Annotated in this window: 53 protein-coding genes and 2 pseudogenes; 25 read left to right on the top strand and 30 right to left on the bottom strand. The window is 69.0% G+C overall.

Features of this window, described 5'->3' with window-relative positions:
* Positions 1-171: 171 nt before the first annotated feature.
* Positions 172-1,086: a ParA family protein gene (locus MXD58_RS01005; RefSeq protein ID WP_248838613.1), complete on the bottom strand. Its 915-nt coding sequence runs from the start codon at positions 1,084-1,086 to the stop codon at positions 172-174.
* Between the two features lie 470 nt (positions 1,087-1,556).
* On the opposite strand from MXD58_RS01005, the gene MXD58_RS01000 reads away from it, so the two are divergent.
* Entirely contained in the window at positions 1,557-2,006 is a 450-nt protein-coding gene (locus MXD58_RS01000; protein WP_248838612.1) for a peroxiredoxin, read from the top strand.
* 185 nt (positions 2,007-2,191) lie between these two features.
* Here the strand turns inward: MXD58_RS01000 and MXD58_RS00995 are convergent, their stop codons facing one another.
* Entirely contained in the window at positions 2,192-3,187 is a 996-nt protein-coding gene (locus MXD58_RS00995; RefSeq protein WP_248838611.1) for an aldo/keto reductase, read from the bottom strand.
* 187 nt (positions 3,188-3,374) lie between these two features.
* The gene (locus MXD58_RS00990; RefSeq protein ID WP_248838610.1) at positions 3,375-3,716 is read right to left on the bottom strand and encodes a rhodanese-like domain-containing protein; all 342 of its coding nucleotides are present in this window, start codon (positions 3,714-3,716) and stop codon (positions 3,375-3,377) included.
* Positions 3,717-3,750: 34 nt separating this feature from the next.
* Between MXD58_RS00990 and MXD58_RS00985 the strand changes: the two genes are divergently transcribed.
* From MXD58_RS00985 to MXD58_RS00975, 3 genes are all read left to right on the top strand, one after another.
* Positions 3,751-4,380, top strand: coding sequence for a TetR/AcrR family transcriptional regulator (locus MXD58_RS00985; RefSeq protein WP_248838609.1), 630 nt, complete (start codon positions 3,751-3,753; stop codon positions 4,378-4,380).
* Positions 4,381-4,580: 200 nt separating this feature from the next.
* Positions 4,581-4,961 (top strand): hypothetical protein, encoded by a 381-nt coding sequence (locus MXD58_RS00980; RefSeq protein ID WP_248838608.1) that lies wholly within the window; start codon positions 4,581-4,583, stop codon positions 4,959-4,961.
* Positions 4,962-5,165: 204 nt separating this feature from the next.
* The gene (locus MXD58_RS00975; protein ID WP_248838607.1) at positions 5,166-6,497 is read left to right on the top strand and encodes an APC family permease; all 1,332 of its coding nucleotides are present in this window, start codon (positions 5,166-5,168) and stop codon (positions 6,495-6,497) included.
* Positions 6,498-6,688: 191 nt separating this feature from the next.
* On the opposite strand, the gene MXD58_RS00970 is transcribed toward MXD58_RS00975, so the two are convergent.
* Positions 6,689-7,405 (bottom strand): TetR/AcrR family transcriptional regulator, encoded by a 717-nt coding sequence (locus MXD58_RS00970; protein ID WP_248838653.1) that lies wholly within the window; start codon positions 7,403-7,405, stop codon positions 6,689-6,691.
* Between the two features lie 146 nt (positions 7,406-7,551).
* On the opposite strand from MXD58_RS00970, the gene MXD58_RS00965 reads away from it, so the two are divergent.
* Together MXD58_RS00965 and MXD58_RS00960 are read left to right on the top strand one after the other, a co-directional pair.
* A complete protein-coding gene (locus MXD58_RS00965) occupies positions 7,552-8,328 on the top strand; it encodes an alpha/beta fold hydrolase (protein ID WP_248838606.1) in 777 nt (258 codons plus the stop codon).
* A 96-nt stretch (positions 8,329-8,424) separates the two neighbouring features.
* Positions 8,425-8,970: a CchlQ gene (locus MXD58_RS00960; RefSeq protein ID WP_248838605.1), complete on the top strand. Its 546-nt coding sequence runs from the start codon at positions 8,425-8,427 to the stop codon at positions 8,968-8,970.
* A 74-nt stretch (positions 8,971-9,044) separates the two neighbouring features.
* Here MXD58_RS00960 and MXD58_RS00955 read toward each other — a convergent pair whose 3' ends face one another.
* Positions 9,045-9,752, bottom strand: coding sequence for a metal-dependent hydrolase (locus MXD58_RS00955; protein WP_248838652.1), 708 nt, complete (start codon positions 9,750-9,752; stop codon positions 9,045-9,047).
* A gap of 39 nt (positions 9,753-9,791) precedes the next feature.
* Complete coding sequence (locus MXD58_RS00950) at positions 9,792-10,493, bottom strand: formylglycine-generating enzyme family protein (RefSeq protein WP_248838604.1); 702 nt, start codon at positions 10,491-10,493, stop codon at positions 9,792-9,794.
* A gap of 18 nt (positions 10,494-10,511) precedes the next feature.
* On the opposite strand from MXD58_RS00950, the gene MXD58_RS00945 reads away from it, so the two are divergent.
* Positions 10,512-10,676, top strand: a complete 165-nt coding sequence (locus MXD58_RS00945) for a hypothetical protein (RefSeq protein WP_248838603.1) — start codon at positions 10,512-10,514, stop codon at positions 10,674-10,676.
* An 873-nt stretch (positions 10,677-11,549) separates the two neighbouring features.
* On the opposite strand, the gene MXD58_RS00940 is transcribed toward MXD58_RS00945, so the two are convergent.
* The 3 genes from MXD58_RS00940 to MXD58_RS00930 all read right to left on the bottom strand — a co-directional run bounded on the left by MXD58_RS00940 (position 11,550) and on the right by MXD58_RS00930 (position 14,099).
* Complete coding sequence (locus MXD58_RS00940; RefSeq protein WP_518476907.1) at positions 11,550-11,714, bottom strand: immunity protein CdiI family protein; 165 nt, start codon at positions 11,712-11,714, stop codon at positions 11,550-11,552.
* Positions 11,715-12,304: 590 nt separating this feature from the next.
* On the bottom strand, positions 12,305-13,378 hold the full coding sequence (locus MXD58_RS00935; protein ID WP_248838600.1) for a hypothetical protein: 1,074 nt from the start codon (positions 13,376-13,378) through the stop codon (positions 12,305-12,307).
* A gap of 175 nt (positions 13,379-13,553) precedes the next feature.
* The gene (locus MXD58_RS00930; protein ID WP_248838599.1) at positions 13,554-14,099 is read right to left on the bottom strand and encodes a COG4315 family predicted lipoprotein; all 546 of its coding nucleotides are present in this window, start codon (positions 14,097-14,099) and stop codon (positions 13,554-13,556) included.
* Positions 14,100-14,413: 314 nt separating this feature from the next.
* Here MXD58_RS00930 and MXD58_RS00925 point away from each other — a divergent pair, with 314 nt between their 5' ends.
* Both MXD58_RS00925 and MXD58_RS00920 read left to right on the top strand, forming a co-directional pair.
* Complete coding sequence (locus MXD58_RS00925; RefSeq protein WP_250608977.1) at positions 14,414-14,899, top strand: sigma-70 family RNA polymerase sigma factor; 486 nt, start codon at positions 14,414-14,416, stop codon at positions 14,897-14,899.
* A complete protein-coding gene (locus MXD58_RS00920; RefSeq protein WP_248838597.1) occupies positions 14,896-15,546 on the top strand; it encodes an anti-sigma factor family protein in 651 nt (216 codons plus the stop codon). Before MXD58_RS00925 ends, MXD58_RS00920 begins: the two co-directional genes overlap by 4 nt.
* Here MXD58_RS00920 and MXD58_RS31550 read toward each other — a convergent pair.
* The 4 genes from MXD58_RS31550 to MXD58_RS31540 all read right to left on the bottom strand — a co-directional run bounded on the left by MXD58_RS31550 (position 15,525) and on the right by MXD58_RS31540 (position 16,915).
* Positions 15,525-15,779 carry a PIN domain-containing protein gene (locus MXD58_RS31550; protein WP_248838596.1) on the bottom strand — a complete coding sequence of 85 codons (255 nt, stop codon included), beginning with the start codon at positions 15,777-15,779 and terminating at the stop codon, positions 15,525-15,527. The genes MXD58_RS00920 and MXD58_RS31550 overlap by 22 nt on opposite strands.
* Before the next feature lie 74 nt (positions 15,780-15,853).
* A complete protein-coding gene (locus MXD58_RS00910; protein WP_518476900.1) occupies positions 15,854-16,162 on the bottom strand; it encodes a response regulator transcription factor in 309 nt (102 codons plus the stop codon).
* Positions 16,163-16,280: 118 nt separating this feature from the next.
* Entirely contained in the window at positions 16,281-16,421 is a 141-nt protein-coding gene (locus MXD58_RS31545) for a two-component system sensor kinase (RefSeq protein ID WP_248838595.1), read from the bottom strand.
* Positions 16,422-16,768: 347 nt separating this feature from the next.
* On the bottom strand, positions 16,769-16,915 hold the full coding sequence (locus MXD58_RS31540) for a histidine kinase (protein WP_248838594.1): 147 nt from the start codon (positions 16,913-16,915) through the stop codon (positions 16,769-16,771).
* Between the two features lie 203 nt (positions 16,916-17,118).
* On the opposite strand from MXD58_RS31540, the pseudogene MXD58_RS00895 reads away from it, so the two are divergent.
* From MXD58_RS00895 to MXD58_RS00870, 6 genes and pseudogenes are all read left to right on the top strand, one after another.
* Positions 17,119-17,364, top strand: a pseudogene (locus MXD58_RS00895) (ISAzo13 family transposase); the annotation flags it as partial.
* 636 nt (positions 17,365-18,000) lie between these two features.
* Positions 18,001-18,342: a cytochrome P450 gene (locus MXD58_RS00890; RefSeq protein ID WP_308301868.1), complete on the top strand. Its 342-nt coding sequence runs from the start codon at positions 18,001-18,003 to the stop codon at positions 18,340-18,342.
* Between the two features lie 568 nt (positions 18,343-18,910).
* Positions 18,911-19,504 carry a M57 family metalloprotease gene (locus MXD58_RS00885; RefSeq protein WP_248838593.1) on the top strand — a complete coding sequence of 198 codons (594 nt, stop codon included), beginning with the start codon at positions 18,911-18,913 and terminating at the stop codon, positions 19,502-19,504.
* 32 nt (positions 19,505-19,536) lie between these two features.
* The gene (locus tag MXD58_RS00880; protein WP_248838592.1) at positions 19,537-20,118 is read left to right on the top strand and encodes an SH2 domain-containing protein; all 582 of its coding nucleotides are present in this window, start codon (positions 19,537-19,539) and stop codon (positions 20,116-20,118) included.
* Positions 20,115-21,110 carry a GNAT family N-acetyltransferase gene (locus MXD58_RS00875; protein ID WP_248838591.1) on the top strand — a complete coding sequence of 332 codons (996 nt, stop codon included), beginning with the start codon at positions 20,115-20,117 and terminating at the stop codon, positions 21,108-21,110. Before MXD58_RS00880 ends, MXD58_RS00875 begins: the two co-directional genes overlap by 4 nt.
* Positions 21,088-21,903, top strand: a complete 816-nt coding sequence (locus MXD58_RS00870; RefSeq protein ID WP_248838590.1) for a class I SAM-dependent methyltransferase — start codon at positions 21,088-21,090, stop codon at positions 21,901-21,903. Before MXD58_RS00875 ends, MXD58_RS00870 begins: the two co-directional genes overlap by 23 nt.
* Positions 21,904-21,983: 80 nt before the next feature.
* Here the strand turns inward: MXD58_RS00870 and MXD58_RS00865 are convergent, their stop codons facing one another.
* The gene (locus MXD58_RS00865) at positions 21,984-23,156 is read right to left on the bottom strand and encodes an MFS transporter (RefSeq protein WP_248838589.1); all 1,173 of its coding nucleotides are present in this window, start codon (positions 23,154-23,156) and stop codon (positions 21,984-21,986) included.
* Positions 23,157-23,491: 335 nt separating this feature from the next.
* Positions 23,492-24,562 (bottom strand): zinc-binding dehydrogenase, encoded by a 1,071-nt coding sequence (locus MXD58_RS00860; RefSeq protein ID WP_248838588.1) that lies wholly within the window; start codon positions 24,560-24,562, stop codon positions 23,492-23,494.
* An 84-nt stretch (positions 24,563-24,646) separates the two neighbouring features.
* On the opposite strand from MXD58_RS00860, the gene MXD58_RS00855 reads away from it, so the two are divergent.
* The gene (locus MXD58_RS00855) at positions 24,647-25,072 is read left to right on the top strand and encodes a winged helix-turn-helix transcriptional regulator (RefSeq protein WP_250608976.1); all 426 of its coding nucleotides are present in this window, start codon (positions 24,647-24,649) and stop codon (positions 25,070-25,072) included.
* A gap of 138 nt (positions 25,073-25,210) precedes the next feature.
* Here MXD58_RS00855 and MXD58_RS00850 read toward each other — a convergent pair whose 3' ends face one another.
* The 3 genes from MXD58_RS00850 to MXD58_RS00835 all read right to left on the bottom strand — a co-directional run bounded on the left by MXD58_RS00850 (position 25,211) and on the right by MXD58_RS00835 (position 26,666).
* Complete coding sequence (locus tag MXD58_RS00850) at positions 25,211-25,546, bottom strand: immunity protein CdiI family protein (RefSeq protein ID WP_518476895.1); 336 nt, start codon at positions 25,544-25,546, stop codon at positions 25,211-25,213.
* A gap of 476 nt (positions 25,547-26,022) precedes the next feature.
* Positions 26,023-26,424: a type II toxin-antitoxin system VapC family toxin gene (locus tag MXD58_RS00840; protein ID WP_250608975.1), complete on the bottom strand. Its 402-nt coding sequence runs from the start codon at positions 26,422-26,424 to the stop codon at positions 26,023-26,025.
* The gene (locus tag MXD58_RS00835; protein ID WP_013874180.1) at positions 26,421-26,666 is read right to left on the bottom strand and encodes a hypothetical protein; all 246 of its coding nucleotides are present in this window, start codon (positions 26,664-26,666) and stop codon (positions 26,421-26,423) included. Before MXD58_RS00835 ends, MXD58_RS00840 begins: the two co-directional genes overlap by 4 nt.
* Here MXD58_RS00835 and MXD58_RS31535 point away from each other — a divergent pair.
* Positions 26,638-27,270, top strand: coding sequence for a transposase (locus MXD58_RS31535; RefSeq protein WP_518476892.1), 633 nt, complete (start codon positions 26,638-26,640; stop codon positions 27,268-27,270). The two genes, MXD58_RS00835 and MXD58_RS31535, sit on opposite strands and share 29 nt — an antisense overlap.
* Before the next feature lie 263 nt (positions 27,271-27,533).
* Here the strand turns inward: MXD58_RS31535 and MXD58_RS00830 are convergent, their stop codons facing one another.
* The 3 genes from MXD58_RS00830 to MXD58_RS00820 all read right to left on the bottom strand — a co-directional run bounded on the left by MXD58_RS00830 (position 27,534) and on the right by MXD58_RS00820 (position 30,786).
* Complete coding sequence (locus tag MXD58_RS00830) at positions 27,534-29,321, bottom strand: serine/threonine protein kinase (protein WP_248838585.1); 1,788 nt, start codon at positions 29,319-29,321, stop codon at positions 27,534-27,536.
* 349 nt (positions 29,322-29,670) lie between these two features.
* Entirely contained in the window at positions 29,671-29,811 is a 141-nt protein-coding gene (locus tag MXD58_RS00825; protein ID WP_250608974.1) for a hypothetical protein, read from the bottom strand.
* 399 nt (positions 29,812-30,210) lie between these two features.
* On the bottom strand, positions 30,211-30,786 hold the full coding sequence (locus MXD58_RS00820) for a TetR/AcrR family transcriptional regulator (RefSeq protein WP_248838584.1): 576 nt from the start codon (positions 30,784-30,786) through the stop codon (positions 30,211-30,213).
* 87 nt (positions 30,787-30,873) lie between these two features.
* Between MXD58_RS00820 and MXD58_RS00815 the strand changes: the two genes are divergently transcribed.
* From MXD58_RS00815 to MXD58_RS00805, 3 genes are all read left to right on the top strand, one after another.
* Positions 30,874-31,812 (top strand): alpha/beta hydrolase, encoded by a 939-nt coding sequence (locus tag MXD58_RS00815; protein WP_250608973.1) that lies wholly within the window; start codon positions 30,874-30,876, stop codon positions 31,810-31,812.
* A 139-nt stretch (positions 31,813-31,951) separates the two neighbouring features.
* A complete protein-coding gene (locus MXD58_RS00810; RefSeq protein ID WP_248838582.1) occupies positions 31,952-32,782 on the top strand; it encodes a class I SAM-dependent methyltransferase in 831 nt (276 codons plus the stop codon).
* A 379-nt stretch (positions 32,783-33,161) separates the two neighbouring features.
* The gene (locus MXD58_RS00805) at positions 33,162-33,623 is read left to right on the top strand and encodes a flavodoxin family protein (RefSeq protein ID WP_248838581.1); all 462 of its coding nucleotides are present in this window, start codon (positions 33,162-33,164) and stop codon (positions 33,621-33,623) included.
* Between the two features lie 30 nt (positions 33,624-33,653).
* Here MXD58_RS00805 and MXD58_RS00800 read toward each other — a convergent pair.
* From MXD58_RS00800 to MXD58_RS00790, 3 genes and pseudogenes are all read right to left on the bottom strand, one after another.
* A pseudogene (locus MXD58_RS00800) lies at positions 33,654-34,082 on the bottom strand (TetR family transcriptional regulator); the annotation flags it as partial.
* Positions 34,083-34,362: 280 nt separating this feature from the next.
* Positions 34,363-34,656 carry a ribbon-helix-helix protein, CopG family gene (locus tag MXD58_RS30525; RefSeq protein ID WP_248838579.1) on the bottom strand — a complete coding sequence of 98 codons (294 nt, stop codon included), beginning with the start codon at positions 34,654-34,656 and terminating at the stop codon, positions 34,363-34,365.
* Positions 34,649-34,801, bottom strand: coding sequence for a hypothetical protein (locus MXD58_RS00790; RefSeq protein ID WP_248838578.1), 153 nt, complete (start codon positions 34,799-34,801; stop codon positions 34,649-34,651). Before MXD58_RS00790 ends, MXD58_RS30525 begins: the two co-directional genes overlap by 8 nt.
* A gap of 326 nt (positions 34,802-35,127) precedes the next feature.
* Here MXD58_RS00790 and MXD58_RS00785 point away from each other — a divergent pair, with 326 nt between their 5' ends.
* Positions 35,128-35,805, top strand: a complete 678-nt coding sequence (locus MXD58_RS00785; protein ID WP_248838577.1) for an HAD family hydrolase — start codon at positions 35,128-35,130, stop codon at positions 35,803-35,805.
* Between the two features lie 89 nt (positions 35,806-35,894).
* On the opposite strand, the gene MXD58_RS00780 is transcribed toward MXD58_RS00785, so the two are convergent.
* On the bottom strand, positions 35,895-36,377 hold the full coding sequence (locus tag MXD58_RS00780; protein WP_308301869.1) for an HhH-GPD-type base excision DNA repair protein: 483 nt from the start codon (positions 36,375-36,377) through the stop codon (positions 35,895-35,897).
* A 24-nt stretch (positions 36,378-36,401) separates the two neighbouring features.
* Here MXD58_RS00780 and MXD58_RS00775 point away from each other — a divergent pair, with 24 nt between their 5' ends.
* Entirely contained in the window at positions 36,402-36,761 is a 360-nt protein-coding gene (locus MXD58_RS00775; RefSeq protein WP_248838576.1) for a hypothetical protein, read from the top strand.
* Positions 36,762-36,992: 231 nt separating this feature from the next.
* Here the strand turns inward: MXD58_RS00775 and MXD58_RS00770 are convergent, their stop codons facing one another.
* Positions 36,993-37,400 (bottom strand): hypothetical protein, encoded by a 408-nt coding sequence (locus MXD58_RS00770; RefSeq protein ID WP_248838575.1) that lies wholly within the window; start codon positions 37,398-37,400, stop codon positions 36,993-36,995.
* A 129-nt stretch (positions 37,401-37,529) separates the two neighbouring features.
* Between MXD58_RS00770 and MXD58_RS00765 the strand changes: the two genes are divergently transcribed.
* A complete protein-coding gene (locus tag MXD58_RS00765; protein WP_248838574.1) occupies positions 37,530-38,192 on the top strand; it encodes an alpha/beta hydrolase family protein in 663 nt (220 codons plus the stop codon).
* Positions 38,193-38,198: 6 nt separating this feature from the next.
* Here MXD58_RS00765 and MXD58_RS00760 read toward each other — a convergent pair whose 3' ends face one another.
* The 4 genes from MXD58_RS00760 to MXD58_RS00745 are packed head-to-tail and all read right to left on the bottom strand — an operon-like array spanning position 38,199 to position 42,180.
* Positions 38,199-40,418, bottom strand: coding sequence for an FtsX-like permease family protein (locus MXD58_RS00760; protein WP_248838573.1), 2,220 nt, complete (start codon positions 40,416-40,418; stop codon positions 38,199-38,201).
* Positions 40,415-41,101 carry an ABC transporter ATP-binding protein gene (locus tag MXD58_RS00755; RefSeq protein WP_248838572.1) on the bottom strand — a complete coding sequence of 229 codons (687 nt, stop codon included), beginning with the start codon at positions 41,099-41,101 and terminating at the stop codon, positions 40,415-40,417. Before MXD58_RS00755 ends, MXD58_RS00760 begins: the two co-directional genes overlap by 4 nt.
* The gene (locus MXD58_RS00750) at positions 41,098-41,622 is read right to left on the bottom strand and encodes a PadR family transcriptional regulator (RefSeq protein ID WP_248838571.1); all 525 of its coding nucleotides are present in this window, start codon (positions 41,620-41,622) and stop codon (positions 41,098-41,100) included. Before MXD58_RS00750 ends, MXD58_RS00755 begins: the two co-directional genes overlap by 4 nt.
* 27 nt (positions 41,623-41,649) lie before the next feature.
* Complete coding sequence (locus MXD58_RS00745) at positions 41,650-42,180, bottom strand: NAD(P)-dependent oxidoreductase (protein ID WP_248838570.1); 531 nt, start codon at positions 42,178-42,180, stop codon at positions 41,650-41,652.
* Between MXD58_RS00745 and MXD58_RS00740 the strand changes: the two genes are divergently transcribed.
* Both MXD58_RS00740 and MXD58_RS00735 read left to right on the top strand, forming a co-directional pair.
* Complete coding sequence (locus tag MXD58_RS00740) at positions 42,179-42,478, top strand: winged helix-turn-helix transcriptional regulator (protein ID WP_284677693.1); 300 nt, start codon at positions 42,179-42,181, stop codon at positions 42,476-42,478. The genes MXD58_RS00745 and MXD58_RS00740 overlap by 2 nt on opposite strands.
* Before the next feature lie 78 nt (positions 42,479-42,556).
* Positions 42,557-43,618 (top strand): sensor histidine kinase (locus MXD58_RS00735; protein ID WP_250608972.1); only part of this gene is annotated, 1,062 nt, incomplete at its 3' end.

The following is a 43,618-nucleotide window of genomic DNA, read 5'->3' as shown; positions in this document are numbered from 1 at the left end:
CGCCCGGTCGGCGTGGCGGCCGCCGGTTCCGGCTGGGAGGCCTGCGCCGGGACGGGAACGACGGCGAGCTCCGCCCGCTCCGCCACCAGCTCGCGGATCTGCGCCGGCTCCAGCCGCCGCAGCAGCCGCGAGACCTGTTCGAGCAGCAGGCCGGCCAGGCTGGCGGCAGAGTCAGTCACCGTGGGGGTCTCCGATCCTTCCAATGATCTCGGTCACCAGGGAACGCATTTCCTCGACGTTCAGCCTGGGCGCCCGGTCGGACAGCACCAGCGGCACACTCTCGCTGGCGGCATCGGCGTAGAAGCTGTGGTTCTCCCGCACCACCCCGCGAAAAGCAGGCACGCCGGCGTGGTGCCGGTCGATATAGATCTGCTCCGCCAGGATCGGCGCCTTTCCCTGGAAGCGGACCATCGTGAACACCACGCCGAGGATCACCGCCGACACCCGGTCCTGGGGATCCGCGGACCGCAGCCGGACCGCCGCACCGTCGTAGACGCTCCCGAAATACGCGAAGCGATCGACGAAATGTTCGATTGCCACGGTCGACAGCTCGTCCGGCTTCGCCGGGATCACCAGAAAATCGCTGGCGAGAACGGCCGAGCGGGTCAACATTCCGAAGCTCGGCGGGCAGTCGATGACGACGAAGTCGTACTCGCCGGCCGGGATGAGGGACAGCGCGTCGCGCAGCCGGCCGAAGACACGCAGGAAATCGCGGCCGCTCCTGCCTCCGGCCGCTCCGTGCGCGGCGACGACCAAGTCCTCCTCCACCTCACTCAACGTCAGGTCCGACGCGATGATGTCGAGGCGCCCGCTGCCGGGGATCCAGAAGTTGGCTCGCGCCGGTGTGGCCACAAGCTCCAACGGATCACGCAGCTTTCCCCGCGGGCGCCATGACTCGAACCAGTGCTTGATCGTCTGGCTCGGCTGGAGGGTCTGGCGCCACTGCTCGGGACGATAGAAAGAAAGCGTGAGGCTCGCCTGCGGATCGAGGTCGACGAGCAGCACCCGTTTACCACGCCGAGCGATCTCCGCACCTATGTTGGCGGTCAGAGTTGTCTTTCCGACTCCACCCTTGTAGTTCACCACCGAAACGACTCTCACCGACCCCCCTCGGCCAAGTCACATTTCGTTGCCACGAGCCCCCCGGCATATCGAGGCGCCGCCGTGGACGACCTCCGCAACACTGTCAACTCTAACATGACCCTTCAGCAACCGAGCCGCCGCCCGCGTGCACAAAGAAGGCCATCTGCGGTCACTGGTCAGCCGGTCGGCGGGTGTCGGCGGATAGTCCCGCGCCGAGCCCCTCGGCTGATACCCGGACCAGCCGCACGGCCGAGCACGACGCCGGCCCGCCGGCGCACCTGCTGTGGGGCGACGCCGACTGCTGGTCCTCCGTCGATCTCGGCCGCCGTCTCGCCGACCCCGGACCGCGCGATTGTGGCATCCTGATGCCACCTGGCCGGCCGCCGGAATATCGTGTGGTCCACCCCCACCGCACTGGCGGCCCTGAACACCGAGCTGTACTGATCGTCCAGCTCGAGATGAGGAACACTCAGATGCTTCGCGCTGGCGACACCGCCCCGGACTTCGAGCTGCCGGACGAGACGAACACCCCTCGCAGCCTCTCCGCCCTCCTGGCGGACGGTCCGGTCGTCCTGTTTTTCTACCCGGCGGCGATGACCAAGGGCTGCACGGCGGAGAGCTGCCACTTCCGGGACCTCGCGGCGGAGTTCGCGAAGGTCGGTGCGCAGCGGATCGGCATCAGCACCGACACGGTGGCCAAGCAGAAGGAGTTCTCCGACAAGCACTCCTTCGACTATCCGCTGCTGTCCGACGCCGATGGCACCGTGTCGCGGGCGTTCGGCGTGAAGCGGCCGCTCGACCTGCTGCGGGTCAAGCGCGCGACCTTCGTGATCGGTGCGGACCGCGTCATCATCGACGCGATTTCCAGTGAGGTGAACATGAACACGCACGCAGACAAGGCACTGACCGCGCTCGGCGCCTAGGACGACCGGGGCCGCCGGAACCCGAATGGAGTCGAATGACGGGCGTCGGCGGCCGGCTCGGAAATCCGGAGAGCGGAGATGACCAGGCCGGCCGCCGGCGTGACAGGCGCGTACGCCAGACGGAACCGCCCATCCTCGGCTGCTGAACCACCGTCGGCACCGGCCAAGGCCCCGGGCGGTCCTGGCTACCAGGCGAAGTGCTCGGGGGCGGTTCGGTAGCCCGGGAAGATCTCGTCGAGGCGGGCGAGCGCCTTGTCGTCGAGGTGGACGTCGAGGGCCCGCACGGCGTCGTCGAGTTGCTGCTGGATGCGCGGGCCGACGATCGGCGCGGCCACGGCCGGCTGGTGCAGCAGCCAGGCGAGCGCGACGTCACCGGGCTCATGGCCGAGTTCGGCGGCGAAGTCCTCGTAGGCCTCGATCTGAGGGCGTTTGGCCGCCAGGGTCTGCGCGGCGCGGCCTTCCAGGCGCCGCCGGCCGTCGCGCTCCTTGCGCAGCACTCCACCGAGCAGTCCGCTGTGCAACGGCGACCATGGGAGCAGGCCCAGGCCGTAGTGCTGGGCGGCGGGCAGCACCTCCAGTTCGATCTCGCGGGTGAGGAGGTTGTAGATCGGCTGTTCGCTGACCAGGCCGAACGTCCCACGCTTCGCCGCGGCGGCCTGCGCCTGGGCGAGGTGCCAGCCCGCGAAGTTGCTGCTACCGACGTAGAGGATCTTGCCGGCGTTGACGGCGACGTCGATGGCCTGCCAGATCTCCTCCCACGGAGTGGTGCGGTCGACGTGGTGGAACTGGTAGAGGTCGATGTAGTCGGTCTGCAGGCGGGTCAGGCTCGCGTCCAGAGCGCGGCGGATGTTCAGCGCCGACAGCCTGCCCTCGTTGGGCCATTTCCCCATAGGGCCATAGACCTTGGTCGCGAGCACGGTGCGCTCTCGGCGCCCGCCGCCCTGCGCGAACCAGCGGCCGAGGATCGACTCGGTCGAGCCCATGCCCTCGCCCTGGCCCGACACACCGGCCGAACGCAGGCCGTAGACATTGGCCGTGTCGAAGAAGTTGATGCCGTGCCCGTGCGCCGCCTCCATGATCTTATGTGCATCGTCCTCGCTGGTCAGCGGGCCGAAATTCATCGTCCCGAGGCACAGGCGTGAGACGGACAGACCGGAACGGCCGAGCTGGGTGAACTGCATGTCAGGCGACGTCCTCTCCACTGAGGAATGAGGTCGGCACCAGACTCACGGACGGCGCCGACACCCCAGTCTCCTGCGTCGAGGGCGTCGCGCGTCAAGCTCCGCATCGAACGCATCCCCCTGAGCCGGCCAGTGTCCCACCGGACCGGTGCGGCCGGTAGGACACTGGCCGCGCCGACAGACGTTGTCAGCGGCTCGCGGGCCGGGCCGATTCGGTGGGCAGGCCGGCTGCCACCCAGTCCTCGATGCCCTCGCGGTACTTGCGGACGTTGGAGTAGCCGAGCACGGAGAGCCGGTCGGCGACCTGTCCGCTGTTCGGGCAGGCGGGGTTGGAGCAGTAGGTGACGATGGCGGCGTCACGGTCCGGCAACGCGGTCGCCGCCTGCGCGTCGACATCGGCCAGGACCAGGGGACGGGCACCGGGCAGGTGCTGCTGCTCGTAGTACCCGCCGCCCAGCGCGTCGACGACGGTCACGGTGCCCGCGTCGATCGCCGCCTTCAGTTCGTCGCGGGTGATGAGTGCGGTCATGACTACCTCCAGAGGATCGGACTATAGTCCGCTTATGCAGGACGACCATAGCGGACCGCAGTCCGTTTGTGCAACGCCGCTGGAGCTGCTGCGTTCCCGCCCGCCCAGGGAGCGCGCCGACGCGGCGCGCAACCGGGCGGCCGTCCTGGACGCGGCGGCCCGCCTGTTCGCCGAACACGGGGTGGCGGCGGTCTCCCTGGACCAGATCGCAGCGGCCGCCGGCGTCGGCAAGGGCACCCTGTTCCGCCGGTTCGGCGACAAGGCGGGCCTGGCAGTCGCGCTGCTCGACGAACGGGAACAGGTGCTGCAGGAGGCGGTCCTGCACGGGCCGCCGCCGCTCGGCCCCGGCGCGCCCCCCTCCGAACGGCTCACCGCGTTCGTCGACGCCTACCTCGACTACCTGCTGGAGCATCTCGACCTGGTGCGGGTGTCGGAGACCGCGACCCCCGGCGCTCGCTACCGGATCGGCGCCTACCGGTTCTGGCACCGGCACGCGGCCGTGCTGCTCGACGGCGTCCCCGACCCGGACCACACCGCCCACGCCCTGCTCGCGGCCCTCGCGGCCGAACACGTGGCCGCGCTGCTGCCGGAGCTGGGGGAGTCCCGCATCAGAGCGGGCCTGCACCGTCTCGCCGAGAACTACGGGCACTTTCGCAGTGGTTAGACTCCGGATCCCCGGACATCCGCTGATTTCCGGGCGTGCTAAGACGATCCACGGGGGATCCGATGACTGACGCAAGGTATCCGACCGGCAGGGAGCGGACGGCCGCGCCGCGCGCTGACCTACAACCGGCTCCATATCCCTATCAGCAGGCGCCGCTGGTACCTCGGCCCGGCCAGCGTGTCGTGCCGGGTCAGCCCACGATGAGGGCAGCTGCTCCCATCCCGCGTAAGCAGGGTGCGTGGGGCCTGTGGTGGCTCTGCATCATCACGTTCTCGATCTACTATTTCATCTGGTACGACAGGATCAACAGCGAGCTGTCCGCGGTCCTCGGTCAGCCGCGCAGTGCGAACGGCCAGTGGTGGAACGTGCTCATCCCGATCTGGAACCTCGTCGGCCTCGGTGCCACCGCCAAGCGCCTCAATGCCGCGCATGCCCTTCTCGGTTCGCCGACCCGGGTCGGCATCTTCACATCCTGGTTCTGGGCGCCGTTCTGGTTCGGCTCGCAGACCCGCTATCTGCAGCGACGCGTGAACATCCTGCATGACGTGCTGGCCTCGCGCAGCGCCCACCAGGGTTACTGAGCTGCTGTTTCCCCGCGTGGGCGGGGAGTTCGCCTGAGCATGGCGGCGGGTCGCGCGGTTTCACTTCGACGCGGCCCGCCGTAGCTTCCAGCCAGCAGCGGTGGGTGCCGTCGACGCGCGGGCTGACACGCCCGGTGGCAGTATTCGGCCTGGACTACAAGCCGGCCGGGCCCGCGGGGACAGGACAACGATGACGAGGCGGCGGTGACGGGGCGAACGGCGCACACCGCACAGCCCAGCCTGGCGCCTGTCCTGAGCGGGCGGATGCTGTTGTTCCTCGTCCTCGGTGACGTTCTCGGATCGGGGATCTACGCGCTCACCGGGCAGATCGCCGCCGACGTCGGTGGAATGATCTGGGCGCCCTTCCTGATCGCCTTCGCGTTGGCGTTCCTCACCGGGACGGCCTACGCCGAGCTGGTCGGCAAATACCCTCGGGCGGCCGGCGCGGCGCTGTACGCCAACGAGGCGTTCCGCCGCCCGTTTCTCACCTTCATGGTCGGTTTCACCGTGCTGGCCGCCGGGATCACCTCCACCGCCACCGCCGCGCGGGCCATCGGAGGCAGGTACCTCGCGGAGTTCGTGACGGCCCCGACGGTCCTCGTCGCGGTCGCGTTCATCCTGCTGACCGCGATCCTCAACGCCCGGGGCATCGAGGAGTCGGCCCGGGTGAACCTCGTGCTCACCGTGATCGAACTGGGTGGGCTGTTGCTGATCGTCGGGATCGGCGTCTACGCGCTCGCCACCGGAGCAGGTGAACCGGGACGGGCCTTCGAGCTGCGTGCCAAAGGGTCCGCGCCGCTCGCCCTGCTCGCCGGGACGACGCTCGCCTTCTACGCGATGCTCGGCTTCGAGAACTCGGTGAACCTCGTCGAGGAGGCCCGCCGCCCGCGCCGGGACATGTCCCGGGCGCTGTTCGGCGGCATGTTCATCGCCGGCGCGGTCTACCTGTTCGTCGCGTTCACCTGCGCGATGCTGGTGAATCCGGACATCCTCGCCGGCTCCAGCGCCCCGCTGCTGGAGGTCGTGAAGGCCTCCGACGTGCCGGTGCCGTCGAAGCTGTTCGCCGCGGTCGCGCTGGGCGCGGTCGCCAACACCGCCCTGATGAACATGGTGATGGCCTCCCGGCTCGTCTACGGCATGGCCGCCCAGGGCACGATCCCGACCGTCTTCGCACGGGTGCTGCCCGGCCGACGCACCCCACTGGTGGCGATCGGCTTCGTGACGGTCCTGGCGATGGCCCTGGCCAGCACCGGCCAGCTCGCCGGCCTCGCCGACACCACCGTGCTGCTCCTGCTGCTGGTCTTCCTCACCGTCAACATCAGCGCGCTGGTGCTGCGCCGCGAACCCGTCCCACCGGGCGCCTACCGCGCCCCCACCTGGGCCCCGGCGCTCGGTGCGCTGTCCTGCGCGACACTGGCCACCCCGCTGGTCCACCGCGAGGCCACCGTCTACCTGCGCGCCCTGGTCCTGCTCGCGCTCGCCGGCGCCCTCCTCCTCACCCAGAAGGCCGTCAACGGACGAACGGAACGCGAATGAGCTTTCGCCTCGGCTGGTGCTCGCCGCCCAACGGCGCCGACGAGATCATGCTTTACTGCTGGGCCCGCGACCCCGACCAGATCGACCGCATCGCCGCCGCCATCGCGTGATCGGGTACGCGGATGGCATGGCGGAGTGGAGGATCTGCCCTGCGCTCACGTGCGGGGCGGCGGAGCCAGCTCCCATCCGGGTCAGTCCTGGGGGAGGGAGAGCCCGTCGATGAGATGTTCCAGGGCGGTCGTCATCTCGGCGCGGGCGGTCTCGGAGTCCTCGGCGCGGGCGACGTAGTGGGCCGCCTCGTCGCTGGCACCCATGAGGAGATGGGCGAGCGGACCGACGGGCTGGGGCCGCAGGCGCCCGGCGTCCATTCCGGCGGCGAGCACGTCGCGGACGAGGCCGAAGACGTGACGCTGGCACAGCTCCCGCCACTCGGACCAGCCCAGCACCGAGGGGCCGTCGAGTACCACGCGGTGCACCTCCGGCTCGACGCAGAGCCGTAGCCAGACCCGCGCGGCCAGGCGCAGCGCCTCGACCGGGTCGGTGGTCGCGGCGCCCGCGACCTCGGCGGCGATGCGAGCCGCCACGTCCGCCTCGATCGCGTCGACGACCGCGGCGAACAGGGCCGTCTTGTCGGTGAACTGGTGGTAGAGGGCCCCTCGGCTCACCCCGGCCGCCGCGACGACCGCGTCGGTGGCGACCCCGGTGAAGCCGTGCTGGGCGAACAGCCGCCGCCCCGCCGTCACCAGCGCCGCCCTCGTCGCCGCGGAACGGTCCGCCTGACGCCGCCGCGCTGGCTTCGGCTGCGGACCCGGCGCCGATTCCGGGCCGGCCGACGGGCCGGGGCTGTCCGGCTGTTCGGGGCTGTCCGGCTGTTCGGGGGTGGCCGGCTGTTCGGGGGTGGCCAACATAGACACGCACCGATTCTGCCCCGGCTGGCAACTCATTGAGAAACATACAGTCAGACTGTATGTTTCTCAATGTGGACGCCTCACCGCAAGCCGATGTCGTTGACCTTCCCCAGGGCCAGATCTCGCACCGAGTGGCGGGACCGCGGGTGTCTGACCGACCGCCCGTCGTCTTCCTGCACGGGCTGCTCGTCGATGGCGGCCTGTGGGCCGCCGTGGGCGACCTGCTCGCCGACCAGGGTGTGCGCAGCTACGCGCCGACGCTGCCGCTCGGCTCCCATCCGACGCCGATGCGTCCGGACGCCGATCTGACGCCTCCCGGCATCGCGCGCCTGGTGCTCGACTACCTCGAAGCGCTCGACCTGCGCGACGTCACCCTCGTCGGCAACGACACCGGCGGCGCGATCGCCCAGTTCGTCCTCGACACCGACCCGACCCGCATCGGCCGGGTGGTGCTGACCAACTGCGACGCGTTCGACGTGTTCCCGCCGTTCCCGTTCTCGCTGCTCGTCCGCGTCGTGCGCCACCCGGCGCTGGTCGCGGCGCTCGTGCCCCCGCTGCGCTCGGCGCGGCTACGCCATGGCCCGCTCGGCTTCGGCCCGCTGGCGAGCCGGCCCCTCGACCCGAAGCTGACCCGTGGCTGGGTCACGCCACTGGCCAACGCGGACATCCGCCGTGACGCGGCCAAGCTGGCCCGCGGTATCGACCCGAAGGACCTGCTCGACGTCTCGATGCGCCTCGGGAAGGTCGTGACGCCGGTCCACTTCCTGTGGGGCGACGCCGACCGCTTCTTCCGCGTCGAGTTCGGCCGCCGCCTGGCCGAGGTCCTTCCCGACACCACGTTCGACACCGTCGCCGGCGGTCGTACGTTCCTCCCTCTCGACCACCCCGACCGCGTCGCCGCCGCCATCCTCGCCGCCGCCTGAGCCTCGGGCCGTCCACCCGGCGTGTCGCCCTCGACGCACTGGGCTGATCCGCCGGCGTTTTTGTCCTATCTTGGGCATCCGGCGAGGAGGGGCGCGATGGACTGGGGCACGCTGGTCGCGACGGCCAGCGGCGCGGTCATCGCCATCGCGGGCGCGGTCCTGGCCGATCATCTGCGCGGCCGGCGGGACGACGACCGCGGCCAGCTGCAGCGACGACGGGATGCCTACCTCGCGTTCATCGTCGCAGCCGGTGTCTGCCACACCCGGCTGCGCCAGATCGCCCAGGGCGGCCCCGCCAGCGGCGACCGCGACGCGGCCTCGCGGGCGGTGCTCGCCGAGGCGGGCATCTACGACGCGCGCGAGCGGCTGTTCCTCGATGCCACCGCGACCGTCGCCGGTGCCGGTCAGGCGATGTTCGAACGACTGCGCGCGCTGCGGCAGGTGATCGCCACCGGCGCCGAGCTGTCCTCGGCGGCCTTCCACGAGGCCTACCACCCCTACCTCGACGCGGTCTGGCGCTACCGGGCGGCGGTTCGCGCCGAGCTGGAGATCGCCGAGCTGTCACCGGTGGTCTTCGGCTGGGACAACTGGGACGGCAGCGATCGCTGCCCCCAGTGCCGCGCGGCCGCCAGCGGCGCCTGATCACAGGTTGGCGCGAAGCCAGTCGCCGCTGGCCAGGACCGGCCCGATGATCCGCGCAGCGCGGTCGAGGGACGTCAGGGCAACCAGCGGGAGAGAAAGGCGCCGTCCAGTGTGTGGATGGTCAGGACGACGATGGCGATGGCGAGTACGGGTACCACCACCAGGCGTTCGACCCTGCCGTCGGTCCGGGGGACCAGGACGATCTCCATCCGCCAGTTCACCGGCCAGAGCAGCAGACAGCCGCGGGGAGTCAGGCAGTCGCCGAGGAGATGCGCGAGGCATCCCGCGACGACCGGGTAGGCGACGAAACCCATGTCCAGGTCGTGCATCAGATAGACGGCGATGCCGGCCATCACGCAGTCCTTCAGCCCCGACCAGAACTCGTGCCCCTCGAAGTCCAGACCGAGTCCGCGCAGGCCGAAGCCGACGAGGATGAACAGCACCGCCCACCAGCCATACCGAAAATGGATCGCCAGCTGGCTCATCGCCACTCCCATGGCGAGCGCGAAGAGCAGCGAGTGGGTGGCGTGTCGATGGCCGCCGCTGGCCCGGCTCACCCAGCGGCACAGGGTCCGGGTGATCGGGCCGAGGGTGTTCGCGATCCGCCCGTTGTGATGGTCGATGTCCGGCAGCAGGCCCGCACCCGCGGCCACCACCCCGCCGGCGATCACCTGATGGGACGACAACGACAGCGCGTGGGTCCCCAACCAGTCCTCCCGGCCCAGGAAGGGCACGGCGGCAAGCCAGAGCGCGGCGCCGCTCAGCGCGTGCGTCCGCCCCATCACCGTCGACAAACCTCGTTGATCAGCATTCGGTGGACTCTAGTCGGACGATTCCACCCGGCCTCGCCCTACGTGCCCGGTACGCGCGAGGCGGAAGCCGACGTCATCGACCCGGAAGGCCGGATGGCCACGGCGGCGCACGGACGCCCGGCAGCTCCAGTGCTCGTCGAACCAGCCGCCGCCGCGCAGCACCTTGTACTCGCCGTAGACCTCGGCGTCGTAGGTGTCCCAGCACCAGTCCCAGACGTTGCCCAGCATGTCGTACAGGCCCCAGGGGTTCGGCGCCCGCCCGCCGACCTCGTGGAGGTGCTCCTCGGAGTTACCGCGATACCAGGCGATCTCGTCGAGTGGCCCGTACCGCGGGCCGGCCGTCCCGGCGCGGCAGGCCCGTTCCCACTCGGCCTCGGTGGGCAGCCGGTACCCGTCGGCGGTGACGTCCCACTCGACCTCGCCTTCGCCCGTGCCGACCCGATAGGCGGGAGTGAGTCCCTCGTGACGTGTCAGCGCGTTGCAGAACCGGATCGCGTCCCACCAGGAGACGCTTTCCACCGGCAGCCGAGCGCCCCGGGCGGCGCTCGGCGAGTCACCGGTGACCCGCGCGTACCGCTCCTGCGTCACCGGAACCGCGCCGAGGTGAAACGCCGCGACCTCGACTGGCCAGGTTCGCCGTATGCGCCGGTCCGACAGCGTCACCTGCCCCGCCGGGATCGCGATCAGCCGGCTTTCCTCATCCGAGTCCACAGCGAGGAGATCGTAGCGATGTTCGGCTGGCGGGTGCACTGTGCGGTCGTCGCCACGGCTGGCACCCAGGTGGTCTGCACGACGGTCGTGCCCACCGGTGAGCTGTACAACGTCAAGATGACGGTGACCTCGGTCGCGGGCGGGCGCCTCAACTTCGCCATGGAGGCCGCCCCCGCCAGCTGACGCGCCTCCCCGATTGGCCACCTCGAGCCGGATCGTGTGAGCGGACGACGAGGCGGGGTGCGGCGTCGGGCTCCGCCTCGTCGTTCCCAGGCAACGCGCCGTCGGCTGTACTGCCCACCGTTCGGCCTACCGGGGGCTGTGGTCGTGCTGTTCGTAGATGAGACGGAGCAGCCACAGCCGCAGGAAGCGGGTGAGGACGCTGGCGGCGTAGAGCACCGATCCGAGCACGACCAGGCCGAGGCCGAACCCGGATACACACCCCTGTCCCTGGGATTCCTGTGACGTAGGTCACGGGAAGTTCGGGACATTGAAACAACGTTTCAGCTAGATGACAAGAGGCGCGAGAAACGATCATCGACCGCGTGGCTACTGGTGCGACGGACCAGCGCGGTTGCCAGGAGGAGGCCGCGCCCGGCCGCAGGCGTCCGGCGCCTGTCGAGAGCGGAACGTCGTTTCAGTCATTGCCCGCGCCGACGGGCGGGGACCGTGTCGGGGTGAGCCGGGCGCTGCCGAGCGTGGCGCTGCTGACGTAGCGCGCGTACGGCCGCCGCCATTCTGATCAGAGGCCGATCTCCCAAAGCCGGCGAAAGTAGCCGCCCCGGTCCCGGTCCCGGTCTGGGGCGATGTCGTAGGGGTCGAGCAGGGCCATCTCCCACCCCGGGCCTGGCCAGGGGATCAGCCTGGCAGCGGTCGTGGCGCCGACCTCCCAGCAGGCCTCCTGGTCTTTGCCTCCCGGGCGCGCCGACCGTCGCCTCAAGAACGGGATAGTAGATCTGGTCGCACAAGTGCGCCGAACCCTGGTCAGGAAGAAGTCAATGTCGGCGACGTTTGGTCCGACCCGAAGGGTTCAGTACAGTGACGCACTGTCGTAGCTCATCGGAGAACACGACCTCGTAAGAAGGTCCCAGCTCCCGCGCGGGTGTAGTCGGCCGACCAGAGGTCGAGCTCGTCACGCAGCGCGTCGGTCAGCGGCAGCTCTTCCGGCGACAGCATCCCGTCCTCGGCCCACAATGGAAAAGCGTAGTAGTCGGCCATCACTCGCACCCGCCGCACAGCCACGATTGATCATAACGCCGAGATCAGTTCTGAGCCCGGGAGGCGCACACCGCCGAACGCTGGGGCGTCAGCGGCGGTCCGCCGCCCAGAAATATCTACCTTCCGCCCCGAACGGTCTCCGACACTGTCCTCACAGAGCCCGCGAGGAAGACGTCATGCAGCCGATCGAGAATGGTGCCCGCTGACCGCCTCGCCACTCGCCCCCATTGCTACATCCATCCGGTCGGTCGCGTTACCTCCGGTACACTTCCGAGGTCGAGGAGTTCGGGGTTCCCTGAGAGCTGTCCGTCACCGGAGCGGCCTGATGCCTCCGGCCCCCTCCGTCCGAGGCATCCGAGTCGTCCACGTACTGGAGCGCCACGGCTTCAAGGTGGCGACGGCCAGCAGGAGCCCGGCCATGGCCCAGAGCGCGGCGCTGACGCCGGTGGCGGATGCCGCGCTGGTCGAAGAACGGGGTCAGCACCAGGCCCAGGCGTATACCGAGGCCAATCGTGCACAGGGCGGGCGGTTTCCCTCACGTCCCGGCGGCCAGATCGGGTTCCGCCCGGGCCGGCCGCCGGGACGCACGACGGCTAGGGCGTGACCGTCAGCTGAGTGCTGACGCTCGTGCCGTTGGCCTTCGCGGTGAAGGTGACGGTCTTCGTGGTGCTGACCCGCCTCGCGGTTGTGACATTGACCGTGAGGTTGGCGGCCCCGGCCGGAATGACGATCTGCGATGGGACGCTGGCGACCTGCGGGTTGTTGGAGCTGAAAGTGACCGTCGTTCCGCCCGCCAGCGCGCCGCTGCTCAGGACCGGGAACAGCTGGGCCGTGTTGCCGAGGCTGTTACCGGCCTTGACCGTCGTCGGCACGGCAGTCAGACTGATCAACGTCGGCTGCACCTCGCCGCTGCTCCCGACGTCGCTCACCTTCAGGTACATGGATGTCGGCGTGGAGCCGTTCGTGTCAATGGGGGCGGTGAGGGTACCCGTCTCGACATTCAGCATTTTCGGGCTGCTGGTGCCCGTGGCGAGACGGAAGCGCGCATCCGGATACCCGCCGTCGGCGGTGGAGAACTGGATGCTGTACCAGCCTCCGGTGGGAATGCTGCCGTTGGACTCGCCCGGATACAGATTGGCTCCGGCAGTCCACCAGAACTGCTCCGCCTCGCTCAGCGTGACGGTCGGGGTGGCGTCGCTCACGGCGGGGAAGTCGCGTTCGATCTGGGCCACCCGCTCGCCCGGCAGCCCGGTGGCCGAATTCACCCCGTAGAAGCGGAAGGTGGCATGCACCGGCTCCGGTGATTTGTAGCCGAAGGTGAAGGAGCTGATCAGATGGCTGCCACTGAACGGAACGTCGTCGGCGAGCTCGGTGTCGCCTTCGGCGTAGTAGGTCGGGTAGGTGGGCGTACCAAGACCGATGTTGCTGTAGAACTGGGTCTCCTCGGCGGCCTGGCTGACACCTGCGGACATCGCCAGTACCAGCGCCACGGAGCTGCCGACGACCAGTTTGCGCAGCCCGTTGCGCCTAGCGCGGGTGCGCCGTTTCATGGTGGTGGTTCCCTCGGACGAACCGAGTGGCGCGGCGGCCGGAGTCGGCAGCGCCCGGGCGGTGCGGCGGTGTTTTCTCATGCCCTCCGATACGACCCCGGTCTCGATCCGGTTCAACGTCCGGCTGTCCGAAACGGCGATACACGGGCTGCCAGGGACAACTACCAGCGTCGTGGATCGTTGGTTCTCCGGCAGTATGCAGCGGAGCCCCGGACAGCGTCCGGGGCCCTCGGCCTGTTAAGATTTACTCGGCATCATGGGAATACACGGAACCTTCGTCGGAGGGTATTGGTCAGCCGCCTTCGATCGAGTTGCCGTCGGGTCCGACGACGAACCACTTGCCACCGAACTTGTCGATTCCCTGCCCCATGACGGCCCCGGCCGTGGTGTCCTTGGCGAACCGGTACAACGGATGGCCGTGGTAGGTCACCTGAAGCGTGCCGTCCGCTCGGGTGGTCGTGGCGATCTCGCTCGACGTGACCCCGGAACCGGCTTCCGGCACCTGGGACACGACGTAGGGCGGCCAGGCCTTCGCGCAGTCCCCCGAACACATGGAGGTGGCGCCCTGGTCAGCTCCGAACAGGTAGAGCGTCCGGCCATCGCCGTCGACCAGGATCGGGCCGAACCGGCTGGTGCTGACGTCCAGCGTGGCGGCCGGTCCGGAGGTGGTCGCGCCGCCGTTGGCCGGGGTGCTGGTAGGCGACGTTGCCGGAGCCGACGAGGTCGTCGCGGCTGTCGTGCTGCCCGCGGCGGTGGCCGACTCCCCGTCGCTGCCGCAGGCCACCAGGACGAGGCCTGTTGCGCCAAGGGACAGGATCATCGCAGCGATCTTCTTCATGCGGTCTCCCGATTCGGCCGCCGGCACCGCGGACAGGGCGTCCGCTGCCAGGCGGCGTTCGCGTGCCGATTCGTCCCGTAGCTCTACGAGCCCGCGTCCCGAATCGGTTCAACGGCGCCGACGGTGACGAGCACCACTCGAGACCGCTGGCGGCCGCGGCAGGACCACTTTCTCGAACCGTTGAACCGAACTGAGCCGGCCGTCGTAGACCAGAAGCAGGCGACGACTGTCGTGCTCCGTCAGGGTCGTTCTCCGTCAGGGGTGTCATGCGAAGAAGGGTTTCCCGCGAAGCGTCGGACGCGAAGGAGGAAGCGATGGCCCGGCTGTACCGGGACCATCACCGGGTGCTGTTGTCGTTCATCGGCAAGAACGTCGACGACCGTCACCGCGCCGAGGACATCGCGCAGGAGACGCTGTTGCGAGCCTGGCGCAATCTCGACTCGCTCCGGCCCGACGGAGTTCGTTCGTACCTGTTCACGATCGCCAGAAACGTCATCACGGACGCCTGGCGCGCCGAACAGCGACGGCCGTCACTCGTCGCCGACGGCGACGAGGTCGTGGCGACCGTGCCCGTCGTCGACGACGTGAGCCAGGCCATCGAGGCATGGGTGGTCGCGGAAGCGCTGGATCGCATTTCGCCCGCGCACCGGGCCGTCGTCCAGGAGCTGTACTACGAGGGAAGGACGGTACGCGAGGCGGCAGCCCGCCTTTCGCTGCCGGAAGGCACCGTCAAGTCTCGTGCCTACTACGCGATCCGCGCGCTGCGGGGCGCGTTCGAGGAGATGGGGGTCGGTCAATGACACCCGAACACGACGAGGTTCGGTTCCTGCTCGGGCCCTTCGTCCTGGGCGGTCTGGATGTCGACGACCGGAACACCGTCGACGCCCATCTCGCCGGCTGCGCCGGCTGCCGTGCGGAACTCGAGGAGGCCGCATCGGTTCCCGCGCTGCTCCGACGTCTGCCGGGCCCTGCGGGGGACGGTGAACTCTCCCTGGATGAACTGCTCCAGCGGGTGCGCGCCGAACGACGGTCGGTGCGCCGAACCCGCTCATGGCGCCTCGCGGCGGTCGCTGCCGTGCTCGTCCTGTGCGCGGGAATCGGTCTCGTCGTGAACAGTCCCGCGGCCAACGCACCGACGGGGCACTCCGTCTCTTTCGTCGCCACGACGGGAACGGCGATCACGGGTCGCGCCACGCTCACCTCGAAACCATGGGGAACGTCGCTAGCAGTTGCCTTCGCCAGCCTTCCCGGCAGCGGCCCCTTCGCACTGGAGGTCGCCAGCGTCAATGGCGCGACGGAAAGAGCGGCCAGCTGGTCGTCGACGCCGACGACGAAGGCCAGTGTCGTCGGGGCGAGCTCGATCCAAGCGGACGCCATCGACGTGGTTCGAGCCGTCAACCGTGACGGCCTGGTACTCGCCGTCGCTCACCCGCGGGGCGGCGAGTAGGCCACCGTCGGGTCTGGACACGGACAGCGCGCGTGCCCTTCCACTTCGGGCACCTTGCCGACGATCGACAGTGGCTGGCGCGGGCGCTTCCACTTCAGCGGCGCCGTGAAGCGCACGTCGAGCAGGCGCGCGGCGTCCGGCCCGGACAGTCTCGCGTCGCCGGGCATTCTGGTGAGTACCGAATAGGTCTCCGCCAGCGCATGCCCACTCAGCGCAGGCTCATTCCCGCCCACCACCGCACCACAGCCGCGTGGTGCGTGTGCGAACGCACCAGGAGCGGAACCGCGACACTCGGGTCGACCGCGCATCAGGCCACGCCGAGGAAGGTCAGTACGGCGAGCACCCGGCGGTGGTCGGCGTCCGCCTTCGGCAGGTCGAGTTTGGCGAAAATGTTGTTGATGTGTTTGGCCACCGCGCTCTCGCTGACCACGAGTTGCCCCGCTATCCCGGCGTTGGACCGGCCGCCCGCCATCAGCTCCAGGACCTCGCGTTCCCGCGGGGTGAGCCGGTCCAGCGGGCCGCTGTGGCGGCGCACCAGAAGCTGCGAGACGACCTGCGGGTCCAGCGCCGTCCCGCCGGCCGCGACCCGGCGCAGCGCGGCCGCGAACTCCTCCACGTCCGCGACGCGTTGGCCAACAGCGCCTCGCCATCGCCGACTTCGGCGACCACCTCGAACCCGGCCATCTCCAGGACCTTGACCACCCCGACCCTGAGCAGTACGGAATCCTCGGCGATCACCGCACGCATGGCAGCTCCACGGTGATGACGGTCGGCCCCCCGACGGGGCTGTCGACCGGCAGCGTGCCATCGACCGAGGCGACCCGCTTGGCCAACCCCGCCAGCCCGGTGCCACCGGTGGGTTCCGCGCTGCCCACCCCGTCATCGCTACGACCAGCAGCGTCTTCCCGAAGCGCTCCACGGTGACCTCGGCGCTGGACGCCTCCGCGTGCTTCACCACGTTCGTCAGTGCTTCGGAGACGACGAAGTAGGCGACCGCCTCGATCGTGGGCGACGGCCGCGACGACAGGTCCACCTGCACCCGTACCGGGATGGGTGCTCGGGCGGCGATGCCGGACAGTGCGGCGTCCAGGCCACGGTCCTCCAGAACGGCCGGGTGCATCCCGCGCACCAGGCTGCTCAGCTCGTCTATCGCCGCCTTCGCCTCCCGGTGCGCCTCGTCGATCACCTGGCGGGCGTCCTCGGGCAGGTCCCCGAGCGTGGCCTAAGCCAGGCCGAGGTTGACGGCCAGGGAGACCAGCCGCTGCTGGGCGCCGTCGTGCAGGTCCCGTTCGATCCGCCGCCGTTCGGCATCGGCCGCGTCCACCAGGCCGGCCCGGCTCTCGGTCAGGTCCTCGACCCGGCGGGCCAACTGCTCCTCGCGGCTGGGCCCGAGCAGGACGGTGGCGGTGCGGGTGTCGAGCCGGGAGAGACGGCGGGCGTCTCCGAGGACACGGTCTCGCGGGGCGTGGCCGAGTTGGCGGCGGGCGCGGCGCCGACAGGGCGCGAGCGCGCGGTGGATGCCGGCCGTAGCCGCTGCGGGACGCGGCCCTGCTGCGGGCCGAGGAGATCAGCCTGCTGGGACGTGGGCCGCTCTCCCTGTCCGACCGCCTCCTGGTCACCGTGATCCACCACCGGTGGAAGATCCAATAGCAGGCCCTCACCCGTCTCCTTGGCTCACCCTGGGGCGCCGTCGGCGACGCGATCCACGAGATGACTCCCGTCCTTGAAGGACTCGACCCGCAGATCCGACCAGCAACGATCGCCGCGACAACCGCGCAGGATCTCACCAACCTGATCGACGACAGCAACATCAAGAACGGCACTGGTTCATCGGCGACTCAGAACAACTCGGCCATCGCGACCGCGGTCCGGTCCTTCGGAAGGAACTGGCCGCCGTAGAGGTAAAGGACCAGCGCCTCGGCCCGAGGGCCGTACCGAGCGGGGGCATCCACTCCCACCGGCGCCTGCGCCCGCGTCCGGACGCCGCAGCAGGCACACTCCCGCCCGACGAGCCGAGTGCTCGACGACCTCCGGCGCCACGGGCGGCAAGCACGACCTGCGGAATCTCAATATCACCTGTTGAGTGATTATCATCACACGGCCTCGTTCAAGTTCCAGCTGGGTCGCGCTGACCGAACACTGTCCGTGTTCGGTGCATGTTCCACCCGCCACGCCTATGAACTCCAGGACCAGCTGGTCGGTGGCGCTGCAGGCATCTAGTCGCGCATTGCGGAAAGAGCACCAGCTCACCATTCGCGCTACGCTGTGTATCGATTTTGGTGCTACTGTTGGCCCTTGCTGCGGCGTGCTGGGTTCAGCACCGTTGGGTGAGAGATGGAATCCGTTGCGTGCAATATTGGGCCCTGCTAGATTCACCCATCGCATACTTCATACCAAAAGATTAGGTGAGACACCCACCGTCATCGCCGGCCATATAGACTCCACACATCAACCGTGCTGAACGGCCACCACCTGGCCACCGGTGACAAGGTCGTGCTCTTCTACGCCGTCGCCAACCACGACGAACGTGTCTTCCCTAGACCGGACCAGTTCGATCTCACCCGCACACCGAACCCGCATCTCTCCTTCGGTGGCCCTGGCCCCCATTTCTGCCTGGGATCCCACCTTGCCCGGGCCGAGATAGCCGCCATTTTCCGAGAGATTCTCCGTCACCTACCCGCGCTCAGCGTCACCGCGGAACCGGAATTTCTCCGGTCAGTCTTCGTCAACGGTATCAAGCGACTCGAAGTAGAAACGCGGAACCAGAGAGCATCCGAAGAGGGTCAGGGGGTGTAGCCCGGGTGAGGAAGACTGGTGATGGTCGAACAGCCAGGGTCGTGAGCAACGTAGGGACCTTCGGTGAGGACCGTGCCGGCCAGATCGAGTTGGCGAGAAGCGCTCCCAGCTTGCCGACGGCACGTTGGGCGAGCACGACCTTGTGGTCTTGGTCGAAGGCGGCGAACAGATGCCGACCTACGGTGCCACCGTCCCGGGAACCACGCAGCCTCTTACCGTCGACGGCGACCCGCTGCCCGTCAGCGGCAGCGGGTCGCCGTGACGCTTTCGCCGATCGGCCGCAAGGTGACAACATGCCTCGCCGCCGCCCTCGGGCGGATCCGCGCGCAGTTTCCAGAGCCCTCCCCACACGTACCGCCGGCGTCGACCTGCACGACCCCCCTGCCCGCTACGGCTCGCTCCTGAGCGAAGGAACCCAAAGGAACCTCATCCGCAGACTAAACGTTAGAGCCCTCGACGACGTTCCATTCGTTCAGTCAGTTGACCACCTTCCTCCGCCACCCCCACCGGTCACCCACACCTACAGCGTCCCCAGCCAGAGCGGACGCATTCACAGAGAGGATAGATCATGTCTGATCGCCGTACGAGCTTCGTCTCCCGCGCAGGTGCGGTCGCACTCACGACTGCCGTGGCCTCACTAGGCTGTGTCGTCGGGGCCGATCCCGCCGCTTCATGGGCATCTCTCGGCTGCAAATGGGACCACGTAGGGCCCACCTATTGGAACGACGCCTATTCTCAGGGCGGCTACGGCAACGGCTTTGACAACATGGTAGGAGAATGGAATAGCCAGAACACTCCCGTCGACTTCAAGAAGATTGGAGCGGGAGATGAATCGAAGGCCGACATGAGATATATAGCTGGCGCGTGGGGGTCAGACTACGACTGGTACGGTAAAGCCATAAACGCCGACGTGTGCTCGGGCGGGATATATCCGAATGGAGTGCAACACGTCGCGGTGTCGATTAATCGCACGTACACCGATGGTCGTGCGAACAACCCTAACAATGCCGTCATTACCCACGAATTGGGACATGCGCTGGGATTGGCGCACACTCCCTCCACCTCGCCGCCGGCAATAATGTATCAGGGGGTCGGCTACGACTATCAGGGATACTGGACACCTCGAACCGACGACGTCAACGGTATCAACGCACTCTACTAAGAATATCGATCGAACCCGGAAGGGTACTCCCGATGGATTTCCGCGCGGGCATCCGCCTATTGACCCTCCCCGTTCTCCTGGTGGCGGTGGTCGCCTGTTCAGGAACAAATGATTCCGAGGTAGGGTCGATCTCGAAAACCGAGATACCGACCAGCGCTGAAGTCCAACAGCAGCCGGCGGGTCCGGATAACGCACTCTCGCGAGTCCGCGACTACCACTCGATCACAGAATTGACTACCTACTCTGATCTGGTGGTGCGGGTGCGAGGTACCAAGAAAATCGAGACAACCACCGATCTTTCGATGCCCCACACGATCACAGACTTCGATGTGATCGAGGTGGTTCGCGGAAGCGCTCCCGAGAAGGTCAGGGTCCGTCAGGTCGGAAGCCCCGAATCAGAGCACATCCTGAAATCCAACGGCTCTTACCTTCTCTTCCTGAGGAATTCTGAAAGAGCCCCCGGCCAGTACGTCATCGTCGGGACCGTAGCTGGGATCTTCAGTGACAATTCAGGGATGGTGACACGCCTTGACCCATATTCCACTGACATTCCGGAGAAAGTTCAGCTGGATAGCCTAAGGGCCGATGTCATTCGAGCGCCGGAGCGCGGATGAATGCAGGCAAACCGCTCGAGCGCCGCAACGATGAATCGACTGGAAACCGGAGAGCCAACTTGGCCACAGAGGTGTTGGATGGCGACTCAGACGAATTGATCATCGCGATAGCCGACCGGTTCAGGTTGACGGTGGAAGATCTCTTCGATGACGTCAGATTTGTCGAGGACCTAGGGTTCGACTCGCTTCAAATGCTGGACCTGTACGCGATCGCAGCAGACCTTGGCGCGTCACACCTCGAAGGAATTCGATTCGATTCACTCGGCGACCTGCGCACATTGTGTTGGCCCGGACGCAACCATGGCCACGACAAATCCTCCGATCCTGGAAAGTGCCGTCCGTCTGGCGTTGGTGAGCTAGGTGATCTAACATCGGCGGTACGCGGGAGCGTACCGCTGACACCCCCGCTATCGACGGAGGCGTTCGAGCTCGCCCTGCCCGGGAGCCCCGATCTTCCTTTCTTGTATGCCCTCGCCACGTCCACGGAGACCGGGTACCGGTGGCGTTACCACGGACGCATCCCACCGATGGACAAGTTCGAGGCTGATCTGTGGCAGAACGTGCTCGCCCAGTTTGTCGTCCGGCGCCGAGCCGATGGCGAGCCGGTCGGCCAGGTGGTGTGCTACAGCCCCGACATCAACAACGGGCATGCGAGCCTCGGCGCGGTATTCACGCCAAGGGTGAGCGGCTCCGGTCAAGCACTCCAGGTCGTCCGGCGGTTCCTCGACTACCTCTTCGCCAACTGGCGGTTCCACAAAATCTACCTGGAGATGCCTGAGCACAACTATGACACCATACGCTCAGGTGACGGGAAGGTGTTCGAGGTCGAGGGCCGCCTCAAGCGCCACCTATACCACGGGGGGCGCTACTGGGACCAGCTGATCCTCGCCGTGACACGCGAGCGTTTCCAGGAGCTTCAAGCGTCCGACACCGACCGCCCATCCGCCGACACTGAAAACGGAAGTGGGTATGCGGCTCGAGAGCTCGGCTGACCGGCTACGCGTACAGGCCGACAGCAATCAGATCACTGTCGACGAGTGGGACCGGTACGGTGATCATCGCAAACAGGTGACGGCGGCCGTCCTGTCTGCCCTCACGGCCCTCCCCGCCGGTAGCAGGAGGCTTGCCGTCCTGGGTGCCGGAAACCTGAACGACCTGGATGCGCGGGCGGCGCTCGACGCCGCGTCGTCCACGTGTCTGCTGGACGTGGACGAGGCCGGGGTGCGAAGAGCTCTGACGAGGCACGGCCTGAACCGTGATGGGCGGCTGGAGGTCGTCGGAGCTGACCTCCTGGACAACTCGGGTTCGACAGATCCCTTGTCGGAGCTTCGCGGATCGTTCGACGTGGTGCTTTCTGCGGGCGTTCTCACACAGCTGTTTGCCACAGTCGCCGCACGGTACGACAACCGGACGGATCCCGCCATGCATGCTGCCCTCCTCGAAACCCGGGCACGGCATCTGGGCCAGATGGCGACGCTACTGCGCCCGGGAGGTCGAGGCCTAATCGTTGTGGACGTCGTCGCGTCGATGACCTGCCCGGAACTGCTCTACCCGATGCCCTACCGGAGGCTTCCCGAAGTCCTGGACGACTGCCTGCGGCGGGGGAACTTCTTCACGGGCACCAATCCGTTTGCGATACAGCAGGCATTACAGGACCGTGGCCTGACACGTTGCGAAATCAGCGATCCGTGGGTCTGGAGGATCGGAAACACGGCGCGCCTCACTTGCCTGCTGCGCTTCCAGACGGAGACGGCACGGGAACGCGCTTCGCGCCTGGCTACCTGAGGGGGGCGTGTTCGAGCTCAGCGCGGCAGTGGCCCGGCGCTGACCCCACCGCCGCGGCGGGTGAGGCCCGGGCACGGCGCTCAGGCGGGCACGCGTAGGAGCCCGAAGCCGACCCCACCGGCCAGCGCCGCTGCGGCACCCATGAGCAGCGGGAACTGCGCGCCCCGCGCGTCGAGCAGCACTCCGCCGGCCGCCGCGCCCGCGGTGATCGCCACCTGGAACGCTGTGACCTGGAGCGACATTGCCGACTCGACGCTGTCTGGCTCGACCCGGCTGACCCACAGCTGAGTGGCCACCGGAACCATGTTGAACGCGAAACCCCACAGCACGATCCCGATCGCGAGCAGACCGGAGGTGCCTGCCACGGCGGTGACCAGCAGACCGACAGCCAGCAGGACCGGCGACACAGCCGCAAGCAGCCGCAGTCGCGCGGCGAACGCTCCGGCAAGGACATTGCCCGCCATGCCACCGAGGCCCCAACCGACCAGCAGCCAGGTCATGTGGTGGGAGCCCACCCGCTCGATGGCGAGCCTGATGTAGGGGTAGCTGGCAAAGTTCCCGAGCGCGACCAGGCCGACGCATCCGATTCCCGCCATGAGCCGCCGGTTCCCGACTGCCCTGCGCAACATCGGCAGGCCGGCCGACGGATGCGCCGGAACCGGCGGCAGGACACAAGCCAGCCAGACCGCGGCGAGCACGCAGAGGGCGCTCGCACCGACGAACGCGGCCCGCCAGCCGACGCCGTTGCCGACGAGCGCGGCGAGCGGCACGCCCAGCGCCGTCGCGAGGCTCACCCCGAACGCGAGCGCGGTCGAAACGACCCGCGGCCTGCCGGGCAGAACCGTCGTCCCCACCCCGAAGGCGAAGGACCAGAAGCCGGCGAGTGCGATGCCGAGCAGGAGCCGTCCCAGCAACAGAACGGCGAAGTCCGGGGCGAGTGACACGGCGAGATTGGCGACCGCTCCGGCGACCAGGAGCGCGACGAGCACCGTGCGCCGGCTGGTTCGCGGGAGCACAAGCGCGACGGTGGGGGCGGTGACGGCACCGGCGATCGCGGTGACCGCGATCGCCAGGCCAGCGACACCGTCGCTGACACCGATGTCCGAGGCCATCGTCGGCAGCACACCTGCGGGAATGAACTCGCTTGTCACGAGCGCGGTCGTCCCCGACGCGAGGGCGATCACCGGCAGCAGGGTCGTCGCCGGTGCGCCGGCCCCGTCGACCGACCGACGGTCGGAGATCTGACTGCTCATGGGTTCACCGTGCAGCACACCCGGCCGACGGGAGTGATTGCGTGATCCTTCCCCATCTCCCGCGGCTTCGACCGCCACAACACACGTCCTGTGTCACGGGAGTCGGCCAACCCCAGGACTCGTACCGCCGCCACACCGGAGCTACTGATCGCCACCGACAGGATCTCGCCTGGCGGGCCTGGCTCGATGTGAACGAGGACGTCTCCGACGGCGCCTGGCTGGTCCTGGCGAGGAAGGGCACGACGTCACCGACAGCGTTGCGCCCTGCCCAGCCAGCGGGGATGTAGGTCCTCAAGCAGGCAGGTTTCCACGCCGGCCGCGTCACGTCCGCCCGGTCAGGCCTGTCCGGCCAGCAAAAGCAGCTTTCCGGTGGTCCGCCGGCCCTCCAACAGCCGATGCGCCTTCGCGGCGTTGCTGAGATCGAACACCTCCTGGACGGGAATGACGAGTGACCCGTCGGCTACCAGGGCGAGCGCCTTCTCCGTGGCCGGGGCGATGATCTCAGGGGCGGCGAGTGCCAGATCGATGCTGCTCCAGCCCATGACCGCGACGTTGGCCAGGGCGAGTGCCATCGGTGACGGCAAGGACTCGGTCCTTCCAGCAGCCGATCCGAACTTCACCAACCGCCCCATCGGGGCGAGCGAGGCGAGGCCGGCTTCGAAGACCTGGCCACCCACCGAGTCGAGCACCACGTCGGCGCCCCGGCCACCAGTCGCACTGTGCACGGCTGTCGCCAGATCTGCGTGTGGCACGACGATGTCGTACCCGTGGGCCCGGGCGACCTGGACCTTGTCGGCCGAACCCACCGTCCCGATGAGAACGCTGACGCCGAGATGCCGGGCGACGGCCGCGATGGCCGCACCCGCCCCACCCGCGGCGGCGGAGACGACGACCACCGACCTCGGTCCGACGCGTGCCAGCTCGGTCAGCATCGCCACCGCGCTCGTCCCGATCGTCACGACTGCCGCGGCGGCCTCCAACGACATCCCGGCGGCAGCGCCGACGAGCGGGAACACCCGAGCGGCCGGGACATTCACGAGCTCCGCGTACCCGCCGACGATCGTAAAAGCGGCTACCGCGGTACCGACGGGAAGATCAACGATACCCGGGCCGACAGCGGCGACGTGACCACTCACTTCCAGGCCCGGGACGAACGGCAGGGCGGGCACGGGAACGGCCCCGCGTCGTTGCAGCACTTCGACGAAGTTCACGCCCGCGTACGCGACCCGTACGGCGACCTCACCCGGGCCGGGCTCGGGCTGGACGAGGTCTCGCCGGATCAGGACCTCTGGCCCGCCGGTCCTGTCGAATCCGACGGCACGGCGTGTGCGCCCGGCGCCCGGCGCCTGCGTCAGGGGCGTCGGTACGACGGAACCAGGACTCGGTGCGTTCGACGTTTCACTCATGGGGAAGACGCTCTACGGCCACATCCCAACTGGGAAGTACCCACTTCTCAGTAAGCTACTTTCCTCATGGGCTACGCTTCGGTCGTGGATCACACGTCTCACGACTCGGGCCCCCGGCCCCTGGTGGCGTCGTCCGGCCTACCAGCCGACGTCTACAGCGCCGGTTGCCCCACCCGGGATGTCCTGGATCACCTCGCGAGCAAGTGGACGATTTTGATCATCGACGCGCTCGGTGCGGGGACGTATCGGTTCGCGGAGCTGCGCCGCACAATTGACGGAATCTCCGAGAAGATGCTTGCGCAGACCCTGCGTCGTCTGGAGCGAGATGGTCTGCTCACCCGGACCGTGTACCCGGAAGTCCCACCGCACACCGAGTATGCCCTCACCCCCCTCGGACGCAGCATCAGCGCACCTATCGCATCGCTACGCATCTGGGCCGAGCGGAACATCAACGACGTGCTTGCAGCGCGCGGCGCGTACGAGTCCAAAAGTAATCATCAACAACGCTGACGGTGCTTCCACTTCAGCCCGGTGGCGATGGCCCCGACACCGCAAAGCCGCCGTGGATGTGGAGGGCGTACGGCCGACCTTGAAGCACGGATAGCAAATCTGGTCGCAGAAATGTGCCGAACCCTGGTCAGGAAGAAGTCACTTTTGGCGACGGCTGGTCCGACTCGAACCGTTCAGTGTGGTGATGCGCTGTCGTAGATCATCGAAGAACACGACCTCGCAAGAAGGCCCCAGCTCCCGCGCTACGCGGATTGCCAGAGCGTAGCCTCGCTTGTTCCAGTCGGCCTGGACCTGTTCGCTCGGCCAGCTGTAGCCGTTGGCGATCAGTATGCGGGTGTAGTCGGCCGACCACAGGGCGAGCTCGTCACGCAGCACGTCGGTCAGCGGCAGCGCTTCGGGCGACAGCTCGACGCCTTCGGCCCACAACGGAAAAGCGTAGTAGTCGGCCATCACCTTCACCCGCCGCACAGCCATGGTTGATCATAACGCCGAGATCAGTTCTGAGCCCGTGAGACGCACGCCGCCGAACGCTGCGGCGTCAGCGGCGGTCCGCCTACCAGAAACATCTGCCATCCGCCGCCCCGAGTCGCCGCCGCGGCCACCTACATCACAAGACTCGCCGCCGCTGTCGCACCGCGCTCCCAGCAGGCTTCCCGGGCGGCCGGGTCCAAGGCTCCGAGACGGTGAGCGGGTCACGCGGACGCTTCCATTTCAACCCCCGTCGTGATGGTCTCGACGCCCCGGGCCGCGCTGGTCGTGTCGGAGCTGCCATGGACGTAGAGCGCGTACGGACGGCCAACGGTGGCCTCAAGCACGGGATAGTAGATCTGGTCGCAGAACTTGCGGCAAGTCGCATGCGTCGGTCGATTATGCTACGTGCTTACGAGGCTTGCTGTCGCGGTGGGGCCAAACCGCATCGGTCGTATCGCCAAGAAGCGTGCCTGCTTCTGCTATCGGGTGACGATGACCGTCGCGCGGTGTCCGGCAGCGTTCTTGAGCTTGGTGTCGCCTGTGAGCAGGTCGCAGCCGAGTGCTTCGGCGAGCGCGATGTAGGCGGCGGCGTAGGCGCCGAGGTTGTGCCGCAGTTCCCACATCCGGGGGTGGTAGGGCCAGACCGGATGACGGGTGATCCGCAGGCGCGCGTAGTCAGCCAGCATCTGCTCGCCGCGATGGTCAGTGATCTTCTTTCCGGCGGCGAGCCCGCGGACGGTTGACGCGACCTCGACGTCGAGATGGTGCGGGGCGTGCAGCGTGCGCGGGGCGGACAGGCGCTGGCGGAGCACCTCGTCGCCATTGCGGACGGACAGCACATCAAGGACGAGCGAGCGGTCAACCACGTACGTGAGGGTCAACGCCGTCCCTCGTCGCGCGCCGCGAGGATGTCGTCCATGGTGAGCTCCACCGGTTCCCTGTCGCGGGCGATGCGGGCGATGACCTCGGCGTTGGTCTCCGTGGCCGCGTCGGCGTCCATCAGGTCCCGCAGGTACCCGGACAGCGACTGGCCGAGCGATCTAGCGCGCTCGCGCAGGACCGCGAGCGTCGTCGGATCAACATCGCGCACCTGGATGATGCCCACGTCGGCGGACTCGCTCATATATCCACGCTACCACGATTCATGCATCACGCATGAATCGTCGCGTCAACCTCGCCAGGAGCGTTCGTGGGCACCTCACGACACCTCCGCCGCTCGCGCGCTGTCCCGCCGGGAACGTCGCCGTGAGCCGGCCAGGTCACAGCAGGGTGGAGGGACCGCTCCGATCGGGGATCGGGCGGTGTTCACCGCGGTGGTCTCTGTGCTGACCGCGGGCTGTGCGTGGCGGCATATGCCGGGCGAGTTCGGGGTGTCGGTGCCTACCGCGCACCGCCGGTTCCAGACGTGGACCCGGGCGGGGGTCTGGCCCCGGCTGCACCGGGCGGTCCTGGACGCCCATGGTGAGGCCGGCCGGGTCGACTGGTCGTCGGTGATCGTGGACGCGGCGAGTCTGCGGGCGAAAAGGGGCACTCTGACCGGGCCGAGCCCGGTCCACGATCGCGTGGCTGGACGGCTACCGCAGCTTGACCGTCCGCTACGAACGCGGGCGGGCTCAACTTCCTCGGATTTCTCTGCCTGGCTGCCGCGATCACCTGCCGGAAGAAACTCCCACACCCCACGTGAGACATCCTCTAAGCCGCGCCACCGGACTCGCGAGCGTCCATGAATTTCGAGACCTGGCTGTCCGCCCGGGTAGGGAGAAGCTCGCCGAGCTCCTCACGAGCAACCGGTGACCGGCCTGCCGGATCACCCGGTCTGACCCAGCCAGACATTCCGTTAGCGCCAGTCGTAGCGCTGTCGCGGCCGGTCGGCGCCCTGCGGTCTGGCTGGCATGCACGCTGCCACCGGTGCCGGCGCGCCCCGGCGGACGAGACCGAGATCGCTGCTGATCGCAGCTCTACGGAACTCGACGGGCCTGTCGGCGGCCGGTCATTTCCTGACCGGGGTGGTGCCGGTCAGGCCGAAGCGGGGGCCGCACTGCTCGGTCGTGGCCGGGCTGGCCGCGTTCCAGACGCAGATCCACATCGTGTGTCCGTCGACGGGAATGTAGTTCGTCTTCGTGGCGCCCCAGGACGCGGAGAAGGAGTACGCGATCCCGTCGTTGCGGAAGAGCTCGGCGCCGCAGGACTGGCTCAGCGAGGTGTTGAGCACTCCGGCGAAGGAGCCGGCGCCGTTGAAGTCCAGCCACGCCGAACAGCTCGCGTCGTTGGCCACCCAGGAGGTATCGGCCTCGGAGCCCGGGACCTGTGCGCTGTCGTCGCCGCCGTTGATACCCGCGATGGAGGACGCTGTCAGGCTCGGGGCGGCGCTCGCGGGCTGGACGTTCGACGCGGCGGTGCCGGCGGGACCGCCGGCCGGAACCGTCGACGCGGCCGGGGACGCGACCGGGTCGCTCGGCGTGGCCGGGCCGTTTGACCGGATCGGGTCGCTCGGCCCCGCTGTCCGCGCTCCCGTCGTGCCTGCGGAGGGCGTCGAGCCGGCCGGCCCGGTGCTCGGCGACGCCGTCGCGGAGGTGCCAGCCGTGGGGTGCCCGGGCGGGTCGTTCCTGATGGACAGGAACACGGCCCCGGCCACCACCGCCAGCACGAGCGCGACGACGCCGGCGACCCAGGCACCGCGCGAGCGCCGCGGGCTCCTGGCGCGCGGGCCGACGGGCTGATCCGCGGCGGCATCCGCGCTGGACTCGACCGTCGGCGGCTCCGCATCGCCGTCGACGCCCGGATCGCCCGGGACACTCGGATCGCCCGGGACACTCGGATCGCCCGGGACGGCTGGAACGAGCGGGACGGCCGGAACGAGCGGGACGGCCGGGACGACCGCGGTACTCAGGTCCGGCCGCTCGGTCACGGCGCGGACCGCGTCCTCGAGATAGAGCGGCATCTGACCGCGCGCCGTCCAGCCGGCGCCGAACACCGTCGTCGCCGCGGCCGCCAGCTCCAGCGCGAAGGCTGCGGCGTCCGGAGGACGGGCGGCGGGGGACTTGGCCAGGACGCGGAGCACCACGTCGGCCAGCGGAGCCGCCGCGCCGTCCATCGGCGGCGGCGGCGCGGCCAGCTGCTGGCTCAGCAGCGTGAAGACGGGCAGCTTCGGGTCGAACGGCAGCCGCCCGGTGAGCAGGCTGTAAAGGAGGATTCCGAGCGCGTACAGATCGGTCCACGGGCCAAGCTGGCCGCCCTCGATCTGCTCCGGGGCCATGTACGCCGGCGTGCCCGCTACGCCGCTGGTGATCGTCCCCGGCTCTCCGAACAGCTTGGCGATGCCAAAGTCGGTGACCTTGAGCGTGCCGTCGCCGGCGAACATGACGTTGTCCGACTTGATGTCGCGGTGCAGCACCTTGTGCCCGTGCGCGTGCTCAAGCGCCGCGGCGACCGCCAGTGCCACCGCGCAGACCCGCTCGGGGCTCATCCCCGTCCGCAGCCGGGTCAAGGTGCCCCCCGCTAGCTTCTCCATCAGGACCAGGCACAGCCCGTCGGCCTCGACGTAGTCGTAGACCCGTACGACGTGTGGATGGTCCAGCTTGGCCAGCACCTGGGCCTCGGCGGCGAAACCAGCCGGGGCGGCCACGGCGCCCGTGGCCGCCATCACCTTGATTGCCACGGGGCGGCCCATCTGGCGATGCGTACCGGCCAGCACCAGCCCGAACGCCCCCGCGCCCAGCTGCTCGCCCAGCTCATAGCCGGGCAGGACCTTGGCCACCCGGTCCCGATCGATGATCATAGATCATCCCGTCGGGGCTGTCGTTCCGCATCGTTTCCCTGAAGCGCCATCAGGGCAGAGCCTAATATTTCGCCACGAAGCGCGACAACATGCCCGCTCCCCGTGCGCCTGATGGGTCGTGCGCCCGTGACTCGTCGACGTCGACGACGCCGCGCGGCACGACCCCGAGACCGCTGGATGCCTCGCGCCGACGGCGGGCCACCGCCGGGCATGTGCACCTGTTCGACCCGGACAGCGGACGCAGGCTGGACGAACGGATCGACGGGACCACGTCGAGATCTGAGCTTCCCTCAGTCCAGCGTGCCGCCTGATTCGCGTCCTCGGGGAAGACGCGAATCAGGCCGACGCTTCAGCGCGGCGCCGCAGCTGGCGGACCGGGTTCGGCGTGAACACCAGCAGGAGACGTCAGGATGACGGCCCAGTCGATGAAGATGAGGTCGTAGGGCGACTCGTCGAGCGCCGCGAGCGCGCGCGCCGCAGGGGCGGTCAATTTTGTTCTGGCCGCCGCAGATCGGGCGCCGGTCGACTCCGCCTCGTCTCGGGAGTCGCGTTCAAGCCGGCCTAGCGGCTCCGCCGGCCGCGCCGCGGCGCCCGATCGTGAGTATGGGGTGGAGCAGTCCCGCGACTTCTACCAGGAACTCGCGTCGAACTACGACCTGCGCAACTCCGGGAAACTGGTGTCGACCCATCTCGCGACGGTCGAGCAGGGGCCACTCTACGATGTCCGCTTTGGCTACCGCGATCGGGCCGTCCGAGGCTGTCGGCTCCGGCGCGACGCTCTGCGCCGTGGCGGCCCTCGCAGTGGTGTCACGCCGCGCGTCGCTGGGTCGCCCCCGCTGACTCGATCCAGCTCAACAAGCGGGCCCCGACGAGTGTTCTGAGCTGAGGTTCAAAAAGGGTGGGAGCCTCGCTGCAAGGCGGGCAGGACCATCCCGACCAGTGCGGCGACGTCGGTGTCGGCCATCGGCGCGCCGGTCATGCCCATCCGGTGGAGCAGGGTTCCGACCACGACATCGGTGAAGAACCGGACCCGGTCCTCCGGCTCGCCGAGCGCGTCCTGGAGCGCCAGCCGGTACGGATCCTGCAGCCGCACGGACAGGATCTCGCGCAGGGCCGGGTCGCTGACGGCGTCGCTGAACACGCCGGCGAACGCGTCGCCCACCCCGGGTTCGCCGATCTTCGCCGCGATCCAGTGGATAGCCGAGGACATGATCTCGGCTCGGCTGGCGCCCTCCAGTGAGGCCGGACCGAAGGCGTCCAGGAGGCAGTCCACGATCAGGTCGCCCTTGGACGGCCAGCGCCGATAGATCGTCGTCTTGGCGACACCGGCCGCCGTAGCGATGCGTTCGACGGTGGCGCGCGCGTAGCCGAGCTCGTGGACCGTCCTCAGCGTGGCGGCGAACACCGCGGCGTGGACGCCTGTGCGCGGGCGGCCGGGTGGTCGGGTGGAGATGGCCGATGCCATGGACACAGGATAGCGTTTTTCGCTACCGTGGGTTTCGATACCTAAGGTCGCGAAACCGCTTTCCCGGGAGAGACCATGAACGAGATCATGACTACGGGGCGTCCGTCGGAGCCGGACTGGTTGAGGATGACGATCGAGGAGCTGGTCGCCTACCGCGATGCGGAGAACCGCTTTCGGGCGTCCCCCGCGGTGCGGGCGATCAGCGGGGATCCGGATCCCGGCGCCGCGATCGACTGGCAGGAGGTGGCGCTGCCCGGCCGCGGACTGTCGGTGCGGGTCTACCGTCCGGCAGCGCGCGCCGGCGGAGACGCCGAGTTGCCGTTCGTGCTCCACGTGCACGGCGGCGGGTTCGTGGGTACGGCGGTGCAGAGCGACTGGGTCAACAGCCACCTCGCCGCCCAGGTTCCCGCGGTCGTCGTCTCGGTCGAGCACCGACTCCTCGACCAGCGAACTCCGCTGTCGGCGGCCGTTGCCGACGGCTGGGACGTGCTCCAGCTCGTGCTCCAAGCCGCCGAGCGGTGGGGCATCGACGCGGCGCGGACGGCTGTGTTCGGTGAAAGCTGTGGCGCGTTGATCGGCGCCTTGGCCGCCATCCGGGCCCGCGAGTCCGACCTGCACCTCAAAGCCCAGGTGCTGGTCAACCCCGCCGTCGATGTGACCGAGGCGATGCTTGACCATGCCTCGGTCACCCAGCACGCCCGCACCCCGACCCTCGCCGTGCCGGTGCTGCAGCTGTTCCAACGACTCGCCGTTGCGCCGGGAACCGACCCGCGCGCGCTTTCGCCGCTGTGCGCCGACAGCCTGAACGGGCTGGCCCCGGCGCTCGTGGTGGTGCCGACCCACGACCCGCTGGCCGATCACGGTCGACGTTACGCCGAACGGCTGCGGGCCGCCGGGACGTCGACGCGTCTGGCCGAATTCCCCGGAGCGGGGCACGCCTTCCTCAGCACCCCGGGCCTGGCGCGGCAGGCCGACGCCGCACGGGCGGAAATCCGCGAGTTCCTCCGAGCACACCTCATTGGCTGACGTTGAGCCGCCACAGCCACGGCGCGTTGATCCCGGGCCGTGCCGTCCTGTCGTTGACGCCGCCCAGCCTGTCCCGCACGACACCGACCACGAGGCCGTCGACGGGCAGCGGTTGCGGCCCGTTCCACCTGGAGTGAACATGACCGAAGGCAAGATCGACGGCGCGGCCCTGGACAGTGTGGCCGCAACGTGCCTGTGGACGCTGCGCAACCGCGCCGAGGAGTCGATGCGCCCGGCCTCGGCATTCCGCGATCCACTGGCGGAGCGCCTCTACCGCGGAATCGATTACGATTTTGACCGGTTCGGCAAGCCGAGCCAGAGCCATCCACTGCGCGCGCTCGCCCTGGACATCGCGATCCGCGCCTATCTGGACCGGCGCCCCGCCGCCACGGTGGTCGCCCTCGGCGAGGGTCTGCAGACCACCTACTGGCGCCTGGGACGGCCTGGCATCAGCTGGCTGTCCGTAGACCTGCCACCGGTGATCGACCTGCGCCGACGTCTGCTCCCCCAGGAGCCACGCATGACCGCGATCCCGGCCTCGGCGCTGGACCACAGCTGGATGGACGCTCCCGATCCGGGGCACGGCGTGTTCATCTCCGCCGAGGGGCTGTTCATGTACTTGGAACGCGGCCAGGTGATGAACCTGATCGCCGAGTGCGCCGCGCGGTTCCCCGGCGGGCAGCTTTTCTTCGACTCGATACCTGCATCGCTCAGCAACCGGACGATGAAGAGCTACCGCATGTCGGCCCGCTACACCGCACCGCCCATGCCCTTCAGTTTGTCGGTCTCCGCGGCCGCCCGCCTGCCCGCGCAGATCCCCGGCGTGGCAACCGCCGAAGACCTACAGCCGCCGCTCGGCCGCAGGGCATGGCGATCGAGGACACTCCGAAAGATCGCGATCCTGCCCGGCCCACGCGATCTGCGCCCGTCGATCTCCCTATTGAGTTTCGCTGCCCCTCCCGAACGGTAGGCCGAAGAGCTTGGCCTCGATCCCCTGAACCGCCCCGGGTTCGGTGTCAAGCCCGCAACCCGGCAGGGCCTTCGGGCGTTTGACGCACACCGCTTGGACGTCGTGTGGCGTACGTAGAGCACGCGAAGCCGCAGATTGAGGCCCAACCGATTCCGGTGGGTGTGAAAGTTCACCTCGTCTACCGGGAACCGAACGGCTGGATCTCTCCCTATCACTGCTTCGGGGATATGGAAGCAGCCGCCCGCTACATGGATGCGATTCACCATCTCGCAGGGCACGACGCTGCTAGGAGGCGCGTTTGGGTGTATAGCCCATGCAACTGTCCCTAACCATCCGCCCACCTTCTCATATGAGGGGGTGGGCCTTAGCTTGGTAGGGTATGGTTGTGGCGAAGCTGCTGGTAGTCCATCACACCCCGTCCCCGACCATGCAGGAGATGCTGGAGGCGGTTCTGTCGGGCGCTCGGGCGGATGAAATTGAGGGCGTGGAAGTTGAGGTTCGGCCGGCACTCTCGGCAACTGCCTCGGATGTCTTGGCTGCCGACGGATATATTCTCGGCACTCCAGCCAATATCGGTTATATGTCGGGGGCTTTGAAGCACTTTTTTGATGGCGTGTATTATCCTTGCCTTGAAGCGACTGTCGGTCGGCCGTATGCCCTCTACGTCCATGGAGGCAGCGACACCACGGGCGCCGTACGGTCGGTGGAGACGATCACTACGGGGCTGCGGTGGAGGCACTTGCGGGAGCCGCTGACGGTGGTGGGAGCGCTCGACACTGCTGCCCGCGAAGCATGCTGGGAGTTGGGCGCGACCGTGGCGGCCACGCTCGCGGACACCTAGCGTAACCGCCCGACGCACGCGATTTTGTGCAAGTTCTGCGACAGCGAATCGCTCCAGCGTCAGGACGATCAGCCGGGCCGCCCGCAATGGAACGCCGCAGGCTACAAGGGTACTCATCGCCAGCTCGGAGATCGCGGCCATCCTGAGGGAGAGCTGCGAAGCCGAGATGATCCGGGCGCCGTCCGGGTGGGCGAGCGGTGCGCCGCGCAGCTGCTCGGCGAGGCTGAGCAGCCAGTCCTGCCATCGTTCGTCCGGCTCGGGCGGCGCCATCTCAGCGAACTGCTGCTCGAGGATCAGTTCGGCGATCGCGGTGAGCAGGGCCGCCTTGTTGGGGAGATGCCAGTAGAGGGTTGGCTGCTGCACGCCGAGCCGCGCGGCGAGTTTGCGAAGTGTCAGACCGTCGAGGCCGCTGACGATGAAGGTCCGTGAGGACGGCCGGGTCGTCAGCGTGCCCTGCATACTCGCGGCCGGTGGCGCCGAAATGTACAAAATAACTTATAAGCCCACAACTGGGGCAGAAGACCTCAAGAAAAGATACGAGACCGTCGCGGACGGTGACGACCTCAGCTGTAGAGAGGTAATCCGCATGATGCAGGTTGCCTTCAGTGGATCAGCCGCTGGTCCCCACCGATCTCGGAAGGATGGAGTCGGCGTGAGAGTTCCAGCGGCGCGGCGAACGCACGTTCGGGTGGATTTGTTGATCGCATCAAGTCGGACAAACAAAGAACGGGAAGGATCTCTATGCGGACTCCCGCAGGACCCTGCGCACGATCTCCTCGACCTGGTCCTCGGTCATCACGGGCGCGTCACGGCTCTCCACCGCGCGCGACAGGATGCGACGAACCAAGGCGGACGTCGGGATGTGCTCGGCGGCCGCGCGTGCCTTGAGCGCATCCGCCAACGACGCCGGCACCCGTACCGAGACGACGGCCTGCTCGGATTCGACCGCCTCAGCCTCAGCCGCTTCGGCCTCCTCCACCGCGTACTCGGCACGGATCGCCGCCCGCCGGGCACGCCTGGACGGATCAGTCACGACCGGCCCCTCCCTCCAGGTAGTCGCGGAGGTCGCTCCCCCGGGTCTTCCACGCCGTGATTCCGGCCTGATCGGTCGGATCGAAGATCACAGTCAGCACGAACCCGGCGCTACGGGAGTAGCCGATGAGTCGGGCCGCGCCCATCCTGCTCCTCGGGTCCGGATCACGAACGATCCGCCTGGGATCTCTGGCCGCCTCCACGGTCCATCCAGGCTCGATGTCCGTCGCGCCGGGGTAACGATCAGAACGGCGCCGGATGTAGTCCGCGTCATCCCGATCCCACCACAGGTCACCCGCCACAACTTACAGTGTCACACGTCTACTTACACGCGCGAGCATCGGGCGGCAGGGCGCCCACGAAGGCCACCGGTCCGGCGCCGGGCGATGGCCGGGCGGCCCACGAGGGCGGAGGGACGCCATGAGCGGTTCCACCGGCGGTACGATCACGGAGTGAGACTGGGCGCTTGCGCATGAGCCGGCCACAGGCAGTACTACTTGATTTCTACGGGACAGTCGTCGAGGAGGACGACCAGCAGATCCGACAGATATGCGTCGAGATCAGTGACACTTCCAGCCAGCAGGTCGATCCGCATACGGTTGGCTTGTACTGGTCAGATCTTTTCTCGCGTTTGTGCACGGTGTCCGTGGGGCCTTCCTTCGCCACCCAGCGGGCCCTGGAGCGGCAGTCGCTTCGAGAAACGATCCAGCACTTCGGGTCGGTGGCCGACGAGGAGGCACTGAGTGAGCAGATGTTCGCATACTGGCGGCAGCCGACCCTGTTCCAGGAGGCCACGGCATTCCTGAGCGAGATCACACAGCCGGTCTGTATCGTGTCGGACATCGACCGCGCCGATATTGAGGCGGCGATCAGCCATCATGGCATCGGGGTCGATCTGGTCGTGACAAGCGAGGATGCCCGCGCGTACAAGCCCCGGCCGGAGCCCTTCAGGCTCGCGCTCGGCCGGCTGGGACTACAACCCGATCAAGTTCTTCATATTGGGGACTCCCTGAGTTGCGACGTAGCCGGAGCGACATCACTCGGCATTCCCGTCGCCTGGTTGAACCGGAAAGGCAGAGAACGGCCACAGCAGACACGCATCGACTATGAGGCATCAGACCTGCTGGCCATCCATCGAATCCTGGCGTAAGCGGTCGATGAGATCGACCACCGCTCATGGCGGAGCCGACGTTCCTGGACTCCGACTACCCGACCGGCGTGCCGGGCAACGCCGCCAACTCAGGCGGATCCTGCCTTGGCGGCGGCCTTCATGGCCTTCTTGAAGTCGCGGACCTTGATCCGGGACTCGGGGCTGGTGATGTCGGCGACAGAACGGTAGCTGCCGTCCTCGCCGAACGGCCCGCACGCCTCCCGCCAGCCGGGCGGAGTCACCCCGAGCTGCTCACCCAGCAGCGCGACAAATATCTTCGCCTTCTGCTCCCCGAAGCCCGGCAGTGCCGCGACCTGCTTCAGCAGCACGCGGCCGTCCGTCGCGCTCGTCCAGACCGCCGCCGCCTCACCGTCGTAGGACTCCAGGATCAATCGGCACAGCGACTGCACCCGCTTGGCCATCGAACCCGGGAACCGGTGCAGCGCTGGCGGGCGCGAGAACACCGCAGCCAGCTCATCCGGATCGAACTCGGCCAGCTCGTTCACGTCGAGCGCACGGCCGAGCCGGGCGGCCAACTCATACGGCGCGGCGAACGCCCGTTCCAAGGGGATCTGCTGGTCCTAGAGGCTGCCGATGTGGCTACCGCTCGTGTCCTGATCGTCGGTCTTGACTCACATGCGCTGCCGGGCATCGATGTCGAAGCAGTTGATCGCGGTCTCGCGTACGGTCTCGAACGAGTCCGGGTGGCGGGCTATCTGGTTGAGCAACTCCTCGTCCCGCTCGACGAATCAGCGCCGGACCAGATCAAGCAGGCAGTCGTCAGCCAGGCGTGGGACGTCGTGGTCATCGGCGGCGGCATCCGTAAGCCCGAGCCTCTACTGGAGTTCTTCGAGGCCGTGGTCAACCTCGTTCATACCCGCGTTCCGGCGGCCAAGATCGCGTTCAACGCTGACGGTGGAACCAGTCTCGAAGCCGTCCAGCGAGTCCTTTCCTGACAGATCTCGTGGACACCGCACGCCAGGTCGCCGGGGGCTGTTCGCCGGGGGCTGTTCGCCGGGCAACTGGCTGCCCCGACGGGCGGTACACCGCCCTCCCTGGCGTCTGCGACGCCTCTCGGTACGTGCGTGAGGGCGCCGCTCACATAGCCGATGTGGCAGGTGTGTCGAGGAGGTAACCGTCGGCTCCAAGCACGTCGGCGGCGGCGTCGCCGGGTCGCGCCGCGGCGGTCAGGAGAGTTGCTCGCGAAGCCAGGTGAGGGGGCGGCCTTCGAGGTTGGCCAGGGCCTCCTCCGCGGTCATCGTGGTGCGGGCGGCGACCGGGAATCTGTGCAGAGCGCGGGTCGCGGGGTAGTAGACGTATCGTTCGTCGAACTCGACACAGAGCTCGAACGAGTCGACCCAGGACGCGACCGCTTCGTCCGCGCCGCGGGCGGCCAGTAGCTCCTCCGCGGTTGCGAATCGCTCGACGTACTCCCGCGGGTCCTTGCGGTCTATCGAATAATAGGCATAGACGTTCTCGACCGGGTCGAAGAAATAGCCGACCTCATGCCACTGGTCGGCTTCCACGGTGAGGAACGGGTAGACGTTCGCCGTCGCGGCGACGAACTCGCGCACGGAGAGCTGAGCGTCGGACATGAGGTTGACCGTACCGTCGCGCGGGGAGGGGGCCGCCGGCGTGCCGGCGTGGCCGCGTCACGTAGCCTGGCCGCCGTCGGCGTTGCGTCCATGGTCGATCCGCGGCACGAAGGTCCTGAGGAGGAACCGATGGACGCTCTCACGCTCGGGGCGGCGAAGGCCAGACGGGTGGTGTTGTTCGCCGCCGGCGCGGGCGGCGATCCGGAGCGTCATCGTCCGCTGCTGAAATACCTGGCGGCCCACGGCGCCCAGGTCATCGCGCCATACTTTGAGCAGATCATCCCCGCCGAGGCCACCGCGGCGCAGCTGCTCGCGCGCCCGCTCGGCCTGGTCGCGGCGCTGCGGGAGCACGGCGCGCCGGAGCTGCCGGTCGCCGTCGTCGGCCATTCGGTCGGGGGATGGGCGGCCCTCTGCCTGGCCGGGGCGACCCCGTGGTCAAGCGACGGGACGCCGATGGTCGTGCCCCGCGAACCGCGGGTGTCCCGCCTCGCGCTCTACACGCCGGCCGTCGGCTGGTTCGCCGCCCCCGGCGCGTTGGACGCCGTGACGGTGCCGACACTCGTCTACGCGGGGGAACTCGACCGGATCACGCCGGTCGAGCAGATCCGCGGCCTGACGAAGGCGCCCGCACCCGTCGAGATCACCGTCGTGCCGGGAGCGGGCCACTTCAGCTTCATGAACACCCCGCCGCCCGGCCTGACCGAGGATCCCGCGTTCCAACGCAACCGGTTCCTCGTCCAGCTCGCCCGCGAGACCCAGCAGTTCCTCGACGCCACCGGGGAAGGAACCTGACGCACCTCAGCCGTTGCGGGCGGACTCCGCACCGGTGATCCGGGCGAGCAGCGGCAGGGTCGAGGCGATGATGGCGAGGGAGAGCAGCATGCCGCCGGCGGCGAGCACGAAGTAGCTGGCGCCTGGACGGACGAGTCCGTAGTCGAGCTGCGAGCGAAGGAACATCGCCGACGCGGCGAAGCCCGCGCCGATCGCGAGCAGGGCCGCGGCCAGCAGCGGCAGGGCGCTCTCGATCGCGATCGTGCGCCGCAGCATGGGGAGCGGGGCGCCGGCGAGTCGCAGCATCGCGAACGGGCGGCGCCGGTCGGACAGACCGGTGACGACGCTGACGGCGAGACCGCAGCCGGCGATCGGCAGGGTCGTCGCCAGCACGACGTTCGCCAGCTGCCGCCAGCCGGCCAGAACGCGCTGCTGGTCGGCGGCCCAGTCGCCGACCGTCCGGGCCTCGTTGCCCGGGTAGGCGCCGGTGAGCAGTGTCCGGGTCCGCTCCAAAGCCGCGGTCGACCCGTCCGTGGCGACGTAGAGCATCTGCACGGGCAGCCTCGTGAGCTCGGTCGCGCTGATCGGGGCGGTGGGCCACTCCTGGGCTGGCGAGGAGGTGAGGTTGAGGAAGGCGTCCAGCGGCACGGCGGCGACGGCCGCCCCTGGCGCGCACCGCCCGACCATCGCGGTCCTGGCGACCTCCGCGCACAGCACCAGGCCGTCCGGACGCACCTGCGGTCGCGCCGTCCCGATCCGGTGTAGGTCCGCGCGGATCGTCGCGAAGCCGCCGACGCCGGGGACGGCGTGCAGCCGGGCGAGGAGGCTGTCGGGGTTGGCGCTGGTCAGCGGCGCACCGTCCAGCTCGCCGTCCTGCACGACGGTCCTGGTCCGCGCGTCGCCGCCGAGGGTGGCGCGCCGGGCGTTGATGGTGCCGATGACGCTGACCGTCGCCGTGGCCACGAACAGGGCGAGGACCAGTCCGCTGACCGCGCGGAAGCCGGCTTGCGGATCGTCCGCGAGGCGGCGCGCGGCGATCAGTGTCGCCGGCCGCCGGGCCCGGTGGGCGCTCGCGCGGGCGGCCGTCATCGTCAGCCACGGCCCCGCGATCACCAGGCCGATCATGACGAGCAGGAACCCGGGGAGGTAGGCCGCGGCCTGCCCGTTCGAGGTCTGCGGCCGGCGGCCGAGGAAGAACGCGAGCTCACCGAGCCCGGCGGCGAGCACGACCAGCCGCCAGGCCCGCGGCGGATGGGGCGTGGCGCGGCGGGTGATCCCCAGCGGGGAGATGATGACGCGGCGCAGCGCGACCCGGGCGGCCAGCGCCGCCGCGACCGGGACGCCCAGGACGACGGCGATCACCTGGCCGGCCGACAGGGTGAGATCCGCGGTGAAGAACCGTGCGCCGGTGAACGGGATGGTCGCGACCAGCGGGCGCAACGCGCCGAACACGCCGAACCCGACGACCACGCCGGCGCCGGCCGCCACCGTGGACTCCACCGTCGAGATCGTCGCGATCTGCCGCGGCGTGGCGCCTACCAGGCGCATCGCGGCGTAGCGCTGCTCGCGGGTGGCGGCGGACAGCCGCGTCGCCGTCCCGATGAACATCAGCACGGGGAAGACCAGCGCGGCGGCGACCACCGAGAACATCAGCGTCAGCCCGTCGCCGCGGATGCCGGTGACCAGGCAGTCGTCGCCGCACACCGGCGGCATCACGTCGGCGATGGTGGTGATCGTGCGCGCGTCGGGGCGGCGCTTGACCTCGTCCGGAGTCCGGCCGATGACCGCGACGAGGGTGCCCGGCGACGCCAGCGCGCCCTCGCCGATCATGCCGGCGAGGCGGCCGGGGAAGCGGTCGCCGAGCTGGTCGGCGGGGGTGGCCCGCAGCAGTGTGGCCAGCGCCGGCGAGGCGTAGTACTCCCCGGCGGCCGGTAGCCGGGTCAGGCCCGGCGGGACGGGGGAGGTGCGACCGGTGGCGGCGACGTCCACCTCGGCGATGGCGCTGCCGTCGTAGTAGTCGGTATGCGCCCACCACCACAGCGGATCGACGGCGGCGGTCTGCGTCCGGCTGGCCGAGCCGCTGGCCAGCCACAGCTGCCGGTCGTCCTGGTGGCCGACGGCGTTCGTGCTGGCCAGCGTGGACAGCAGCAGCGCCACCCCGAGGGCGACGGCGGCGGCGATGAGGACGAGGCGCCCGACGGCGGCCCGCCCGCCGCTGACCGCGAGGCGCAGCGCGAGCGCGATCACGATCCGACCCGTTCGACGGTGAGCGCACTGCTGCGGCCGTCCCGGACGATCACCTGTCGGTCGGCGTAGGCGGCGACCCGCGGTTCGTGGGTGACGAGGATGACGGTGGTGCCCTCGGCGCGGGCCGCGTCGACGAGGAGGTTCATGACCTGCTCGCCGGTCAGCGAGTCGAGCGCGCCGGTCGGCTCGTCGGCGAAGAGCACCCTGGGCCGGGCCACCAGGCCGCGGGCGAGCGCGACCCGCTGCGCCTGACCGCCCGAGAGCTCACCTGATCGCCGTCGCTGCAGACCGTCGAGGCCGAGGCGGGCGAACCACGACCGCGACTCGGCGAGCGCCGCCGCCCGGCGGGTGCCGCCCAGCAGCAGCGGCAGGGCGACGTTCTCCTCGGCGGTCAGCTCCGGGACGAGCTGGCCGAACTGGAAGACGAAGCCGAACACGTCGCGCCGCAGCGCGCTGCGACGCTGCTCGTCGAGGGTGTCGACGCGCCGGCCGTCGAGCCACACCTCGCCCGCGTCGGGCACGAGGATGCCGCCCAGGCAGTGCAGCAGCGTCGACTTGCCGGACCCGCTCGGCCCCATGATCGCGATGATGTCGCCGGCGTCGACGGCGAGGGACACGCCGCGCAGCGCCGGGGTTCCGCCGAAGGCCAACGTGACGTCGCGGGCCTCGATCAGGGCGCTCACGCGCGCACCTTCGCGGCGAGCTGGTCCAGGCGTCCGGACGTCGCCTCGATCCAGCGCAGGTCCGCTTCCAGGTGGAACAGCCCGTGGTCGGCGAGCAGGACGTCGACGATCTCCCCGCCGCGGCGTAGGTCGGTGAGTTCGCGCATGCGCCGCAGGTGGGCCAGGCGCTGGGTGTCGAGGTAGGCGTGCGCGTCCCGGCCGAGCATCAGGGCCAGCACGACCTTGGTGAACAGCGTCGTCTGCAGGTGCGGCTCGGGCGGCACCGCCTCGGTGAGCCACTGTTCGAACTCGGTCGCGCCGGTCTCGGTGATGACGTAGCGGCGGCGCTCCGGCCCGGAACCGGGTTCGGCCTCACCAGCGATGATCTTTCCGTCCCGGGCCAGCCGGGCGAGCGTCGAGTACACCTGGCCGTACGGCAGCGGCCTGCCGCGCCCGAACAGGGCGTCGTACTCCCGTTTGAGGTCGTAGCCGTGGCTCGCCTCGCGTTCCAGCAGACCCAGCAGGGTCAGAGGGATACTCACAAGGTCACTATAATCTGCGTGTATACCTCACGTGTAGATACCCGGTGAGTCCGAGGGACGCTCACGGGCGTGTGCGCGGGCGAACGGCAGCAGACCCGGCGGAAAGACGTCGGGGTCGTCCATCACTCTGCGTCCGTCGGTCAGGGCCAGGTTGGCGGACAGGCCGATCGTGATCAGCCTGGTGACCGGCGATGTTCGGGCGGCACCGGCCACGCTGGTGATGACGCGCTCGTAGAAGCCCTCGTCGAAGCCGTCGAACGTGGCGGGCGGTGCCGAGAACGGGGTCACGGCGACCACGATGACGTCGGCGTCCCGCAGAACGTCGACGAGGTCGTTCGCGACGAGAGCGTCCGCCTCGGCCACCTCGACACCGAGATCTCCCAGTGACCGGTGTCGCCTCGCGTCGCGGACGGCGCCGAGGACCCGGTGCCCCCGGGCGACGAACTCCGCGCTGACGGCCCGCCCCGCGCGGCCGCCGGCGCCGAGAACGGCGACCCGTGCCGGCGTCCCTGGTCGCAGGGCTGCCCGGAGGTGCTGCGTTCGCTGTGCTGCTGTCATGGCTGTCAAAGTAGGAGAGAGTAGGCCGGTTACCGCAACGTGGTTCACCGAACTCCGGCAGATCCTCGACGCGGTGAGCGCGAAGGTTCTCACCGACACCCTTCGCGCGATGGAACGCGACGGCCTGGTGAACCGGAACGTGTTCGACGAGAACCCGCCGCACGTGGAGTACGAGCCGACCGCCCTCGGCCGGACGCTGCTGAACCTCGTCGAGGCGGCTCGAAGCTGGGCCCGGGACAACCTCGACGACCTGCTGGCCGCCCGCCGCCGCCACGACGACGGCCTGCCCGGGGGCTGACGGCTCATTCGGTCCAGGGAATCTCCAGCTCGCCCGCCCTGTCGGTGGCGGAGCGCCGGCGACGTGCATGATCGGGGGATGGGCGGGCGACGGCGCGGGTGGCTGCGGCCGGCGGCGGATGTCGTGCTCGTGGTCGTGCTCGGGCTGTTCCTGGTCGCGGTGGTGTTGGACGAACACGACCGCACGCGCGCGCCGCTGCTGATCCTGCTCGGCCTGCCGTTCGGCGTCGGGCAGGCCGTCGCGCTGTACTGGCGACGCGCCCGACCCGTGGCCGTGTTCGCTGCCGCGCTGGTCGGCGGCCTGGTCCTGCAGCTTCTCGTGCCCACGATCGCCATCCCGATCGCGGCACTGATCGCGATCATTTCCCTAGCCGCCGCGAGGGCGCCGGCGTTGTCGCTGCTGGCCCTGCTGGCCCTGCTCGGGCTGTGCGCCGTCGACTTCGCCTCCGCGAGCCGCGAGGACACCTACTTCGTCATGGTCGTGTCGGTCGCCGCCTGGGCGATCGGGGAGATCGCCCGTAACCGCCGGGTGGCCATCGAGGGGGAGGCCCGCCGGGCCGTCGCTGAGGAACGCAGCCGCATCGCCCGGGAGATCCACGATGTCGTCGCCCACAGCGTCTCGGTGATCATCGTGCAGGCCGCCGCCGCGGACGACGTCTTCGACACCCGGCCCGACCAGGCCCGCAAGGCGCTGCGCTCGATCGAGACCACCGGCCGCGACGCGCTGGCCGAACTGCGCCGCCTGCTCGCCGTCGTCCGCCCCGGCGCCGAGGACGCCGACCCGCTGCGCCCCCAGCCTGGCCTGGCCCGCGTCGACGAACTCGCCGAACCGCTGCGCGCCGCCGGCCTGGACGTCACGATCCACACACGTGGCACCGCCCGCCCGCTGCCCGCCGGGGTGGACGTCTCCGCCTACCGCATCGTCGGTGAGGCGCTCACCAACGCGCTGCGCCACGCCCACGCCTCCCGCGTCGAGGTCACCCTCACCTACACCGCGACGACCCTCGACCTGGACATCGCCGATGACGGCGTCGGCACCGGGGGAGGCCACCATGACTCCGTCCCGAGCACGATGCCGTCCTCCCGTTCGGGCGGCGCGGCTGCTCAGCCGGGCCGCGACGGCGGGGCGCCGGCCGTGACC

The sequence above is a fragment of the Frankia sp. AgKG'84/4 genome (genome assembly GCF_023242965.2).
Classification (GTDB): Bacteria; Actinomycetota; Actinomycetes; order Frankiales; family Frankiaceae; genus Frankia.
This window is presented reverse-complemented; position numbering and strand designations above follow the sequence as displayed.

What these genes read in the sequence shown, in the direction of transcription:
- MXD58_RS01000 (WP_248838612.1), top strand. Translation starts at nt 1,557, where the DNA reads ATGCTTCGCGCTGGCGACACCGCCCCGGACTTCGAGCTGCCGGACGAG.
- MXD58_RS00995 (WP_248838611.1), bottom strand. Translation starts at nt 3,187, where the DNA reads ATGCAGTTCACCCAGCTCGGCCGTTCCGGTCTGTCCGTCTCACGCCTG.
- MXD58_RS00990 (WP_248838610.1), bottom strand. Translation starts at nt 3,716, where the DNA reads ATGACCGCACTCATCACCCGCGACGAACTGAAGGCGGCGATCGACGCG.
- MXD58_RS00985 (WP_248838609.1), top strand. Translation starts at nt 3,751, where the DNA reads ATGCAGGACGACCATAGCGGACCGCAGTCCGTTTGTGCAACGCCGCTG.
- MXD58_RS00980 (WP_248838608.1), top strand. Translation starts at nt 4,581, where the DNA reads ATGAGGGCAGCTGCTCCCATCCCGCGTAAGCAGGGTGCGTGGGGCCTG.
- MXD58_RS00970 (WP_248838653.1), bottom strand. Translation starts at nt 7,405, where the DNA reads ATGTTGGCCACCCCCGAACAGCCGGCCACCCCCGAACAGCCGGACAGC.
- MXD58_RS00960 (WP_248838605.1), top strand. Translation starts at nt 8,425, where the DNA reads ATGGACTGGGGCACGCTGGTCGCGACGGCCAGCGGCGCGGTCATCGCC.
- MXD58_RS00955 (WP_248838652.1), bottom strand. Translation starts at nt 9,752, where the DNA reads ATGGGGCGGACGCACGCGCTGAGCGGCGCCGCGCTCTGGCTTGCCGCC.
- MXD58_RS00945 (WP_248838603.1), top strand. Translation starts at nt 10,512, where the DNA reads ATGTTCGGCTGGCGGGTGCACTGTGCGGTCGTCGCCACGGCTGGCACC.
- MXD58_RS00930 (WP_248838599.1), bottom strand. Translation starts at nt 14,099, where the DNA reads ATGAAGAAGATCGCTGCGATGATCCTGTCCCTTGGCGCAACAGGCCTC.
- MXD58_RS00925 (WP_250608977.1), top strand. Translation starts at nt 14,414, where the DNA reads ATGGCCCGGCTGTACCGGGACCATCACCGGGTGCTGTTGTCGTTCATC.
- MXD58_RS00920 (WP_248838597.1), top strand. Translation starts at nt 14,896, where the DNA reads ATGACACCCGAACACGACGAGGTTCGGTTCCTGCTCGGGCCCTTCGTC.
- MXD58_RS00885 (WP_248838593.1), top strand. Translation starts at nt 18,911, where the DNA reads ATGTCTGATCGCCGTACGAGCTTCGTCTCCCGCGCAGGTGCGGTCGCA.
- MXD58_RS00880 (WP_248838592.1), top strand. Translation starts at nt 19,537, where the DNA reads ATGGATTTCCGCGCGGGCATCCGCCTATTGACCCTCCCCGTTCTCCTG.
- MXD58_RS00875 (WP_248838591.1), top strand. Translation starts at nt 20,115, where the DNA reads ATGAATGCAGGCAAACCGCTCGAGCGCCGCAACGATGAATCGACTGGA.
- MXD58_RS00870 (WP_248838590.1), top strand. Translation starts at nt 21,088, where the DNA reads ATGCGGCTCGAGAGCTCGGCTGACCGGCTACGCGTACAGGCCGACAGC.
- MXD58_RS00865 (WP_248838589.1), bottom strand. Translation starts at nt 23,156, where the DNA reads ATGAGCAGTCAGATCTCCGACCGTCGGTCGGTCGACGGGGCCGGCGCA.
- MXD58_RS00860 (WP_248838588.1), bottom strand. Translation starts at nt 24,562, where the DNA reads ATGAGTGAAACGTCGAACGCACCGAGTCCTGGTTCCGTCGTACCGACG.
- MXD58_RS00850 (WP_518476895.1), bottom strand. Translation starts at nt 25,546, where the DNA reads ATGGCTGTGCGGCGGGTGAAGGTGATGGCCGACTACTACGCTTTTCCG.
- MXD58_RS31535 (WP_518476892.1), top strand. Translation starts at nt 26,638, where the DNA reads ATGATGCCCACGTCGGCGGACTCGCTCATATATCCACGCTACCACGAT.
- MXD58_RS00835 (WP_013874180.1), bottom strand. Translation starts at nt 26,666, where the DNA reads ATGAGCGAGTCCGCCGACGTGGGCATCATCCAGGTGCGCGATGTTGAT.
- MXD58_RS00830 (WP_248838585.1), bottom strand. Translation starts at nt 29,321, where the DNA reads ATGATCATCGATCGGGACCGGGTGGCCAAGGTCCTGCCCGGCTATGAG.
- MXD58_RS00820 (WP_248838584.1), bottom strand. Translation starts at nt 30,786, where the DNA reads ATGGCATCGGCCATCTCCACCCGACCACCCGGCCGCCCGCGCACAGGC.
- MXD58_RS00815 (WP_250608973.1), top strand. Translation starts at nt 30,874, where the DNA reads ATGACTACGGGGCGTCCGTCGGAGCCGGACTGGTTGAGGATGACGATC.
- MXD58_RS00810 (WP_248838582.1), top strand. Translation starts at nt 31,952, where the DNA reads ATGACCGAAGGCAAGATCGACGGCGCGGCCCTGGACAGTGTGGCCGCA.
- MXD58_RS00805 (WP_248838581.1), top strand. Translation starts at nt 33,162, where the DNA reads ATGGTTGTGGCGAAGCTGCTGGTAGTCCATCACACCCCGTCCCCGACC.
- MXD58_RS00790 (WP_248838578.1), bottom strand. Translation starts at nt 34,801, where the DNA reads ATGGGCGCGGCCCGACTCATCGGCTACTCCCGTAGCGCCGGGTTCGTG.
- MXD58_RS00785 (WP_248838577.1), top strand. Translation starts at nt 35,128, where the DNA reads ATGAGCCGGCCACAGGCAGTACTACTTGATTTCTACGGGACAGTCGTC.
- MXD58_RS00770 (WP_248838575.1), bottom strand. Translation starts at nt 37,400, where the DNA reads ATGTCCGACGCTCAGCTCTCCGTGCGCGAGTTCGTCGCCGCGACGGCG.
- MXD58_RS00765 (WP_248838574.1), top strand. Translation starts at nt 37,530, where the DNA reads ATGGACGCTCTCACGCTCGGGGCGGCGAAGGCCAGACGGGTGGTGTTG.
- MXD58_RS00740 (WP_284677693.1), top strand. Translation starts at nt 42,179, where the DNA reads ATGGCTGTCAAAGTAGGAGAGAGTAGGCCGGTTACCGCAACGTGGTTC.
- MXD58_RS00745 (WP_248838570.1), bottom strand. Translation starts at nt 42,180, where the DNA reads ATGACAGCAGCACAGCGAACGCAGCACCTCCGGGCAGCCCTGCGACCA.